Origin of the sequence: Paraburkholderia sp. Cpub6 (assembly GCF_014201065.1) — a bacterium.
Taxonomy (GTDB): domain Bacteria; phylum Pseudomonadota; class Gammaproteobacteria; order Burkholderiales; family Burkholderiaceae; genus Paraburkholderia; species Paraburkholderia tuberum.
Genome location: NZ_JACHDM010000009.1, coordinates 1 through 56,898 on the forward strand (window position 1 = coordinate 1; position 56,898 = coordinate 56,898).

The following is a 56,898-nucleotide window of genomic DNA, read 5'->3' on the forward strand; positions in this document are numbered from 1 at the left end:
TCTTCCAGCATGGTCAGCGCGGCTTCGTTCGCGCCGCCGTGCGCCGGGCCCCACAGACACGCGATACCCGCCGCGATACACGCGAACGGATTCGCCCCCGACGAACCGGCGAGCCGCACGGTCGACGTCGACGCGTTCTGCTCGTGGTCAGCGTGCAGGATCAGGATACGGTCGAGCGCGCGCACCAGCACGTCGTTGACCTCGTACTCTTCGCACGGATTCGAGAACATCATGCGCATGAAGTTCGCGCTGTACGACAGGTCGTTCTTCGGATACACGAACGGTTGACCGACGCTGTACTTGTACGCCATCGCGACCAGCGTGGGCAGCTTCGCGATCATGCGGATCGCCGATACGTCGCGATGCTGCTGGTTCGTGATGTCGAGCGAGTCGTGATAGAACGCCGACAGCGCGCCGACCGCCGCAACCAGAATCGCCATCGGGTGCGCGTCGCGACGGAAGCCGCGGAAAAAGAAGTGCATCTGCTCGTGCACCATCGTGTGCTGCGTGACGGTGTTCTCGAACCCGGCTTTCTGCTGGGCGTTCGGCAGTTCGCCCTTCAGCAGCAGGTAGCAGGTTTCGAGGAAGTCGGCGTTCTGCGCGAGGTTGTCGATCGGGTAGCCGCGGTAGAGCAGTTCGCCCTTGTCGCCGTCGATATATGTGATCTCGGAGTTGCACGCCGCCGTCGACATGAAGCCAGGATCGTACGTGAATTTGCCGGTCTGGCCGTACAGCTTGCGGATGTCGATGACGTCGGGGCCCAGCGAGCCCTGATAGATCGGCAGATCGATGGTCTGGTCGCTGTCGGAAAAGCTCAGCGTTGCGTGTGACTTCGAGTTCATGTACGTCTTCCTTTTGCTTGATACCGCACTCGCCCCGGCATGCATCGCAGTCGTACGGCGAGGCGCGACATCGGCGCTCCCGAAGAAGTACGGGCATGCTCAGGCTCCGCTGCGCATTCTACGGGTCGGCGTGTCGTTGATTGCGTCGATTGATCGCAACAGTCCATCTCCTTGGGCGCAACATTCGTTGTCGGCACGCGGCGGGTGCATCGCGATGCCGATGAAAGTTGCACGAAAGTCGGAACACCAGCCGCAACAATGTTTTGCTGCCAGCACACTGCGTCGGCGTGGATCCATCTGCGATACTCAATCCGTGCATTGATGCTTGCGGCCCGTGATTCGAAGCGGGTTTTTTTGATCACACAGAAAAGCAGGACGAATACAAATGAATGTCTCTCTCGAAACGCTGTTTCCGGATCATGTCCATACCGAAGACCACACGGTCACCGCGCTGAATCATCAGGATATCGTCGTCGCGTTGTCGGCGGCGCTGAAGACGCAGGACGTCGCGGTGCTGCACATGCTCTATCCGCGCACCGACGCGCGCACGCATCGCAGTCTCGACACGCTCGTCGACGTGCTGCATGGACACGGCCTGCATGAAGTCGCGGATCTGATCGCGCAGGAAGCGCACTATCTATTGTTCAAGGACCCGGTGAAGGCGTGGAAGGTGTTCCACGAAATCCGCAACGACTCGCTCGCGATCGGCGTGCATCTGTACTATCACGGGCTCGTCGGCGAGGCGGCCGAACGCGCGCTCGACAAGGACGCGCATCGCAAGGCCTGATGCAGTAACGGGCGATCGGCGGCGCGCGCCGGCCGATCGCCCTTGATCTTCGCTTCACTTGCTCAGCGCGCGCTCATCGCCTGAATGAAATCATCCACGTAACGATTGAACGCGGACGGATGCGCGAGGTTCATGCCATGCGACGCACCGCGTACCGTTTCGCGGCGCGCATCGGGCAACCATCCCTGCAACGCCGTCACCGTGCGGTGGAACATGTCGGGACTCTTCTCGCCGTCGATCAGCAGGACCGGGCAGCGCAGATCGGCCGCATCCTCGGGCATGTAGGCGGGCAGCGGATCGCGGAATTGCCGCGCGAGCGTGTGCGCGTTGTCCGTCGCCATGCGGCGAAAACCCGGGGTGCTCATCGCCCAGAAGCCGGGGCGGCTCACCGAATCGACGAACAGTTGCAAGCCTGCTTCGACCTCGCCGCTTTCGATCAACCGAGCCGCTTTCGCACGCAATGCGTTGACCGTCTCCGGCACGCTCGCGGGTGGACGGCCGGCGATCTGCAGCGGGCCGCCTGGATCGGCGAGCGTCAGCGTGCGCACGTGTTCGGGATGGCGTCGCGCGAAATGATAGGCGACGCAGCCGCCGCGCGAATGCCCGATCACATGCGCGGGCCCCGCGCCGAAACGCGCGATGAACTCCGCCACTTCATCGGCGTGGCTGCTCCAGCTGAACGGCAGGCCCGCGCTATCGGTCACTGGCCAGTAATGCGTGAGACTGACCGCGACGCAGCGATAGCGCTTCGACAGGCCGGCCAGTTGCGGCTGCCAGTAGCGGTAGTCGCACAACGAACCGTGCACGAACAGCAGCAAGTCGCCGCCGCCGGCTTCGACGTAAGGCATGCGCAAGCCGCTGCGTAGTCCGATGAAGGATGGCGATGACGACAGCGACGAAGCGGAAACGGATTGATTCACGGGTGATCGACGGACAGCGGCATCGGCGCGGGAATGCGGGCGGAGCCGGCTACAGGCATTGGGAAATGAGCGTACCGGTGTCCCTGAAAATGGGACGCGATGCGTATTGTCACATAAGCGTCAGCGACGCGTCGGGCAGGCGTCTTCATCAAACCACTGACGGGTGGCGACAAGGATATTACTCGCCTGGAGAGAACTTCATCAGTCAGGCCGTTTCCTAAAGATCAACATAACCGGTGCGCCCCATAAAGCACCGTATATTGGGTTTCCCGATATTTTTTAGATGTTCGACGACCTCTTTAAACAGAGGCTCATCTTTGTCTGGCTCCATCATTATTCGCCAATCCTGGTCGCCGTCTCCTTTCATCTTCAAGAAGTGTGCGTCGCCTGGTTCGTCCATATAGGCCCTGACTATATAACTGACATTTCCCTCGACAAATTCATAGATATCGTACTCGTAATAATATTCATACATTCCATTTTCATCGCGGTCACTGCAGTCGATATGGTGGCTCACAATTACTTTCATTAACTTCTCCTGCCGGTCAAAAATTTTGGCATCAAAGCTCAAGATACGCTGTGAGAATGTAGTACGGCATGCCATTGTGGGGTTCGCGCTTTATAAACATTTTAACCTTGCTCAACGGCACGAGTTTCCCTGTTGATCGAGTCACTCCATACCCTGCAGGGGACCCTACGTCATGAATCAGACATAGACGTATGTCATTTGTCGCCGCCCATGCCTTCACCCTCGCAGAGTTGAATTGCATAACCTTCGAAACTGCACTTTCAGCGGCGCGCAAATTCGTAAATGAGGATGCGATGTCAATGCGACTTTCAGCAGCCAGCCTGGCGCGCAATTGCGCCTCGGTTCGTCCCACATGCTTTGCGATTGTATGCCCACCAATCCGGCTGCCAGCTTGCGCCTCATGCTCAATCAGATCGATCCGGCCCATCGTAACGCTGGCGGCGCGTACCGCCCTGATCGAACCGGCAAAGCCGAACGGCACGACCATATCAACTGACAGGCCGATGTTGTTCGCCAAGTCAGGACTGGCCTTCATCGCCTCGGCCAGTTTCGTCGTACCTTGCTGTATCAGCGTGGCCGTATCCCGGCCTGTCCAGATTTGGCGTAGACCGGCCGACGCCGTATCTGAGCCATGCACGCCGAACACGACACACGCGGCCTTGCTGGCCATCGTCGGTTCCGGCAGCACACACAGTGCCGCCGCCCCGACCATTTCCAGCACCCCGCCGACCACCTGCAAACCGCCCCATAGCCGGTTGGAAAGCATCTCCGTGGGGCTGATCGACTGGCGGGAGAGCACTGCCGCCAGTTGCGGCGCACTGAGCACCACCCGCACGCCGTCCGAATCCTGTTGATACGACATTCCGGTGTCCTCTGTAGGTGTTAGGGCTGCTACGCTAGCAGGCATCCACAGGGGTATGGAATGGGCGAAGGATGATTTTTGGATTCCGCTTCGGTCAACGAAATGTCAATATTTGTCCGCGTCGGAGGGTCTCAATTCACTGGGAAGCGCGTGCGCGGCATTCTGAAACGGGAGCGCTGCGGCGGCAACGCTGGCCGCTTCCTGTTCGCGGTCGCGTTCGATAATTGAGTGTTTGCCAGCGTCGATCGAACTGCCCATCGCAAGCGCCTTCACGTGCGTCCGCAATAGAGACCTCGGGAGACACGCCGGGCCCGCATCGCGTCGCTTGCCCGTCACAGGGCCGGTAAAGCGGAGCGTCCATTTGCAGCCCGCCTTGCCAGGGGTGAGCAGCAGCCCGGTTACCTTGCCACCGAATGCCGGGTTTTTGCCGACCTGTAGTGAAGCCCTTATCCACCGCTCACGCGTCCCCGGCTTCGTCCACCCACCCCGCCGCGGCCGCCGCGCCCGCGCCGCGCACCGCGCAGGTCAGCGGTTCGTCGGCGACGTGCACGTCGAGGCCGATTTCCCGGCTCAAACGCCGCCCCAGATTGCGCAGCAGCGCGCCGCCACCGGTCAGCACGATGCCCTTGTGCGCGATGTCCGTCACGAGTTCGGCGGGAGCCAATTCGAGCCCGCGCTTCACCGCGCCGATCACCTGACTCAGCGGCCCTTCGATCGCCTCCGAAATATCGCGGTTGCTCAACTGCACCGTGCGCGGTAGCCCATCGTCGACGCTGCGGCCGGTTGCGTTCATCTGCTCGAGCGGCACGTCGTGCACGGCCGAGCCGATGGCTCTCTTGACGTGCTCGGCGGTCTGCTCGCCGAGCAGCACGCCATACAGATTGCGCACGTAGCCGATGATCGCCGCGTCGAAATTGTCGCCGCCGACGCGCACCGAGCCGCTATACGCGGTGCCGCCCAGCGCGATCACGCCGACCTCGGTGGTGCCGCCGCCGATGTCGACCACCATCGAGCCGGTCGGATCGCCCACCGGCAGGCCCGCGCCGAGCGCCGACGCGAGCGATTCGCCGATCAGGCTGACCTTCCACGCGCCAGCCGCCTCGGCCGCTTCGCGGATCGCGCGGCGCTCGACGTGGGTCGCGGAGGCCGGCACGCACAGCGTGAATGCCGCGCGCCGGCTGAAGAGCGAACGCGGCCGCGCCATGTCGACGAATTGCTTGATCATGTGTTCGGCGGCGGAGAAATTGGCGATGACGCCGTGGCGCATCGGCCGCACCGCTTCGAGATTGCGCGGCACGCGGCCGAGCAGCTGGCGCGCCTCGGCGCCGATCGCGGCGATCCGCTTCGACCCGCTCGCGGGCTGCGTCTCGAAGCACACGACGGAGGGCTGGTTCAGCACGATGCCGCCGTCGTCGGTATAGATAAGGGTGTTGGCCGTGCCGAGATCCACCGCCACGGCGTGGCGGAACAGTCGCTCAAAGAGCGGGTAATGCGGCGTCGGTCTGGCCATATGCAGGCTCTGATGTGTCGTTATGCGCCGTCCAAGGCGGTCTGGAAATGCGCCCCCGGTACCCCGAAGCCGCGCGACACGCCCCGCTGGGCGTTGCGCTTCCCGCGCGGCGGGGGTGATTTTCAAGCTATTGCCCGTATGACGGCAAGCCCATCAGAATCTTTAGGGCCACTTTCTAGTGGGTTTGTGTCAATCGCGCGACAGCTCGCCCAGCGCGCGTTCCAGCGCGTCACGGCCGAGCGCGACGCCGTCGGCGGTGATCGTGTGGCCGACGCCGGGCAGCACGTAGGCGTCGACCGCATAGCCGGCGGAGTTGAAAGCGTCGGCCGCGGATTCGAGTTCGCGCACCGGGATCACCTCGTCGTTCTCGCCGTGGACGAGCGTGAGCGGCGTCGCGCGGTTCGACGACACGATCGGCGAGGCGAGCCGCCCCGAATACGCGACGACGCCGGCCGCGCCCTCAACGCTCGACGCGACGTGATGCAGCGCCATGATCGAACCTTGCGAGAAGCCGACCAGCGCAAGCCGATCGAAAGACAGCTGCCAATGCGCGAGCTCGGCGTCGAGCACGCGGCGCAGCGCCGGATAGGCGGCGGCGACGCGCGCCTCGCGGTTCGCCGCGCCGACGTCGCGCAGGCTGAACCACTGGCGGCCGCCGAAGCCGCCGTCGAACGGATCGGTGCCGTCGAGCGACACGAACGCCGTGCCGGGCAGGTCCTCGCTCCAGATGTCGGCGAGCGGGATCAGATCGCGCGCGTTGCTGCCGACGCCGTGCATCAGCACGACGAGGCTCGTCGCGGGCGCGTTTTGCGGCGCGCGCCGCCAGCCGTGTTCGAATTGTTGCCAGCTCATGGTGGGGTCCTTTTTTTCGTGGGATTGGGTGTACGTTTCGGCCTTTGGTGACGCAGCCTCAGCCGCGAGCATACGCCGCGTGCCGCGTTCGCGCCGTCGGGCGCCGCATCGGCTGCTGCCGTGGCCGGCGCCGGCCGGCGATTGCGGGTATGCTTTTGCGCATCGACGGACCCGCCGCCGCGGTGCACGGTCCACGGCATCCTGCGCCGAGCATGCATTGCGACTCGCGCGCCCTCGCCGTCCGTCCTCACGCCGTTCGCGCCGTCCGCCGCAAAACCTCCGGAGAACGCCTTTTGAGCCAGCCCAACGCCGCGCCTGATTCCGCGTCGTCGCCGCCTCGGCCACCCGCGCCACCGTCGCCGCCCGCGCCTCTCGAAGGCGGCCGGCTGGTTCTCGCGACGATCGCGGTCGCGCTCGCCACGTTCATGAACGTGCTCGACACGTCGATCGCGAACGTCGCGATTCCGACCATTTCCGGCAACCTCGGCGTCTCGGTCGACGAAGGCACGTGGGTGATCACCGTGTTCGCGGCCTCCAACGCGGTGGCGATTCCGCTGACCGGCTGGCTCACGCAGCGCATCGGCCAGGTGAAGCTGTTCGTTGGCGCGATCCTGTCCTTCACGCTCGCGTCATGGCTGTGCGGCATCGCGCCGACGCTGCCGATCCTGCTGCTGGCGCGGGTATTCCAGGGCGCGGTGGCCGGGCCGCTGATTCCGTTGTCGCAGGCGATCCTCCTCGGTTCGTATCCGAAGGAGAAGTCGTCGACCGCGCTCGCGCTGTGGGCGATGACCGCCACCGTCGGCCCGATCGCGGGCCCGGCGCTAGGCGGCTGGATCACCGACAGTTACAGCTGGTCGTGGATCTTCTACATCAACATCCCGGTCGGCCTGTTCGCGGCCGGCGTCACGTGGATGATCTACCGCACCCGCGAATCGCCGACGCGCAAGCCGCCGATCGACGTGGTCGGCCTCGGCCTGCTGATCACGTGGGTCGCGTCGCTGCAGATCATGCTCGACAAGGGCAAGGATCTCGACTGGTTCTCGTCGCCGGTGATCGCGATTCTCGGCCTCGTCGCGCTGATCAGCTTTGCGTTTTTCCTCGTATGGGAGCTGACCGAGGAGCACCCGATCGTCGATCTGCGGCTCTTTCAGCAGCGCAATTTTCTCGGCGGCACGATCGCGATTTCTATCGCCTACGGGGTATTTTTCGGCAATCTCGTGCTGCTGCCGCAATGGATGCAGGAGTACCTGAACTACCGTTCGATCGACGCCGGCCTCGTCACCGCACCGCTCGGCATCTTCGCGATCATTCTTGCGCCGATACTCGGCCGCGTGCTGCCGCACTCGGACGCGCGCGTGATCTCGACGGTCGCGTTCGTCGGCTTCGCGATCGTGTTCTACATGCGCTCGAAGTACGTGATCGAGATCGACACGTGGCACCTCGTGCTGCCGACGCTGCTGCAAGGCATTCCGATGGCGCTGTTCTTCGTGCCGCTGACGGCGATCATCCTGTCCGGCCAGCCGCAGAGCCGGATTCCGGCGGCGGCGGGGCTGTCGAATTTCGTGCGGGTGTTCTGCGGCGCGGTGGGCACGTCGATCGCGGGTACCGCGTGGAACAACCGCACGATACTGCATCATGTGCGGCTCACCGAGCAGGCGTCGGTCGACAACCCGTTGTTCGCGCAGCAGATCGACAACACGCAGTCGGTGCTGCATCTGAATCCACAATCGGCGAATGCGCTGTTCGATTTCACCGTGAACACGCAGGCCGCGATGATGGGCCTGAACGACGTCTTCTTTGTGTCGGCGATCATCTTCCTGCTGATCATTCCGCTGATCTGGATCACGCGGCCGGCCAAGGGCGGAGGTGGACCGGATGCGGCCGGCGCCCATTGAGGCAGATTCGTTTTCGCGCGACGGCGACGCTCGCGCGGTGGCCACGAAGCGGCGTCAGCGGAAATAGCGCGCCGGCGTGTCGCCGAACGCATCGCGAAACACCGCGATAAACGACGACACGTCGTTATAGCCGACTTCGAGCGCCACCTGCGTGACGCTCTCACCGGCGCCCAGATGTTCGAGCGCGGCCAGCAGACGCAACTGCTGGCGCCATTGACCGAAGGTCTGCCCCGTTTCCTTCGCGAACAAACGCGCGGCCGTGCGCGCGGTCACGCCCGCGGCCGCGGCGAGTTCCTCCAGCACCAGCGATTGCGCTGGATTCGCGCTGAGCGCTTCGGCGATGCGCCGCGCGCGCGGATCGGCCGGCCAGTTCAAGCCAAGCGGCGCGGCGGGCAAGCCGACGACGCGATCCAGCAGCACCTGCAGCAGACGGCGGGCGGGTTCATCGGGCGTGTGATCGTGCGGCAGATCGGCCCCGGCCGCCAGCAGCGCCTGCACCAGTGTGTCGGGGACCAGCGCGCCGGTCTGCGCGGGCAGCGGCGCGGCGGCGGTGGCGGTGGCGGTGGCGTCGGTGGCGTCCATTGCGGCATCGGTTGCGACGTAGAGCGAATACGACTGCACCGGCCGCGTCGCGTGCAGGCAGTGCAGCGTATTCGCGGCGATCCACAGCGCGCGGGCGGGCGGCACGACCCAACGGCCGGATGCCGTGCGCACGGTCAGCACGCCTTCGCTAACGTAAATCAGACGCGCGCGGCGATACGCGCGCCACGGCTCGTCCAGCGTCGCATGGCGTTCGCCGACCACGAAGACCGCTTGCTCGATGCCGTCCGGATCGAAGGCTTCCGTCATGGTGTCTGCTCTGACGCGGGACGTCCGCGAAGGGAGCAAGATTAGCACGCGCGCGGGGCGCGGCTGCGAGGCGGGCTAACAGGGTCCGGCCACCGTAAGCGCGCACCCCGCCTAAGGCCTGGTTACCCCGCCCGCTTCACCAACTCCTCCAGCACCGTCCGATACGACGTCATGCCAATCACCCGCTCGTTCACCCCCTCCTCGAAATCGATCCACCCCGAGTTGAAGCCGTCGAGCATCTCGATACGGGGCGCGGGCCACTCAGTGCCTTGCGCCTGAAACAGCGCCTCCCACTGCTCGCGCGGCACCGTCTGCGCTTCGACGGGCCGCCCGAGCGCCTCGCCGAGCAGCGCGGCAATCTCGTGCTGCGTATAGCGCCCTGGCCCCTCGATCTCGATCACGCGCCGCCCTTGCCACGACTGCGTGAGCGCCTGCGCGACCACGCGGCCGATATCCGCGGTCGCGACCATCGGATACGCCCGATCGAGCGGCTGCAGAAAGCTCGGCATCACGCCGGCGCTGCGGGCCGGTGCGATATCCCACAACGAGTTTTCCATGAACCAGGCCGGCCGCAGGATCGCGGTCGGACGCGGCAGATCGGCGAGCGCCTGTTCGAGAATATGCACCTGCGTGATGAGGCCGAGCCCTGCATCGCGCTGCCCGCCCACCGACGACAACGCCGCCACCCGCCCCGGCCGCGCCTTCGACAACGCCTCCTTCAGTATCGCGGACGCCGCATGCGCGTTCGGATAACCGGGCTGCGGCGCGAAATTCGGCGCAATCATCACGAATACGCCGGCCGTGTCGCGAAACGCGGTGCTGAGCGAGTCGGCGTCCTCGAACGACGCGATCGCCACCTCCGCGCCGCGCTCGCGCCACGGTGCCGCCTTGCTTGCGTCGCGCAGCACGGCGCGCACCGCGTGCCCCGCGTCGAGTAACGCGCGTGCCGCCGCGCCGCCCACCTGTCCTGTCACACCGGTAATTGCAAACATGCTGTTCTCCTCGATTACGGCGGATGCCGTGTTGGGAAGCATTCTCGGCGTGGCGTGATGGTTTCGCGAGAGCGTGGGTGTCATTTGTTTAATGACTCAATGTCATCAAACCTCCTTGGCGGGCCCAGGTGATGCGCTTGTCTGCTGGAGTGTTCGCAACGCCAACTATCGAATCGCCGCTCGATGTTCGCTAAACGGAGCGGCAATCGTGCGCAGCGCTCCACGCGACCTCGTATCAGAGAGGCTCGAATGCAGCACTATTTCCAAAGGAGGAAGCGCCGGGAGCCCCAGCAGCGCGCCGACTTCGATGGCACCGACCGGCGCGACCCGCTGCGCGAACGCACCGACGGCAAGCCCGGCCGAGACAGCGCCGGTGACGGCCGCCATGCCACCGCCTATGAACGCGTCGATCCAGGCGATCCCCGCTGCGTCGAGCTTGCGGGTCGCGAGACTGCGAAGGGCGCACGATGTCGACAGCGATGCAAGCCGCAGCGGCGCATCAACGCGGTATTTGGCGGAGTCCCGACAAAGCATGCCGGACTCGCCTCAGGAGTTGTGATTTCTACGTTTCAGATCGGCTCGGCACTGGCCGTTGCGATCATTGGCGGCGTCTTTTACGGTGCGCTTGGCGAGAGCCACGCGGCCGCCGCATTCGGCCGCGCATTCGCCGCCGCGCTCGGCTGCAACGTAGCGTTGCTGGCAATCGGCGGAGTGCTCTCGCTCTTTCTGACCGACTGCGGAACACGGCCGCGTACACGGCCGCGAGGCAAGACTGACTGGACGGACATCCGGGCGAACGTCATGCGGTGTGATAACGCAGCCAGAAGGTTTCACGGCAGACGTTGTCGAATCTCTGGCTCGCCGGATCGATGCTGAGGCCGGCGGGATGCTGGATCACGACATAGTCGATCCAGCATTCGGCGCAGAGCGCATCGGAGCTCACCTGATCCCACTCGAGGGATCGGCGAATCACCGCGCCGTTGTCGAAAGCGAAGGTGATTTCCTGCTTGTGAACTTCGATGTCCTGTTCGCGCCAGGTCTCCGTTGAAACGTCCTGGCGCACGATCGTCATAGGGCCGGGCAGCCCATGAATGGAGCTGGCATAGGAAACAAGTTTATTCATGCTTTACGAACCGAAGCTGCCGCGTATCGCGCGATAGAGCCGACAAGTATACATGCGACTGCGCGGCAGCTTCGTTCGCACCGACCTCGCCCCTTTCCGGGGCGAGCACGGCGATCACGTTTGTTCGAGGAATGGGACGATCCGTGCCAAGATGGCTTCTGGCGCATCCTCCGGACCGCAATGACCGACGCCAGCAAGGCTGTGTATCGCCGCTTGCGGAAAGAGTTCGCTAAAGAACGGAAGCAAATGTTCTGCCTGGAGCGTGCGGTCGGCACTACCGAAGGTCTCCCGGGGGTTAAGGTCTTCCACACCTTGCAGCTTGCTCAAGCGGTCCTCGTTGACCTGTTGTGTCTTCTGATCGTACGGTAGTGCGTTTCCGTCATTGGACCACGGCAAGATCAGGAATTCGTGCATCAACGTCCGCGACTCTTTCGTGATCGTGGGCCGGGGCCACAAACCTCTCTCAGTGCTGCCCCTCGAGGCGATAGTCGGATCGGCAGGACACCGTCAACTTCACAACGAGTCCGGGATGGTTGTCCACCAGTGTCAGCGTGCCTCTATGCAGCGTTGCGACACCTTTCACGAGCGCGAGGCCGAGCCCGACGCCCGGCGTTCCCCGGCTCGCATCGCCCCGGTAGAAGCGCTCCGTTACCTTCGCCTTCTCGGCAGCAGGAACGCCCGGGCCATCGTCCGCTACTTCAATCTCGATGAGCCCTTCGCGCTCGCTCACTGTCACATGCACGCGCGAACATGCGAACTTCAGTCCGTTATCAATCACGTTTCCGACCGCTTGCGCAATCAGTAGCGGATCCACAACCGCTTCCAGTTCGGCGGGGCAAGTCTGCGACAGGGCAATCCCTCGAAGGTCCCCTAGTGGTTGGTAAAACTCCACCGCTTCGGAAACGATATCTGCAACATTGCTCGCAACGAAGCCTGACCTTCGCACCCCTGCATCGATCTCCGCCAGACGAAGAAGGGCATTAAAAATGCTGATCACCCGGTCGATATCGGTGAGCGAACCCTCCAGGCGCTCAAGCGTGTCGGCGTCGACCTTCTTCTTCAAATCGAGAATCATCACCTCCATCCGCGTCCGGAGTTCAGTCAGAGGCGTTCGCAAATCGTGAGCGATTGCATTCGATGTGTTGCGCACGCTACTGATCATCTCGACCAGCGCCTCCTGGGCGGCCTGCCGCCTCTGCACCTCGTCGTGCAAGCGTGCATTGCTCTCTTGCAGGACCTTCTGTAGCCGCCGGAACTTCACGTGGGTTCTCACTCGCGCGAGAAGTTCTTCCATCTGCAAGGGCTTGGTGACGTAGTCAACGGCCCCGACCTGGAACCCCACGGTCTTGTCCTCGGTGTGCGACAGTGAGGTCATGAAGATGACGGGGATGTCCCCCGTTTCCGGGGTCGCTTTCAAACGGCGGCAAACCTCGAACCCATCCAGACCCGGCATCATCACGTCGAGCAGTATCAGGTCCGGACGTACGAGGGCCGCGCGACTCAGCGCCTCTTCACCATCCCGGGCAATCGAGACGTGCAAACCGCTCCCCTCAAGAAAGTCTACGACCAGGCCCAGATTCGGCGCCGTATCATCAACCACCAGGACTACGGGCGGATTTTTCTCGAACTCATCCGACATGTGCACTAACTTCCGTTCAGGTGTTTCTCGATGAGCACGAGCAGTTCTCGCGACTCAAAGCTTTCCGCAAGGTTGCCCACTCTGGTAGCGAATGCCGTATAGCGGGTGTCGCTCGCCCGAAGCGACTCAACGTGTCGCATGACCTCCCGCATCGAACCTCTGCGCGCGAGATCGTGCAACACCTCCATGCTCGCACGCGGCGGCAGGACGAACGACGAGACCGCTTCGGCGTCGGATGCCGTTGCGCCAATCCGGCGCGGACGCTCGGCCACATGTTCAGTTGCCGGGCGCACACCGTCACGTCCGGCAAACATCAGGCATTCGTCGCGTGGAGCTTGCCGATCGCCGGCGTCGTCACGCACCAGCGGCTCGTGAGCGGGACACTCAACCGCGAGGTCGAACCAGAATCGACTTCCTCGCCCGTATTCACTCTCGACGTGAATATCGCTGCCCATAAGCCGTGCCAAATGTTGGCTGATGGAAAGCCCCAACCCCAGCCCGGCGCTCCTGCGCTCGATGTCACCTGCCTGTTCAAATGGCAGGAAGACTCGCTCGAGTTGGTCATGCTTGATGCCAATCCCGGTATCTTTCACTTCAAACCTCAAAACGCCACCTCGGACCAACTTCACCGAGAATGCCACCTCTCCGATGTCCGTGAACTTCACGGCATTGGAGAGCAGATTGAGCAGTACCTGCCGCAATCGCTTCTCGTCAACGCGAATCACTGTGGGCAGGTTTGGCGCAACCGCACAAATCTGCGCGAGCCCCTTCTCACGAGCCCGCACGCCAACCATCTCCCCAAGCATTTCGAGGAACTGCGCGAGCAAAACATCGTTCAGCTCCAGGTCAATTCGACCGGCGCCGACGCGCGCGAAGTCAAGCAAATCATTAATCAACGTGACGAGATGCGACCCGCTTTGCTCGATCAGCGAAACATGCGACTTTTGACGAACGCTCAGGTTGTCATCGCGCCGCAGAACCTGCGTATATCCGAGAATGCAGTTCAACGGGGTCCGGAGTTCATGGCTGATGTTAGCCAGGAACTGGTCCTTCGCCTTGTTCGCCAACTCAGCCTCGTCCCGGGCAACACGCACCGTCTCCTCGAGCGCTTTGCGCGCCGAGATGTCCTGGATAATCGCAATGGTATGCTGAACCTGCTGGCTGGAATCACGCTGTAACGACACGGTCACACTGACCCACACGCGCGATCCGTCGCGCCGTATGTTGACTTTTTCCTCCGTGTAATGCGAGAAATCGTTTTTGAGCAGTTTCTTGAATTGATTGATGCTCTCTGGAACACTGCCAACCGCTGTGACTTCCATGAACGTCATCGAGAGCAATTCTTCACGACTGTAGCCAACGATATCGCAATAGCGCCGGTTGACGCGGAGGAACCGGCCGCTCTGGTCACAATGAACAATACCCACTGCTGCGTTTTCAAAGGTTCCACGGAAGCGCTCTTCGCTGGTTCGCAGTGCGAGTTCTGCACGCTTCAAGTCCGTAATATCGACCATGGTTCCAGAGACGCGCGTAGCCGGCCCGCAGGAAAACCGAGGACCCGCGCCACGCGTCAAGACCCATCGCCAGGACCCGTCCCGGTGGAGCACGCGGTGTTCAATGCCAAACAGCCCGCCTGGCTCCTGGCTGCACCGCCAAAACGCGTCGCAAACGCGTTGCCTGTCCTCCGGGTGGATGACCTCCATCACGCGCGCGATGCCGGGAGCGGCGTCAGCCTCCGTGTAACCTAGCCATGCCTGGATGTTCCAGCACCTCAGCGACAGGTCCCGCCCCTCTTCGCCCGAGAGATCAATGGCCCACACCCCGACCTTCGAGCCGCGCATCGCGTCGTCCAGCCGATCGTTGGTTTCGCGCAGAATTTCCGCCTCGGCTGCCTGACGTGACGCTGTAGCGTCACGCACAACGAGCACCATGCCGATGACGTTGCCCGAGTCGTTCACAATCGGCGTTCCACGATTTTCAACGGACACCATGCGCCCTGCTCTACCGACGAGCATCGTCTTCGGGGGAAAAGAAACGAAGCCGCCCTCGCCCAGGGCTGCTGACACGCTGAATTTCAGTGGCGCATTCGTGTCCTCGTCGATTAGCCGGAGGACTTTTTCGAGCGGCTGCCCGACAGCGTCTTCCCGCGACCATTCTGTCAACGCCTCGGCGACGGGATTGATGAGCGTAATGTGTCCCTTACAGTCAGTGGCAATGACGCCATCGCCGATGCAGTCCAGCGTAACCGCATAACGCTGCTCGCTCTCGCGCAGCCGACGCTCCGCATCGTGCTTATAGAGGGCCATCTCGACAACCGTACGCAGTTGCAGGTCGTCGAAAGGCTTCAGGACGTAACCGAATGGTTCGGTCACTGTGGCGCGCCGGACCGTTTCCTCGTCGGCATAAGCCGTCAGGAACACAATGGGCAAACGGAGCGACTCGCGCAACTGACGAGCCGCATCAATGCCGTCCAGCTTTCCCTCGAGGCGCACATCCATGAGGACAAGGTTTGGCTTTTCCCTCGCAGCAACCGCTATCGCATCCTCGCCGGTCGTCACGCAACCTATGACGACGTGCCCGCAGCGAGTCATTTGTAGGGCAATGTCACGAGCGACCACCCGGTCGTCTTCGACAATCAGTATTCGCGCAGAAGACATGTTAGTGGCCGCCCGTTTGCTGGAGTCTGAAATCAATGTCAAAGGCCGTCCCTCTCTCGCGACTAACCTCGATTGACCCGTGGAGTTGCCGGGAAAGGTCGAATACGAGCTGCAGTCCCAGGGATTCGGCATGCTCAAGTGAAAACTCTGGCGGCAAGCCGATACCGTCGTCGGCGACCCTCAAGCGGCACCGATGGTCTCCTTCCGCGGCCAGCTCAACGCGCAGCCGCCCGCTTCGACCGTCCGGAAACGCATGCTTGAGTGCATTCGAAACTAGCTCGTTGACGATCATGCCGCATCCTATCGCGCGATTCATGTCGAGCTGAACGTCGTCGACGACAACCTCCAGGATGACGTTCGATTGACTCAGTTCATAAACGCGCGACAGGTGCGCGCACAGATTCCTGATATGAGGCGCGATGTCGATTCGCGCGAAGTTGCCTGCACGATACAAATTTTCATGGACCATCGCCATCGAGCGAACGCGGTTTCGGCTCTCCTGAAACAGCTCCGCCACGACCTTATCTTGCACACGAGCTGCCTGAAGGTTGAGAAGGCTACTAATCAGCTGCAGATTGTTTTTCACCCGATGGTGCAGTTCCTTCAGCAGAGCGTCCTTTTCTTCGAGAAGTGCTTCGACCTTCTCCAGGCTGGCGTTCTCGATAGAAATCGCCGCCTGGGACGCCAGCAACTTGAGCACCGCCATGCGCGGCGGCGTGAACGCGCCGGGCGCGAGCTCGTTCTCGAGGTACAGCGCGCCGACCAGTCTCGTCTGCTTGATGAGGGGCAAACAAAGCATCGAGCGTGAGCCTTTGCCACTGAAATACTCGTCAGAGGCAAACGGGTTTTCCGTCGTCGCATCATCGACAAGAAGCGTTTCGTGGGTGCGAAGACAATGGTGAAGCAGAGAGAGCGGCAAGTTCCGCGGCGAGGCAGTTCGCCGCTCTACGCGGACGTTACCTCCCTCGTTGGCCTCGGCTTCAATGTAAAGCTGCTCTTCGTGCGGAAGGATGAGCAGCGCGCGCCGCGCGCCCGCGTGCTCGAGCACGATGGTCATGAGTGTATTCATCAGACTGTCGAGTACCCTTTCGCTCGATATCGCCTGTGACGCCTTGACGACCGTCTCCATCCCCAGTTGACTTTCAACGGCACCTGACGACGGACCTCCCGGCTCGGTAGCCCCGAGGTCAGGATATGCCGCCTCCAGCATTCTGACTTTCGCCGTTGCCCCCCAGTTCAAGTAGGCCGATCGGGCATTACGCAAGTACACCGCGGCGATGGTCGCGAAGCCGCGGTTGGCATAGAACCGTCCGGCTATCTCGCTGGCTAGCGCCTCGATATGCAGCAATCGGTGCGTTTTTGCATTTTCGATGGCTCGCTCGTATAGCCGCATGGCTTCAAAAGCGTTGCCGCGCACGCGTGCGACTTCTGCTTCGACCAGCGCTGCACGCGCCGCGAAGTTCGTCGGACCGCTCAATGCCCAGGCGCGGAGCTTGTTCACGTGCTCGGCAAGCGTCGCGTCAGCGAGAACGTCGACTTGCGATGAGTGGACATCCCACTCCTGGAGCCACGTCAGCGCAGAAAAGAAGTGGTAAACGGCGAGTTCCTGGTGCCCCCATGTCGTCCACAACAAGGGGGCTGCCTTGTTCGCTGCCTCCATCGCACCAGCGATATCGCCCGCCAGGTAGCGCGCCTCCTGTTTGCGAATCCAGTACCAGCACGCAGCAATGTCGAGTGCTCGATTGCCTTCGAGGTGCTGTTCCAGAGCCTTCGCGTTCGGATATTCCGAATCGGGTGAACCAAACCACGGCGCGCCGCCGCGCAATTCACGAATCAATGAGAGCTGCGAATTAATGATGTCGACAATCAACCCGAATCCGGCGGACCGGACGACATGCAGCCGTTCGACTGCCTGCTCTTCAACTTCGGCTAGTGGCGCAGAGGCGGCGAGCAGAGTGGTGACCAGGCAACAACTGCTGAACCCGATGTATGTCAGGTCGCCGCATTGTGTTGCCACTTCGAATGCTCGTCGCAAGAGCGGAATCGCTGTTCGTATCGGCTCTGTCCACGGCATGACGTGATACGAGAAACACAGGTAGACACGGGCGCGAAACCGGTCAAGCCCCTTCTCATCGACGAGCGCCATCCCGAGCTTGCCAAACTCGTGGGCGCTCTCGTAGTCGCCGAAGAATGGACCGACAGCCATTCCTAAATAGGCGAAACCCAACGCAGAGGCATCGGTGTTGCCGTGCGCTATGCTGAGATTCGCCATGCGCGTCAGCACAAGACACACCAGGTTTTCGTCAGTGAAGAATGCGGGCGGCAAAACGGCTGTGAAGACGTTCAGCGTCGCCTCAAGCGCTTCGTCATCGAGCAATCGATTGTCACGCAATTCTGCAAACGAGCCGCGTTGAACATGAGCGACCACCTTTGCGTACTCTCTATCGACCTCTTCCCTGTCCGGATGGGATACCCAATTGACGTCGACCTCGCGAAGATAGCTCAGGCAAATTTCTACCGCGGCGTGCATCTTGTCCAGGGCGGTATGCAGCGTTATCCGAAGGAAAGCCACTGCGGCCTTGTCGCGTACGCTCCCGGCATATCGTTCGAGACGACGCAGGCGGTCGTCCGCCTGTATTGGACTGCCAGCGAGGAACGTGCATTCTGCGAGCAAAAGCTCAAGGGAAAACTTCTCGCAGTAATGGGTCTCCCACGCATCCTCGCCGAAAATCCGACTCCCTACCGTGAGATAGTTCAGCGCCGTACCGTAGGCAGCCGCTGCTCTCGCGCGACGGCCAGCGCGGAGGTTCAGGACGGCTACGCGCGTGCGGACCCGAGAGTCGCTGATTGCGTGGAGTGCCCGGTTGTACTGGTTGACGACCTCGAAAATATTCCGCTCGAGATTCGGGTCGGCGTCTCCCGTATCCAGCCGCATTCCGATGCGAAGATGCGATGGCGCGCGCTCGGCCTCCCCAAGTAACGCGTATGCAGCCTCTTGAATCCGGTCGTGGACGAAAGCGTAGCCCTCCGAACGGCGGTAAACCAGGCCTTGCTCGATTGCCTCGCCGAGCGCCGAGTCAACTTCTCCGCTTGACTGCCCGCTCACCTGCGCCAATACCGACGTAGCCGTCGTGGCGCCAAGACAAGCGAAATCAACGAGCAACCGTCGCGCGCGGTCAGACAGCCGCTCGATCTTGTTCACCAGCAAGTCGACTACGCTATCGGGGAAAACTTCCTGCGCAATCTGCTCGACATTCCACACCCATTCCCGCGAGGCACGGTTTAACGTCAGATGACCTTCCTCGGCAAGGACGCGCAGGAACTGAACCGCAAAAAACGGGTTTCCGCCCGTCTTCTCGAACATCAGTCGCGCCAGCCTTCTGGCCTCTGCTGAATCACCGCGAGTGGTATCGCAAACGAGTCGCTCCACATCGCCAACCCCCAAGGGGGCCAGCAACACGTCATGAACTGGCACCGAGCCTTCTCGAATGTCGCTGATCACGCGAGCGAGAGGGTGACTGGGGCCGATCTCGTTGTCACGGAAGGCTCCAATGAGCAGAAAGTGGGCAATAGCGGAGCCTCGGCCGAGCGCCTCCAGTATCGAAATGGTTCCTGCGTCCAGCCATTGGAGATCGTCCAGAAACAGTACAAGCGGCTGTGCGGGTGTCGCGAACGCTCCAATGAAGCGAATCAAAGCAGTGACGAAGCGCTTCTGAGCGTCCAGAGGCGGCAATTCGGCGACTGCCGGTTGCGGCCCGACGATTTCTTCCAGCGCGGGGATGAGGTCGGTGAGCAGGCGGCCATGCGGTCCCATCGCGTACTGGATGCGCTTGCGCCACTTCACCAGTTCGCGCTTGTCCTCCCTGATAATCTGTTCGACGACTGTCTCCATGGACTGTGCAATCGTCGCGTAGGGGATATCTCGCTTGTACTGATCGAACTTGCCCGACGCAAATCGCCCGCGGCTCAGCGTTTGGTGGAATTCTCCAACCAGCGCTGACTTCCCGATCCCTGAGTAACCGGACACCAGCACGAATTCGGTCGTACTGTCATGAGCCACGCGGTCGAAAGCTTGAGTCAGTGCGCTCAATTCCGCTTCCCGCCCATACAGTCGGTCTGGTATCAGCAGCCGGTCGTCAGAGTCTGCCGTGCCGAGGGCGAATGGCGTGAGGCAGTCTCCTGTCCGCAGTTGCTCCGCGCACAGACGCAAGTCGTATTCGACTCCGCGCGCGGTCTGGTAGCGGTCTTCCGCCGCTTTTGCGAGCAATCGCTCGACGATGGCTTCAAGCGATTCAGGAACGTCAGGAACGCGCTCGCGCAGAGGAGTTGGCTTCCTCGCCGTATGACAGTAAAGCCATTCCCCAGGGGAGTTAGCAGAGTACGGATACTTTGCCGTCAGCATCCAGTAGATGAGGACGCCCAGCGAGTATAGATCGGCGCGAGCGTCGACCGGCCGGTTGACGAGCCCAGTGCGCTCGGGAGCCAGATACGGAAGTGCGTCCGCGAGGATGACCGGGTGAGCCGACTCTTTTCCAGCAGAATCGACGCGCGTCGACAGACCGAAGCCCGTCAGAGCCACTGCCCAGTTGGCTGGGTTGACAAGAAGATGCGCCGGCCGGACATCCTTGTGTATGACGTCCTTCCTGTGCAACATCTCAAGGGCAGCCGTGGCGTTCGCGGCTATCGTCACGATCTGGCCGAATGACAACAGGGACATATCGAGTGCAGGCAACACGATGCCGCCCGGGTCCTCGAACTGCAGCGTAATGGAAGAACTATCGCGGACGAACTCAACGGGCTGCGTAAAGCGGGGTCCATCCAGGTGGGCACGAAGCGAAAAGGCGTTCTCGAGCAACGCCAGCGTTTGACCGGAGGGCTGACTAGCCGTCGGCCTCAGTGACAACCGTGACGCCCGGCCGTCGCCGGCGTCGATTCGCGACAGGACGAACAGACCATCGTCCCATAACATTTGCGCCGCCGATTCTTCGATATCCATGAGTCTCCGCCGTTCCCTCTCCACTCCGACACCAGCCGTTATCCATTCGCCGAAAGCATGTACCCAGCGTTTCGAACAGTTCTTAGAAGTGACACTTCAAACCCGGCATCGATCTTTTGCCGAAGCTTGCTGACATGCACATCCACCACGTTGGTCTGTGGGTCGAAGTGGTAGTCCCAGATGTTCTCGAGAAGCATCGTCCGGGTGACGACCCGCTCGGCGTGCCGCATCAGATATTCGAGCAATTTGAATTCGCGCGGCTTGAGGACAATGACTTTCCCGGCACGCGACACCTTGCGTGAAAAAAGGTCGATGCACAGGTCCGCGCACTTGAGCGTCGATTCGACGGCTTCACTCGGCGAGCGGCGCATGAGCACCTCCAGTCGCGCGAGCACTTCTCCGAACGCGAACGGCTTGACCACATAGTCGTCACCACCTGCCTTGAGACCCCGAATCCGCTCGTCGACAGCATCGAGGGCGCTCAGGATAAGCACCGGGACCTTGCTCCCGGTTGCCCTCATTGCCGCGATGATGCTAAGTCCGTCAACCCCACCTGGCAGCATGCGGTCGAGGATGATTGCATCGTAAACGCTGCCCCCCATGGCCAGAAACATCCCGTCACGGCCGTTATCCGCGGAATCAACGACATGACCCGCTTCCGTCAAACCCTTTTTCAGGAAGCCGGCCACCTGCACGTTGTCTTCTACTAACAAGATTTTCATCAGCTTGACTTTTGGATTGGGGATGCCGAGCCGGCAGTTAACGCATCTCGACAGTGATGCCGCTCTCTTCTGATCGACAGCCAACCTTGGATTATCCGCTCCGCCCGAAAACACAAGCTTCCATGCGCTCATTAAATTTCGTTAATGTTTCGTCCATATTTTGTCAATCCTGACCTCTCGCACCCGCTCAGCCGAAAACTGCCAGATCCCCACTTGTAAAGACATTAACAATAGTTAATGCCGCGTTAACAAGGCGGAAAATACGACTCAGCTAACATCCTTGCGACACCGACCGTATGCGGCATGACAACTAGTGAATAATTCAGCTGCCCGCCGGAACCTCCGGATTGCCACGGACGAAAGCGCCCATGACTCAAGCAATACTACGCCCCTCGACATGCACTTCCGGTGAGCGGGTTATCCGAATTGGTGAATGCGAGATCGACCTCAGCGTACGATTGTTGCGCCGTCGCGGTGAGGTACTGGAACTGGGGTCGCGCGCATTCGACATCCTCGCTGTGCTTGCTCTGGCAGCCGGCCGCGTCGTCACGAAGAATGAACTCATGGATGTGGTCTGGCCGGATACGGTTGTCGAGGAAAACAACCTCCATGTGCACCTCTCCTCGATCCGCAAGGCACTTGGCCGCGATGGCAGGTTCATTGTAACGGTGCCGCGACGTGGCTACCAACTGATAGCCTCCCGAATCGACGCCCCCAGCTTTGACGAGGTTGCGCAGGACCGCCCCATTCGCGTCAAATCGGACGTGGCGTTGAGGGAAGAGCGACTGATCGGGCGGGAAAGCGCAATCGCGGAAATCAGGTCGCTGCTGCCATCCACGCGCGTTCTAACGCTTGTGGGCGCCGGGGGAATCGGCAAAACAACGATTGCCCGGGAAATTGCCCGCAGCGTTTCGGCGCAATGCGACCCCGAGATTCACTTCGTCGAGCTTGCCGCCCACAACACCTGTCGCGGCGTGGCTCGGGCGTTGGCCGCCAGCTATGGTATCCCGGTCGACAGCGGGGAATCCGACCTCGAGCGCGTTGCACTGATGCTCGCGGGCACGAAGGGCTTGCTCATCGTCGACAATGCCGAGCATGTCGTCGAATACGTGGCTCAGTTCCTGGAGTTCGCTTGCCGTTATACGTCCGAACTGCGCTTCCTCGTTACCAGCAGATTGCGGCTTCGCGTGCCCTGTGAAGTTGTTTACCGCGTCGGCCCGCTTGCACTGCCTGACGTCGAGGATGCCCCTGGGGCAGCGCTTCGCTCCCCATCCTTTCGGCTGTTCCAGCGACGTCTGTTCTCCAACGGGCAGAACATGAATATGAGCTGTGACCGCCTACGGCTGATCGACGACATATGTCGACGCCTGGACGGTGTCCCACTGGCCATCGAATTGGCGGCGGGGCGCGCCTCGATTCTTGGACTGGAGCATCTCCGGGTTGGGCTCGAGGAACCGTTGCTCTACCTGGGCGGCGGCTTCAGAACCGCGCAGGAAAGACAGAAAAGCTTGCGAGCCTCGTTGGACTGGAGTTTCGAGATGCTCAGCGACCGGGAGCGGGCGGTATTTCGGCGCTTTTGCGTGTTCGGCTATCCGTTCAACGCTGAGGCCGCGTGCCTGATCGCCCGCGATGACGCTCTCAATGACTCGGCGGTGATGGATTGCGTCTGCGAGCTCGTCGACAAATCGATGGTCGAGATTCGCTTCGAAGGCACCGTGGTCACGTATCATGTGTTGGCGCTGGCCCGCGCGTACGGAAGAGAAAAGCTTGCCGAGGCCGGTGAACTGGACGCAATCATGGAACGATACGCCCTGTACGCCAGCGGCCAAAGCACCGACGAGGATTTCACCCAAACCTCGCGGCAAGCGCCCTACACGGCCGCGCAGCCTGAAACCCTGCGGGATCTTTGGCAACTGGCCTCTTAACAATCGATTTGAGCCTCCGTCTTCGTTACGGCAAAGGACACTGGATGCTTTCGTCATCGACGTGGCGAAGACTCATCCATCCGCACAGACAGGAAATCAGACTTTGCGGTGATAGAATTCAGCGGATATTTAGTTGTGGCCGTAACGGATGGCCGTACTATTGACCTGCATGGTGGTTTGATGGTTGCCCGGTATAGCCTGACATTCGGCCCGTTCCGCATCGATTTCCCGCAGCGTGTCCTCACCAGAAATGGCGATGAAGTCCGCATTGGGAGTCGTGCGCTCGACATTCTTATCGTGCTAGCCGAGCACGGTGGCGAACTGGTCTCAACGCGTCAACTGCGCGACCAGGTCTGGAAAGAAAGCGTGGTCGACGATGGCGCGCTTCGTGTGCACGTTTCCACGCTTCGGAAAGCGCTGAGCGATGGCAAACCGGACAGCCGCTACATCGTGAACGACAATGGACGCGGCTATCGGCTCGCGGTGCCGGTCAATTCCACGAGGGCTACGCAATTCACCGCCGCCACGCCGACTGCGCCGGCCCGTACCCCCGATGAAGGTGCGCGAGCGTTGCCCGTGACCCTCACCCGGGTCATCGGCCGGGAGGATGTCATTGACGGCCTGACCGACCAGCTTCCCGAGCGCAGGCTATTGACCGTCGCCGGTCCAGGCGGCATCGGCAAGACCACGGTCGCCGTGGCTATAGCGCATCGCTTTTCCGAGCGTACCGGTATCCGGGCACTATTCGTCAACTTCGCCCCCGTTTCCGACAAGGCGAGCGTCGCCAGTACCGTGGCGTCGACGCTCGGCGTCGCCGTATTCAGCGGCAATCCAGTCCCGGACGTGATTGCCTCACTGGGCGACACGCCAATACTATTGGTCCTGGACAATTGCGAGCATGTCGTCGAGGCGGTTGCGCAGGTCGCGGAACAATTGCTGCAAGGCGCATCTGGCGTGTACCTTCTGGTAACAAGTCGGGAGCCGTTGCGCGCGGATGGCGAGTCGGTGCATCGGCTTTCGGCCCTGCCGTTTCCGGAAGTGGGTGCGCGGATGGGCATCGAGGAGGCCGGAAGTTATCCGGCCATCTCGTTGTTTCACGACCGGGCGAAGGCTGCCGACGACGCCTTTCAGTTCACGGTTTCGAACATCGGCGCCGTAGCCGACATTTGCCGGCGCCTGGACGGAATTCCTTTAGCGATTGAATTTGCCGCGGCGCGCGTCGCGCACATGGACGTGCGTGCGATCGCCGCGCGCCTGGACGACCGCTTTGCGCTACTCACACAAGGGCGCCGAACCGCATTGCCGCGGCATCAAACGTTGAAAGCGACGCTTGACTGGAGCTACGAGCTGCTGGACTCGCATGAGCAGCACGTCCTGCGGCGGCTGTCGGTGATGCGCTCTTCGTTTGGCATGCGTGAAGCCGTTGCCGTGGCAGGCTGTGGGCAGATCGATGAACTGGCGGTATTTGACGCAATCAGCGGCCTTGTCGCCAAGTCGCTTGTCGCACGTGATATCAGTGATGCCGACAACCCGTATCGGCTCCTCGATACGACCCGCCAATACGCACACCTTCGATTGCTGGAAGCCGGCGAAGCGAACGAGGCCCGGCGCCTGCATACGATACATTGCTGCGAGGCCTTCGCGGACCTGGGCGCCGCCTGGGAGGGCAAGGCGCAACCCCAATGGCTCGCCCAGCTCAGCAAGCGAATTGACGATATCCGCGCGGCGTTCGAGTGGGCCTCGCATCAGGAGGGGGATCCCGAACTCGAAATCGACCTCGTTATCGCCACGGCACCACTTTGGCTCCATCTGTCGCGGCCGCACGAGTTCCTTAGCATGGCCGAACACGCCATTGCAGCGGTTGAGAGCTCGGAGCAGGCCGGTAGCACGCGACACGTCGAACTGCTGTTGGCCTACGGACACTCGCTCTGGCACACGCGTGGGCCAACCATCGAAATGGCACGTGCTTTTGAACGTGCCTACGCCCTGAGCCGACGATTGGGTGACGAGGCGTTGGAATTTCGCATTCTGTGGGGCGTATTCGCGCATCGGCTTGTCACAGGTCGATACGTGGAAGGTCTTGCACTGGCCGAGGCGATGCAGGCATTCGCGAATCGTTTCGGAGACTCCACGCTCAATCAGATGTCGGGCCGCAATCTCGCCTATGCGCACCACTACCTCGGCGACCATGCGAAAGCGCGCACGCTGATTGAACAGGTCATCGCCCTCGAAGCTGGCCCCACGCGGGAAAATCTAGCAAAGGCAAATGATGCACAAATGGATGGCCGCATCGCAAGCATGGCGGTGTACATGCGAATTCTTTGGCTGCAAGGCGAGACTCAGCGCGCTGTGAAGCTGGCAAGGGATTGCGCCGAGCTCGTCGCTTCGATCGAGCACGACCTGTCGATCGTCTACGGCCTCGCACTCGGCTCAATACCCGTAATGATCTGGGCAGGCGAGCATGACCTCGCCCGGCAGCTCACCCGCAAGCTTCGCGAGTGCACGAGCCGGCGGGGATTGGCGCATTGGGACATCTACGGGGAAGGATTCGAAAACATTCTTGGCGGCAGGCCTATCGCCCTTTCCAGAGCAACCTTTCCCCAACTCGAAGCGTTTGCAAGCGCCGGGTGCAAACTCTCCATGGATGCGCTGATTCTGGCGGATCGCATTGCAGAGCCGTCCTGGGTGAGCGAGGTGCTTCATGAGCATGCGCGCTCGAGCGTGTAATGGGCCGCACCTTGCACGGGTGAGACTCGCGGAGGCGGCGCCTGCGCGGACGCGCTGCCGGGTTTGCACCTGCGGCTAACGCTTCTTAGCAAACTTTAACTGAACGGTCCCGGCGCATCGCCTGGAGAATAGCGGCTACCGGGACTCGACATCGTTTCAGGCTCAGCAGGTGGAGTTGACACTGTGTGTGGTGCGAGTGGGAGTCCCCCCAACCGCTGAACTCTCATATGTCGGCTTTCATGGACCACGTTCCGCCTGCAAGTACCGTCGATTCCGCGTCACCACGTCTCGCGACGCCATGGTCGTCCCACCCAGTACTGGACCCCGAGACGCAGCAATTTCTCGATCTGGTCTCCGAAGCCGGCATGCATCCGGATTCGCTGCTCGCCGAACAGCCGTCGTTCCCCTGCCGCGCCGACAGTGACAACAGTCCCGCGGACGACTATGCCGTCACGACCGAAGCGCTGACCTTCAAGACTGGACCGACTGGCTCCGTTGACGTGCACATCGTGCGACCGGCCGGCACGCCGGGCTTACTGCCCGTCGTGCTCTACTATCCGGGCGGCGGCTGGCGCATGGCGAGCTTCGCAACCCATCGCAGGCTCGTGTCACGGCTTTCGGCTGAAGCAGAGGTGGCGGTTGTCTTCGTCTCTTGTTCGCCTGCACCTCACGCCCTGTTTCCGACACAAAACGAAGAGGCATACGCCGCACTGCAATACGTCGCTGCAAATGCCGAAGCGCTGCAGGTCGATGCTCGCGCGATTGCGGTGGCCGGCGACGGTGCAGGCGGAAACATCGCTGCAGTCATGGCGCGATGGGCGAGAGACCGGCATGGCCCGAGTCTGTGCCTGCAAGTGCTGTTCTGCCCCATCCTGTCGGCAGATTCAACCACGCAGTCATATCGTCAGTTCGCGACGGGGCCCGGTATGACGGCGAGAGCGCTGGAGCGCTTTATCGAGTCGCAGTTTCCCGAGAGATCGCGGTCACTCGCGGCGGCGATGCCGATACAGTCGAAACCCGACGAACTCGAAGACCTGCCTGCCGCACTCGTCATCACAGCAGAGAACGACATTACGCGAGATGACGCCGAAGAATATGCCCGCAAGCTCATGCGCGCCGGCGTCAGAGTCAATGCCGCTCGTTATATCGGCACGATTCATGACTTTATGGTTTTCGATGGCCTGGCTGAAACCAGTCCGACAGACGCTGCGTTCAGACACGCCAGCAGCGTTATAAAGCGCGCACTCCGGCGGTAACCGACCTGACTTCACCACTCACCGATGGCGAAGACACGCGTGTCCATTTCCCTTGCTGGAGGCGACCTTATGAAAATCGGCCGAATCGAACTCGATATTGACGCGCGACGCTTGCGGCGTGATGGCCAGGATGTGCGGCTGGGCTCGCGCGCCTTCGACCTGCTGGTGACGCTCGCCTCGGCACAGGGTCGAGTGGTGTCGAGGTCCGAGCTGATGCAGACGGTCTGGCCTGGCACCATCGTCGAAGACTGCAATATCGACGTCAACATCTCTGCGCTGCGCAAGGCGCTGGGTGATGACCGGGACCTCATCATCACGGTCGCGCGCCGTGGCTACCGGTTGGCCCCGTCTCAGCACGTACCCCCGAAATTCCGTACCGCCGCCAGTCCGCGGCCGCTCCCGCGCCGCGTCGGAAATTTCGTCGGGAGAGACGTAGTCGTCGCCAAGGCAGCCGAGGCAATGGTGGAGTCCCAGGTGCTTACGCTGACGGGCACAGGTGGTGTCGGAAAATCCAGCCTTGCACTTGAAGTCGCCTATCGGATAGTGCCGTCATGCCCGGCGACGGTGGCCTTTGTCGATCTTGCGTCCCTGGCCACGCTTGACGAGGTGCTGAGTGCCATCGCGTGCGGTTGCGGCGTCGAAATGCCGGAGGAAATCGTCTCTTCCGAGTGTTTAAGAGCAGCGCTATCGAATGCGCCGTGGTTGTTGATACTCGATGGCGCGGAGCATGTCGTCTCAGCTGTTGCACAAATCGTAGAAGCATTGTTGGCAGCAAGCCTGAATATCCAGTTCCTTGTTACGAGTCGGGAGCCGCTGAGGATTCGAAGCGAGACGGTTTTCAGGGTGGATCCGCTTGATGTTCCCAAACTCACGGACCGTTGCGACGAGATGCTGAACAGCCCGGCTGTCCAGCTGTTCGTCCACCATGCGCAGCAGATGCACCCGAGGTTTGTTCCTCGCATCGCTGAGATAGAGAGCATCGCAAAGATTTGTCAGCGCCTGGATGGTATTCCACTTGCAATCGAGTTGGCCGCCGGACGAGCGGAATTGTTGGGCGTAGAAGGCGTGCAACGCCTGCTGAACGATGGACTGTCGTTCCTGTCCGGGGGATACCGCACTGCGACGGCGCGGCATCGCTGCCTACAGGCAGCCTTTGATGTCAGCTTCGACCTGTTGAGCGCCCCGGCCCAGTCCCTGCTCGTTCACCTTTACCGGCTCGACAGACCGTTCAGCTTTGATTCGCTGCGTGGAGTCGTCAACAACATGGAAGTGACGATAGGCGGCTTGATTGAAAGCATGGATGAGCTTGTCTCGAAGTCACTTGTCAACGTGTGTTTCGACGGGCCAGAGGCGATGTATAGCCTTTTCGAATGCACCCGGACGTACGTCGCGGAGAAGTTCCAATACGCCTTCGACGAGCACGCCCCTAAGAGGGCAGCTCAAAAATCTCTCGAAGGCGATGTTAACTTTCTCGGCAAGCTGTTAGCCTTGAGCACCTGAACAACGAGCCCCTTCGTCCATCGGGCCCGCCGTAGTCAGAGCCTGAACGAGGCTGACAAATGGCGCGATCCCGGCAACGCTCCTCACGCCGCCGGGATCGCCACGAGCCTGATCTCCGACGAGTCCTACCACCCGTACTTGAGTTCGACGCCGGCGTAGTCCGCATTGCGGCCGCCCGCCTCACGAATCGAGTTTCCCACCTGGAAGTGCACGGCTTCGACCGAACCTACCAGATTTGCCGCAATCGTCCAGTCCGCGCGCAACTGCACATACATGCCGGTCCACCGGCTGCCCTTGCCCGCCGTGCCCGGCACTGGCTGATTCGGCTGCTGGTACACGGCGTCGCCGGTCGTCTCGCGCCACTGGAAGCCCAGCGCGCCAAGCAGCGTGAGACTGGCCGAAGGCTTGAGCGTGATGGATGGTTTGATGTGGATCAGGTTCGCGTAGCCCGTATAGCCTGCGAGCGTGAAGTAATAGCCGTTCGGAAATAGCGGATTGAAGGTCTCGAGCCGCCCATCATGCGGGTGCCGGTCGCCAGAGGCAGCGTCGATCTGCAGCGCGACGCGCGGCGTCCACGGCAGGTCGAGCTTGTAACCCGCGAGCGAGCCGACTGCCCACGCGAGAACCGTACTATTACCGACCGTTCCCGTCTGCAGCATCGCCTCGGCATCCCAATCGACGCGGCCGCGCGTGCCGAAATAATGCAGGTCCCAGACGTCGCGGTGCTCAGAACCTTGAGCGTCGAGGAATCGCGCGTTGGTGTTGTTGTAGCGCGACCAGTAGCCGGACATATCACCCGGCCCGACGGATTGGCGCTCGAAACGCACGCCGCTGAAAGTGAGATTGCGGTTCGACACGTCGTCGAACACCGTCGCGTTGCGGTACTGCACGGGCTGCGTCGCGTAGGCGATAAAGCGCCACTTCTGGTATTCGTAGTCTGCCCAGATAGCATCGAACGCCTGTCGTACGTTCGGGCCATCGCGTACGGCAATGAAACGCTGCAAGTCGAATGCCATTTCCTGGCGGCCAACGCGAAACTTGAACGTACCACCGCCGACCGCTCCGGTGTAGGCCACGAATGCCTGCTCGAGATCGAGCGGATTCTTGTCCACCGGCGTGACCACGTTCTTGCCAAACGCCCGCGCATCCACGAGTTGCACGAAAAACTGCCAGTGCTCGGCGAGATGTGCATCGGCATGCACTTCGATGCGCTGAATCAGATAAGTATCCGACTGCGCAGAGCCGATACCGAACAGCGGGGCGTCATTGGTTTCGATACGCTCACGCAGGTTCGCGCCAAGCGACAGATACGAGGCGGGGTCGCCGCCGAGCGGAATGTACTTGAGGCTGTCGAGTGGCTTGCGCGGAACGCAGGGGTTCGCAAGCACTGACCAGTCCTCCTGCCAGCGGTTGAACATCACGGCAGGACGTTTGACATTGCACGCGTCGGTCGTTGTGGCGTCATTCGCCACCGTGCCTGTGGTCGCGCCGGCCGAGTCAGCCGCGAGGCTCGCACCTGCAACCCGTTGCGCCGCCGTATCCGCGAACGCTGCGTCGGCGCCCATCAGCAACAGCCCGGCGATGGCCGTCAAGCGCGCGGCCTTCTCGAATCGACGCCCGCGCATTGTGCTCAATACCATGGATTTCCTTGCCTTTGTCGACTTGTGTTTGTGTTTGCCCGTCCCGCTCACGCGCCGGGCCTGAGCGGGGTGATTCCCTGCGCCGCCTGGATTCATGAGTGCCCCGGTGCGCTCGCGCGCTCATGCTCTCCCGTGGTCACCGCGAGCCCGACGAGGGCGCACGCCGGCGCAAGCAGCGCCCAGAAGCCCATGTAGACCACCCCCAGTGCCCCGGCCACCGCGCTAACCGCAAACGCGACAATGGCCGGCATCATCGACCCGAAGCGCGAGCGCGCCGCGGCGCGCACGCTGTCGACCGTGCCCGGCGACAGCATGTCGATCACGTCCAGAACGGCTTGCGTGACGTTGCCCGTCATTACGGTATTCGGCACGCCAGGACGCTGGATCAGGCGCGGATGCGCATTCTGCACACCCATCGCGAACGCACCCACGACGCCGGCCACGATGACAGGCAAGCTGTCGGGCCGGCTGACCGGCGTCGCCCATGCGCCGGCGAGGCAAAAGCCGACGATCAGCACGGCCTGCACCGCATAGAGCAAGCGTGCGCCCTGACGCGCATGCCCCTGCGAGAGCCAACGCACGAGCAGGCTGCTGAGAACGACCCCGCCGATAAACGCGGGGAACACGATCAGCTTGAGCAGAACGCCCTGCCCCGAGCCGGCCATGCCGGCGCCAATCAACACGAAGTTGCCCGTCACGTGTGCGGTGAACAGACCGAACAGTGCAACGAAGCTCAGCGTGTCGACAAAGCCGGCGATCGCGGCAAGGATCGTGTCCTCGGACTTCATTGCGCCGCGCCTGCGTGAATTTCGGCGATATAGCCGCCCGGGAACTGCACGACCGCAGCATCACGCCCGGCCGAGGTGAACGGCGGCACCAGCACATTGACGCCAGCGGCCTTCGCCTTTTGAAGCGTATCGGCCAGATTCGATACTTCGTAGCCGGTCACTTCGCGCCCGAACGGGTAAGGCAGATGACCGTCCGTCACGAGCACGGTCATCTTGCCGAACGGCGATTCGATTCGAATGCGGCGATAGGTGTCGTCAGGTCTGCCGATCTCGACACCCGGCGCCTTCAGGTCATCGGACACCACCTTGCCGTGCGAGAATTTGACGAAATCGTGAACCAGCTTGTGCACGCTTTGCGGCGACACGTAGACCCGATTCTCGGGAATGGTCTGCAGCTTGTCGTAGTGCGGGGCCTCGGTGTGCCAGTAGAGCTGCATGTTGGTACCACCCGGCCACGTGATGATCGCATCGCGGCCGATCGGGTCGGGGAACGTATCGACGATCACATCGGCACCGAGTGCACGCGCCGACTTCACCGCCGCGTCCATGTCCGTCACGAGGTAGCCCGTGCGCTCCGCGCCGAAGGGATACGGCATGGGCGTCTTGAAGCCGAACACGGAGATCGTGCCTGCCGGGGTAAATACGAGCTGCGACATCGTCTGACTCGGTGTCGGCGTGACCTGGAACACACCCTGCTTCGACTTGCTGCCGCCGAACGTCGCCGCGAAGCTGTCGGTGAAGCGGTCGAAGTCCTCTGGTGCCACGTATACGTGCGTCGTGTCGTACTGCGGACCGACTGCGACCGACGGCGATTCGACCTGCGCTACGGGCGGCGTCGCGAAAGAAACGGGCGCGGCGACGAGACCACCCGCGATCATCAGGGCAACTAAGGCAGTGCGAATTGCTTTCATAGCGGAATTCCCTTGATATTTCATCGTACTGATCAATCGGTCAGGCGCGGCTCTCGCCGGCCGGACGCTGCGAATCGCCGAGCAGGATCGCGAGCACGAGCCCCGCGATCAGTCCCAGATGCTCGAAAAAACTGTTGAGCGCCATGAAGCGCTCGACACCGGCATGGTTCCAGAAGTCGTTGGCAACCAGCATCGCGACGACGGTCAGCATGCCGAGGCCGCCTGCGCCGATCCACGCGAAGCGGCGCAATACCACGCACAGCGAGCCGACGATCTCGACCGCCACCGCGAGCGCTGCCCAGAGGGCGGCCGGCTGCAGGCCGAAATGCGCCTGCTCCGCAATCGCGCCCTCGAAGTTCAGCGCTTTGGTGACACCGCCGATGAGGTAGGCGGACACGAGCGCAAGGCGCACGAGCGGCCCGACCCACGGCGGCGATAGCAGCACGCGAACCCATGCGGGGTTGCTGCTGCCGTTCCATATCGTCATGTCAGATCGCCCAGCAAGAGCAGCCGAATGCGCCCCAGAAGCCCTTTGCGTCCGACGTCGGCAATGCACTGGCCCACGCGCTCGCGTGCGCATGGCCGTGCAGATCGCAGGCGCTCGCGCAGGCGCACATCGCCGCAACAGCGGCACGCCCGAGCGGCGCGCCCTCGCGCTGCGTAGCGCCCCAGCCCCCATAGCCGCCGTATTGGCGCACCGGCGACCAGTCCGGCATTGCAGGCGGGATTGGCTGATCGTGTTGCGAGAATGGGCCCGCGCCCCAGACGATCTTTCCGCCGACCACCGTGAGCAATGCGGTGGTGCCGGCAATGTCGTCCTCCGCGCACGAGAAGAAGTCGCGGTCCGGAACCATGAGGTCGGCAAGTTGCCCGGGCACCATGCGCCCTTTCTTGCCCTCTTCGTTCGAGAACCAGGTGACGTACTCCGTCCACATGCGCAGCGCGGTATCGCGATCGAGCAGGTTACGTTGCGGATACATCCGCAGACCGCCAACTGTCTTGCCGCTCACGAGCCATGCGAGCGACACCCACGGGTTGTACGACGCGACGCGCGTCGCATCGGTGCCGGCCGAGACCTTGATGCCCTTCTCGAGCATTCTCGCGACGGGAGGCGTGGCTTGTGCCGCTTGCGCGCCATAGCGCTCGACGAAATACTCGCCCTGATAGGCCATGCGATGCTGAACCGCGATGCCGCCACCCAGCGCCGCAATTCGATCCATCGATCGCTCGGAAACGGTTTCCGCGTGGTCGAAGAACCAGTTGATTCCGTCGAGCGGAATATCCTTGTTGACCTTCTCGAACACATCGAGCGCGCGGCTGATGGTTTCGTCATAGGTCGCATGCAGGCGCCACGGCCAGCGGTTCTGTGCGAGTACCCGCACCACGCCTTCGAGTTCGCCTTCCATTCCGGGCGGCAGTTCGGGGCGCGCCACGCGGAAGTCCTCGAAGTCGGCCGCCGAAAACACCAGCATTTCACCCGCACCGTTGTGGCGGAAGTAGTCCGAACCATCGTGATACCTGACCGAGCCGGTCCAGTTCACGAAGTCTTCCTTTTCGGCCTTCGGCTTTTGCGTGAAGAGGTTGTATGCGATGCGCACCGTCATCTCGCCCGCGTCATGGAGCTTGCGGATGACTTCGTAATCGTCCGGGTAGTTCTGCGAGCCACCGCCGGCATCGATCGCGCCGGTCACGCCAAGGCGGTTGAGTTCGCGCATGAAATGACGCGTCGAATTGTATTGATACTCCAGCGGCAGCTTCGGGCCTTTCGCGAGTGTCGCGTAGAGGATCGACGCATTGGGGTTCGCCAGCAGCAGCCCGGTGGGGTTGCCCGCGCTGTCGCGCATGATCTTGCCGCCCGGCGGCTCCGGCGTATCCTTCGTATAGCCCACCACGCGCAACGCGGCGGCATTGAGCAGCGCCCGGTCGTACAAGTGCAGGATGAAGACCGGCGTATCCGGCGCGACGGCGTTCAGCTCATCGAGCGTCGGCAGCCGCTTCTCTTCGAACTGGTGCTCGGTGAAGCCGCCGACCACGCGCACCCATTGCGGCGCGGGCGTGATCGCAACCTGCTGCTTGAGCATCTCCATGGCAACGGCGAGCGAGCGCACGCCGTCCCAGCGCAGCTCCATGTTGTAGTTCAGACCGCCGCGGATCAAATGCAGGTGATTGTCGACGAGGCCCGGCAGCACCGGCCGGCCACCGAGATCGATAACTTTGGTCGCGCGGCCCGCGAGCGGCATGACGTCGGTATCGCTGCCGACCGCGACGAAGCGGCCATCGGCAATCGCCACGGCACTGGCGATCGGGTTCGAACGATCCAGCGTGGTGAACCGTCCATTGTGCAAAATGAGATCGGGATGGGTAGCGGTTGCGCCCATTTGCGTTTCCTCGTTTCTGTCAGTTCGATTAAAAGCCCAACAACTGCCTCAGGGTTGGAACCGCCTGTGCGCCGATCAACATGCCAAGCAGGCCGATGAGGGCAACGAGCGGAGGCGCGGGCGAGCGGACCTTGATCACGCTGTAGATCACGCCTATCAGCGTCCCTGCACCGAGGGACACCAGATAAGATTCCATACGATCAGTCTCTCCGTGAGATTGGAATGCTGATGCGAGACCTCGCGGTTCAACCCGAGTACCTCGCGGGGAATGCACTGCAGCGCAGCGATCGGCAGACCGCGTGCGCTGCCGCCGACTCCACACGGAGCGCATCGCCCCGCTTTCGGCGATCGCGGAGGCGATTAGCGTGCCGGTACAGCCGGCAGCACCTCGTGCGGCGTAGCCGTGCGCTGCGCTGCCTTATGGACCATCGTGTACGCGTAGTCGACGCCCATGCCGTACGCGCCCGAATGTTCCTTCGCGATCGCCATCACGGCGTCGTAGGTCGCGCGGTGAGCCCAGTCACGCTGCCATTCGAGCAATACCTGCTGCCACGTGACGGGCACGGCGCCCGCCTGGACCATGCGCTGCATCGCGAAGTCGTGCGCGTCTTTCGACGTGCCCCCCGATGCGTCGGCCACCATGTAGATCTCGTAGTCACCTTCGAGCATGGCGCAGAGCGCGAACGTCGTGTTGCAGACCTCCGTCCACAAACCCGCTACGACCACCTTCTTGCGGCCATTCGCGGCGAGCGCGTCGCGTACCTTCTGGTCGTCCCACGAATTCATCGACGTGCGTTCGAGTACCTTGTGCTCGGGGAACACGTCGAGCAGTTCCGGATACGTGTAACCCGAGAAGCTTTGCGACTCGACCGTGGTGATCGTGGTCGGAACGTTGAACACCTTGGCCGCCTTGGCCAGACCGACGACGTTGTTCTTCAGCACCTGGCGGTCGATCGACTGAACGCCGAACGCCATTTGCGGTTGGTGATCGATGATGATCAGTTGGCTGTTCTGAGGAGTGAGAACTTCGAGCTTCGAATTGTTCATGACGGGTAGGTCCTTTGAACCGGAGAGAGGAGGAAGCCGCCATGCCGGCATGACCGGCAGGCGTCCAATGTGCATTGGCGCTGGGCAATTCGACATCCAGCTCCGGTTATTTGACACGCAAGGACAGAGCAGCAACAACTAAAAATGGATTAAATTTTATTGCCCAAAGAATTAAGCTTAAAAGCTCTTAATTGGTATTTTCTTAATCCAGAGTAGCCGGTAGTCTTTTCACGAATTCGCTGGGTAGATCCTGTAACGGTACAGGTCGTCAATGAGACTCGCACTATGAAACCGTATATCCTTTCCTTGTTGGCCGGCATCCTTGCCGGGGTCGTCTATGGTGCGATCGGCGTGCAATCGCCGGCCCCGCCCACCATTGCGCTGATGGGCCTGCTCGGCATGCTGGCCGGCGAGCAGATACTTCCCCTCGCACGCAGGGTGCTCTCCGGTTACAAGTTGGGTGCCGCATGGCGCGAGGCGAAATGCAGCCAGCACATGTTCGGCTCGCTGCCGGGCGCTCAAGGCTCCAACGCGGCCGCAAGGGACCAGCAGTCATCCTCATTCTGAGCGGCGCTTCACCGAAGCCGCGGTAAATTCGAGGCGGTTGTCTTCACAGCGGTCTTGCTGCGGCGGAGCAGCTTGACCTGGGACTGCGCGATGTCACTCCATGTCTGCTCCGCTCGACGCACGGCGCAATCAAACGACTCGTCTTCCACCGTGCAGCGACCGTCTACCGTGATCAGCCACCCCTTGCGCGTACGCGTGCAACTCACGCGTCCGCCTTCCATGAGGTCGGCGTACCAGCGCCAGACACGCGCATCGTCAGCGTTCGCACGAACGGCGGCAGCGAGACGCGCGATCTCGAGGCTATGCGGGTGCGAGCCTTGCAGTTTCAAACCCATTTCATTCCCTTTTCGAAGCCACTCAAAACTGGGTGCCAGGAGCAAGAGGCCTGTTCGCTGAGGCGACGCGCGCCTGAAAGTCCTTGTGACAAGCTGAACAGTTCTGAACAGACGCGCGTTGCCTCGCAGGCGCGTCACGCAGATCTTGTCGTAGCGCCTCAGGACTTGAGGAACGCGAGCAGGTCCGCATTGACCTGATCGACGTGCGTGCTGCACATGCCGTGCGGCGCGCCCTTGTACACCTTGAGCGTCGCGTTCTTGACGATCTTCGCCGAGAGCTTCGCCGAATCGTCGATCGGCACGATCTGGTCGTCGTCGCCGTGCAGGATCAGCGTGGGCACGCTGATCTTCTTGAGGTCGTCGGTGTAGTCGACTTCAGAGAATTGCTTGATGCACTCATACTGGCCTTTGATCGAACCGGCCATGCCCTGGCGCCAGAAGTCCTGCACGAGGCCCTGCGAGACTTTCGCGTCGGGGCGGTTGAAGCCGTAGAACGACGTGGCCAGATCCAGATAGAACTGCGAGCGGTTCGCGGCCACGCCCGCGCGGATGTTGTCGAACACCGACATCGGCAGACCGTTCGGATTGTTCGCAGACTTGACCATTTGCGGCGGCACTGCGCCGATCAGCACGGCCTTCGCCACGCGCTTTTCGCCATGGCGGCCGATGTAATGCACCACCTCGCCGCCGCCCGTGGAATGGCCCACGAGCATCGCGCCCTTCACGTCGAGCGCGTCCAGCACAGCCGCGAGATCGTCGGCGTAGGTGTTCATGTCGTTGCCCTCGGACGGCTGGCCCGAACGGCCATGGCCGCGGCGGTCGTGCGCGATCACCCGGTAGCCCTGATTCACCAGGAAGAGCATCTGCGCGTCCCACGCGTCAGCCGAGAGCGGCCAGCCGTGCGAGCAGACGACCGGCACGCCCGTGCCCCAGTCCTTGAAGAAGATCTGCGTGCCGTCCTTCGCGCTCACGTAGTTGCCGCCGTGATGATGCGAGGTGCCGTGCGTATGCGCCGAGCCGCCCGTCACGGACGCGGCTGCGTTCGCGGACAGGCTCGACATGGCTGCCACGGCGCCGGCCATGCCCGCACTTGCCGAAAGCAGCCTGCGGCGCGACGCCGAAGGCCTGGTCGAATCGATTTGCTGCGTGTTCATGCTAGATCTCCGTCGTTGCATCGCCGCGCGCGGGCGTGGCGACGACCTTGCGTGTTGAGATGGATAGCGATGCGGCGAGGAGCGAGAACTCGCTGAATAGCGCCACATGCCGGCAGGCACTCTAATGATGCAAGCGACCGAAGTCCTTGGCGCAAACTGAAAAGTCCTGAAATGAAGCCGCAATGCCTTTGCGCCCAGCGAGGCGCAAAAGCTTTAGCCACGATTCGGCGCCGTTGTCGCGCTCACGCACGACCCCAAAGCTCGATCGAACGGATATCTCGCATGCGCCAGAGATTAAATATTCTTAATCAGACTCTGCCTGATCCAGACGAACCTATACTTTTTCCGCGAGCCTTTCGCGTAGTTCCTGTCACGCCACGTTCACCAACCAAGACTCGCATCATGAAACCGTACATCCTTTCGCTGCTTGCCGGTACTCTCGCCGGGGTCGTCTACGGTCTGATCGACGTGCAATCCCCGGGCTTCTAGCGGATGAACAACGTCGAGTTTTTTCATTACCTCCTGCTGTTGATCTGCGGAGCGGGCGCCCTGACGTGGCTCGCGGAGCGCATCGCGATCCCGCCTGCCGTCGTTCTGCTGCTCGGCGGCTGTGTGATCGCAGTCGCCGGCAGGCGCGTACCCGACGTGGACCCGAACCTGCTGCTCGCGGCCGTGCTGCCGCCGCTGCTGATGTCGAGTTCGTTCTATACGGCGTGGAAGGAATTCCAACGCGGCATCGGCACGATCGTTTCGCTCGTGCTCGGGGCCGTGACATTCACCACCGTCGCCGTGGCCGTCGCCGTGCATGCCTTCAACCCGAACCTGCCATGGGCGGCGTGCTTCACGCTCGGTGCGATCGTCTCGCCGCCCGACGCGGTCGCCGCCAAAGCGATCCTTCAGCGCCACCCGCTACCCGCCAGGCTCGTGGCCGTGCTGGAAGGCGAAAGCCTCGTGAACGACGCGTCGGGCCTGCTGCTCTATCAGATGGCGGTCTCGGCAGCGCTAGCCGCGACGATCACGGTCACGAGCGGATCGGTGCTGTTCTTTACGCTTACCCTGATCGGCATCGCGGTCGGCATCGTGTGCGGCCAGGCCATGTGTTGGGTGCTGCCGCGTCTGGGCGATCCGATGCTCGGCATCGTCGTGACCTTCGTTATGGCGTGGGCCAGCTACGGTATCGCGGAGGCCGTCGGCGGATCGGGTGTGCTGTCCGTCGTGACCTGCGGTCTCGTGCTCGGCATCCGCCAGCATCGGGTATTCGACGCTGATATGCGCATAAAAGCCAAGGCGACCTGGGAAGCGGTCGTGTTCGTGCTCGAGGCGCTGGTCTTCATCCTGATCGGCCTCACACTGCATGCACTCCTCTCACGGGTGAATCACGAATCGGCCGTGTTGACGGCCGGGCTGCGTGTCGCGTTGCCGGCAACTGCGGCAGCCATCGTTGCGCGCCTCGCATGGGTGTTCGCTGCGATCTGGCTGCCCGACCAGATACGCGCGAAACGCTCGGGCCGCGAGCCGTGGAGCTTCAAGGAAGCGGTTGTGCTCGGCTGGGCGGGTATGCGCGGCGTCGTCAGTCTGGCGGCCGCAATCGCGCTGCCAGACAATTTCCCCGGCCGCGACCTGATCGTCTTCAGCACGTTTCTGCTGATCATCGCGACGCTTGTCGTGCAGGGCGGCAGCCTCGCGCCGCTCATCCGGCTGCTGAAACTGCGCCCGACAGCCCGTCACACCATGTCCGAGCATGAGGCGCGCGCCCATGCGTTCGGCGCCTCGCTCGCTGCGCTCGAGGAAATCGACGAGCGCTCGTCCGGCATCGAACGCGCGACGTTCGAGCGGCTGCTAGCCGAATACCGGATTCGCGTCACCGCGAACGAAAGCGCATACCAGTTGGGTGCGGACCGAATCGAACACCGTGCGCATTTCCTGCGTGTCGAACTCGAACTCGTTGGCGTGTCGCGCGAGGCATTGCTCGGCCTGCATCGCGACGGCAAGGTGGACGACGCGGTCCTGCATCGCATCGAATCCGAACTTGATTTCGAGGAGCTGCGGCTGTTGCGGCTGCTCGAACCGTGACGGCTTGCCTCCACGTCGGCCCTTAACGAAAGGTATTCATCATGCCCACTACGATCAAGGCTCTGCTCACGCCGCGCGAAAGCGACATCGGCAACCTGATCGTGCGCCGCGTGCTTCCCGCCCGTGCCGCGCGCCTCATCGGACCATTCATTTTCTTCGACCATATGGGGCCAGCCGTGCTGCCCGCTGGCAGCGGCGTGGATGTGCTGCCGCATCCGCATATCGGCCTCGCGACCGTCACGTACCTGTTCGAAGGCTCGTTCATGCATCACGACAGCCTCGGCTATCGGCAGAAAATCGTACCCGGCGACGTGAACTGGATGACGGCCGGTCGCGGCATCGTCCATTCAGAACGCACGCCGCTGGAGGATCGGCCAGTTGAACAGGCGATCCACGGCATTCAGACCTGGGTCGCGCTGCCTGTCGAACACGAAGACGCCGCGCCCGCGTTCATTCATCATCCGGCCGATACGCTGCCGACGTTCACGCGCGACGGCGCAACCGTACATGTGATCGCAGGCACGGCTTTCGGGAAGACCTCGCCGGTCGAAGTCTTTTCACCTACGCTCTACGTCTATGCCGAGTTCGCGGCTGCCGGTCGCCTTGCACTCGATGCCGAGCACGAGGAGCGCGGCGTCTATCTCGTCGACGGAGATCTGGCCATCGACGGGACGCCGTTGTCTCCGACAACGATGGCCGTGCTGGAGCCGCGTGCAACGGTCGAACTCGCCAGCGCGCATGGCGCGCGCGTGATGCTCCTCGGCGGCGCGCACCTGCCGGGCGAACGCTTCATCGAGTGGAATTTCGTGTCTGGTTCGCGCGAGAAAATTGTGGCTGCGCGGCAAGCCTGGGCTGCGCAGACCTTCGGCAAAGTGCCTGGCGAAGAGCATGAGTGGACGCCTCAACCCGAGCGTGGCGCACATTGAGCATCGACGTGGGGAGCGATTGCGTTTGGCCCGTCATGCCGCTCATTGCGCGCCTCGAGAAGCCTTGACGCGCGCTTCGTCTCGACCGAGCCACGCATGAATCTGGCTGACTACCGCTGCGCCGTCTCCTACCGCTGCGGCCACCCGCTTCGGCGCCCCTGATCGGACGTCGCCGATCGCGAAAAGCCCCGGCACATTCGTCTCGAGTGGCAAGCGCTCAGTGCCTGCGTTCGCATCGGGCGGCCCCGTTTCGACAAAGCCTCGCTCATCCAGTTGAACGCCCATCGATGTCAACCAGTCTGTTTTGGGATCGGCGCCGATGAACAGGAAAAGATGCTGTATCTCAATGAGCTCACTGCCCTGTTCGTGATGAAAGACGCGAATTCGCTCAAGACCACCGTCGCTCGCTTCCAGTGATTCAAGCGTGCATCTTGCGCAGATCGACACGTTTGGCAGAGCGCTGAGCCGGTCTATCAGGTAACGGGACATGGTGGCTTCGAGACTATGGCCACGTATCAAAACGCGTATGCTTTTCGCAAAGTTGGCGAGAAAGACGGCAGCCTGCCCAGCCGAGTTACCGCCACCGATCAGCACAACGTCTTTCCCGCTGACTAGACGCGCCTCGATGGGCGACGCCCAATAGTAGATCCCTCTGCCCTCGAAGCGCTCAAGGCCCGTCACGGAAGGCTTTCGATACACCGCTCCGCTCGCGACCACGACGGTCCGCGCACGCACGCACTGTCGATCGGAAAGCGCGAGCACGAAGTTGCCCGCCGCGCCCTCGACCCGATCGACCGCAGTGGGAATGGCCACGTGAGCACCAAATTTCAATGCCTGCTGAAACGCGCGTGCTGCAAGAGCTTGCCCCGATATGCCAGTCGGAAAGCCAAGGTAGTTCTCGATACGTGCGCTCGCACCGGCCTGACCACCTGGCGCGCGCCGATCGAAAACGACGGCCGAAAGCCCCTCCGACGCCGCGTAAACGGCCGCCGCCAGGCCAGCCGGACCCGCGCCGATGATAGCGATGTCGTAGCACTGCGACGCACAGAACGTCGGCACCAGGCCGAGCCGGGTGGCGAGCTCCACTTCGTCGGGCGCCCTCAGGACCGACCCGTCCGGGCAAAAAACAAGCGGGAAATCGTCGACCTTCGAAGTGAGGCCGGCGAGTAGCTGCACGGCGTCCGAATCCTTGTGTGCATCGATCACCGCAGCCGGATAGGCATTGCGCCGCAAAAAGCCTTGCAGGCGGACCACCCTCGCGTCGTCACCCTTGCCGACGATAATGGGACCGAGCCCCTGCTCGATGAGCCCGAGACGCCTCAGGATCAACGCGCGCATGATGTGCTCGCCCAACTGGGCGTCCGCGATGATCAGCGCCCGCAACTGCTCTGAGTTCAGGACGAGCGTATCGCAGTCAGTCATGGCAATCGCGTCCACCAGCGACGGCTTGCCGGTGAGTTGCGCCATTTCGGCCATGAAATGGCCGTCATGATGGTCTGTCACGACCGTGGTACGCCCTTGCGGGTCGCACGAATAGATCCGCACACTCCCGCGCTGCAAGATGAATAGCCCTTCTGCAATGCGCCCCGTCCTGAAGATCGAATCGCCGGCCTTGAACGACTTCGGGCGGCCATAGCGGCTCGCACTGCGTATCTCCGCATTGGAAAGGCGCGGAAACATTTGATGCTGCCGATATTCAAGGGACGAAAACGGAAGTTCAGAGTCGAGTGAGCTTGCGTTCGTATTACCTGCGTCGATCATATTCGCCTCGCCTGCCGGCCGCGTTGAGTTCGAGTCCGGATGTTAGCGACATCAAGCCCAAAAGTTCTTGTTGCGAAGCTGAATAGTTCTGAAGAGACCAGCAACTCCAGGGGAAGCGCTTTCCCATCGAATGGGCCATTGCGCCACGCGCAACACGAGTTCGCGCGCTGAGTATATTCAGCTGGGAGCTCGTGTTGTTTTGCTTGGTGAGTATCGCAACTTGCCCACGGGGCATGCCATGGAACGCGCAAAAATCACGATCGCCTACGACTTCATTTGTCCATGGTGCTGGATCGGACATCGAAATCTGGAGGCCGGCAAGGCCCTTGACGAACTTCCCGAATTAGATGTTCGTTATCTTCCGTTCGAATTGAACCCGGAAAGACCGCCTCAAGGGATGCACCGGCGCGCCTACCGAAGGCTCAAGTTCGGTAGCTGGACTCGCTCAGAAATGCTGGGCGGACGTGACTTTGCCGTGACGCGCCGCTATTTGAACTTGACGAGATCCTTGAAGATCAGTTGAGCCCAGGTATTCCCCCTGGCCTGGACGAGCGAACCGCCATCCTTGAGCGGTCCTAGCGCAATCGGCGCGAAACCGAGTTGTTCAGCCAGAGCCGCGACCGGTGCCACCGCACTTTCGTCATCGCTCGACAGAAACACGACGCGGCTGCCGCCATTCACACTCGGATCAGCGGCCAGAACGGCGGCGGGCAGATGGTTAAAACCCTTGACGAACCTGGACCCGGGAAACGCCTTAGCGACAACTGCGGAGGACGGCAGACCTTGTAGCTCTTCGACGGGAACGCCATAAGCATTTGTCGCGTCGATGACCGTCTTGCCCTTCCAACTCTTGATCTGCTTCGCGACCTCGCGGTGCTCCCAGAAAGGAACCGCCAGGAAGATCGTGTCGGACGCGATTGCATCCTGCAGCGTCCTGGGGACGACGGTAGGGCCGATCGCTCGTGCCTGCTGCATCAACGTCTCGGGAGGGCGCCGGCTGGCGACCGCTACGTCGATGTTCTTTCTTGCAAACGCTCGGGCGAGCGCCTGGCCTACCGCGCCAAAGCCAATAATCGAATAGCTCATGCGAACTCTCCATTCAGGTGACGTTTTGATCAACCACGGACTCGTGTTAGTTGGTAACCGGGCGCGCGGGACCGTTGCCCGCGTTAGGCGCCCCGCTGCGCGCGGTGCGCCACGCGAGCCGCAGCAGACACGCGGAGCCGAGCGCCTTCGCCGCCGTTTGCAGCGCAGCGCAGCGCGAGCAGACGTGACAATATCCGCTGGACAATCACCGAAACCAATCCAGCTTTTCGGCGCGATTTCAGATAGCCGAGAAGCCGCCGTCGACAGACAATTCCACCCCATTCACGAAGCTCGAATCATCTGAAGCAAGAAACAGCGCGACCGTCGCAATTTCCTCAGGACGACCCATCTTTCCCCGCGGGATCAGGGATTCGAACATCCGCTTCGCCTCCTCGGTGAGAACCTGGTCCTGCATCGGTGTGGCGATCGGCCCCGGGCTCAGCACGTTCACCCGGATATTCCTGCCCTTCAGTTCGTTGAGCCAAGTGCGTGCGAATGAGCGCAACGCCGCCTTGCTCGCCGAATACACGCCGTAACCAGGAAAACCCTTCACCGAAGCAACTGACCCGGTCATGAAGATCGATCCACCATCGTTGAACAGCGGCAACGCCTTCTGAACCGTAAACAGCGTGCCGCGCGTATTCAGGCCGAAGGTCGCATCGAAGTGCTGCTCGGTAATCTCGCCCAGTGGGACGGCTTCGCCCATGCCAGCGCTCGCGAACAGGACGTCGATCTTGCCCTTTTCACGCCTGACTGTATCGAACAGGCGGTCGAGGTCGTCGAGATTGGCCGCGTCGCTGCGCACGCCGGTCACGTTCCGGCCAATCTGCTTGACGGCTTCGTCGAGCACCTCCTGCCTGCGGCCCGTAATGAAAACATAGGCGCCTTCTTCGACGAACCGCTTGGCGCTCGCCAGCGCCATGCCGCTCGATCCCCCCGTGATGACTGCAACCTTACCCTCAAGCTTTCCCATGACATCTCCTTTCGTGGTGTCGGACAGCGTCTCGGTTCCCATTTGCACAGATGTGCTGTATCTTGTGGATCACTGATCCAGATACAGCTTCATTTTATACGGATCACCGATCCGATTGTCAAGGCGATTTATGCGAGCCGACGCCAGAAAAAATTACAGCCATCTACTTGCGGTCGCGCGTGACGTCGTCACCGAGCATGGCGCCGATGCGTCCATGCGAGATATCGCCCGCCGGGCCGACGTCGGGTTGGCCACACTGTTTCGCCATTTCCCGACACGAGAAGCCTTGTTCGAAGCGTTGCTGCGTATGAACGTGGACGAACTGATACAGCAGGCAGCCAAACTAGAAACGTCGAATCCGCCTGACGAAGCGCTGGTGTCCTGGTTTCGCGAAGGGGTTGCATTCGTTCGTAGCTATAGCGGCATTTGCGCCTTGTTCGCGACCGCGCACGCGGACCCTGACTCCGCGCTTCACGCTTCGAGCACAGCGCTGCGTTCAGCGGGCGCGCGACTACTGCGCCGTGCTCAGGCCGAGGGAACGGCGCGCGCCGATATGGATGGGGTCGACCTGTTCGCCCTGATGTCGGCGCTCGGCTGGCTCGACGGCCAACCCGGATTCGCGCCACGCGGGGATCATCTCTTTCACATTATTACGAGCGCCATCCTGACAAACCGGTCGAGCAACGATGTCGAGAAGGCGACGTGTTGAATCAGATCGCCAACGCATACTTTCCTACCCAGGAAAGCCCCGGGGGATTCGAACCAGACGGCGGAAAGCTGACTGGAGCCGACACTCGAATGGCCATTACCGCACTTGATCGATCGGCCGCTTCTCGCCGCGCGGAGACATCCGGGTCAGTCCTCGATCTCTCTATCTCAGCCGGGTTGAAGGTGCTGGCACTCCGTTTGGAACCAATAGTCGACCAGGCGCTGTGCCGCTTGTAGATCATCCGGGTAATACGGATCATCAAACCACGGTGACGGGTCGTAGCCCGCTTTCCTCAAGGCAGCGAGTTCGCTTTGGTGCTGCGCCATCGTAGGGGGCGCGTTTGTCTTGAGCGCCGCCAGGTCGCGGCACTCTGTCGGAGTGAGGTGCGGCCCGGCATACGGCATGCCACCAGCGACACAGCCGGCGAGCAAAATCACCAGAGCGGGAAGTATTGACTGTGTTCCAGGCCGATTTCTCATAGTACGTCTCCTTCCCTGCGCCGCGCCGTGAACCAACTCGTAGTGCGCACCGTTGCCGCTGCGGGTGGAAAATGCCCGCCTTCGACGCATGTCACTTCGAAGCCGGAGCCGGCGTCGCCTTCTCTCACCACCTTGTAGATGCCACACGTCTGAACCTTCTCGCCCGGTTTGTGCCCTTCGGCCCTATCACGCTCCTTCGGTTGATCCGCCGCAGGAGCAGCAAGCATCGTTCCTCCCAGCTACCGCGGAGGTTGGTCAGCGAGGCGCGCCGCGAATAGGATCGCGCGCGGTTCGCATCGGCGGAGTCTCGGTCAGATTCAACGTGTGCCAAAGATATCTGCATCCAGATCCCGCACACCTGCAGGTATCGTCCGGCTATGACCTTTGACTTCTTTAACGATTCTGATGACCTTCTTGCCCGTTGAGGAATAGAACGTCATAGCCTTCGCAATGTTTTCGGGCGATGTAAGTCTGCCGCCACCGACCTCTACCAGCGGCATGATGTGGGACGGATTGAATGGATGTCCCAGGACGATTCGTTCCGGGTACTTCGCGCCTGCTTGAATGTCGCTGATCGCCAGCCCCGACGACGACGATGCGATGATCGCCTCTGCCCTTGCCACCGATTCGATGCTCACGATCAACGCGTGTTTGATATCCAGACGCTCAGGGCCGCTTTCTTGAATGAAATCGGCGTTGCGCACCGCCGAGCCCACGTCAGGCGTGAACGTCAACTTGTCCCACGAGGCGCCGTCTGCAAGCCCGCGCCTCTCCACTACAGGTCAACTATCGTCGATCCAGTTGCGCAGGCGCGACTCGGCCCCCTGGCTGGGATCGGTCGCCGTGACGGCGAAACCATGAGCCAGGAAGTGTGTCACCCAACCCGCGCCAATGACATCAGTGCCGACGACGGCGACGTTGACGGCTCGCGTTGTCATCGGTTAGCCCTCCTGGCAGGCAGCGTGGATTGTTTCGCGCAACGGCCGCAGCCCAATGATCTTCCGTGCTTCAGCCGGCGTGGCCGGCTCGTAACCCATCTCGCGGACCAGGCGAACAAGCCGCTCGACCAGGTGAACATTGGTGGCCAACTGACCTTGTCTGTTAGTAGAAGTTGTCTTCGAGTCCGACGCGCACGTCCTCTCCCAGCAACAGCGAGTTCATCACGGCAGGCAACTGCGCGGCGCCGATAGCGCTGACGTTGAAGACGGCGTTGCGGGGCAGATGATCGATCATCGTCTGCAACAGCCGGGGCGTGTAGGGCAACGCGCCCTGGAACGCATTGGCGCCGATCACGATATTGATAAAGTGCGGCGCATCGTCAAGCCCCTCGTTGATGGCGCGCTGAACATCCTGGACGATGTCGGCGAGGCGGACCGGCCACAAGGGGGCCCTCGACGACGTAGGCTACATCGTCGACAATCGCCATAAATTTGACGCATGCGGGCGTCTTATCAGTTGTGTCGCGCCGTTCCGGAAGCCGATTGATCGAATCCAGGCGGCGAACAATCTGCGTTCGAATGCGCTATCAGGGATATGACACGCTCTTCGAGACCCTCCCGCATCCGGCTGCAGGATGCTCCGCAATGAGGGCGGCCGAATCCGGTCGGATACTCCTCATTGCATTGCAGCAAAGGCGCCGCCGCCGTCCGCACCGGCAGGCGCGCAGTTCGCCCCTTGCCGATCCCCCGCTCCTTGCCTGCCGCGACGTCACTGGATCAGCGGCACCACGCCGAGCTTTTCAGCCAGCATCCTTTCGTAGACACCAAAGTGCAGATCGACCTCTTCCTGGGTGACCACGGTCACGAAAATAGTGATCTGCGCGGGCTGCAGGCCCAGGACCGTCGCGATCGCCGCTTCCAGCTGGGGCGCGCATAGCCGGTCGTCGGCGAACGTGGTGCCGACAGCAATCTCGTAAGCGGACTCCTGACGGAACACCACTTCAACCAGCCGCGCCCGGGCACTCATGTTGCTGTCGATCGCCAGCCGGATGACCTCGACCGCCGTGCGCATCGTCTCAGTCGGGAACCCCTTTGTTGAGCGCAACCGGATACGGTGACGCCCAAGAGTGAGCCAATCGTATTCGAATTCCATGGTGTCCTCGCATGGTGTTGCAGGGTGTCGTGAACGTAGGGGTGTGGCAATCCAAATTCAAGAACAAAAAGTCGCCATGGCCCACTTGAAATTTCTGTTTTCAGTCCTATCTTGAATATCGCTCAGGCAGTCGCGCCGGCATTCCGGCGCGCTGCGTGTTTCGATTTGTTTGCCGCAGCATGGCAGACGGACTGGAGCGCGTATGCCGGTTCGTTTCCCTGCTGCATCCAAGGAGGAAACGATCATGAGTGATCTCTACTTCGGGACCGACATTTTCAGCGAGTTCGACCGTCTGCAACGGCAGATGGCGAGCCTCTTCGGCGGTTTCCCGTCCAGTATCCGCTCGGGGCGCCTGGGCGCCTTCCCGCAGGTCAACATCGGTTCGACCGACGACTCTATCGAGATCGTTGCGTTCGCGCCCGGTATCGATCCGGCGCATCTCGACGTATCCATCGACAAAGGGCTGCTGACCATCAGCGGCGAGCGCCAGACAGGACAGCCGGAAGCGGCCGGCGACGACGTGCGTACTTATGCGCAGGAGCGGTTCGTCGGCACCTTCCGGCGCGTCATTGAACTGCCGCAGCATGCGGACCCTGACAAGGTCACGGCGCAGTACACCAATGGTTGCCTGACCGTGAGCATCGGCAAGCGGGAGACGTCGAAGCCGCGGGCCATCGCTGTTCAATGAAACCGGTCGCAGAACTGAGGAGGACATCATGAACGACACGACAGAACTTGCCAGGAAAGACGAAACGGCGGTGGCCCGTCGCGAAGACGAGCAGTCGCAACGCCCGATCACGCTAACGCCGCCCGTAGACATCTTCGAGGACAGCCAGGGCATCACCCTGTGGGCCGATCTGCCCGGCGTTACAAAGGACCGCCTTGATGTGAAGGTACACGATGGCAACCTGTACATCGAGGCCGAGGCGGTGGTGCCCACGCCTGCGGGGCTGCGCCTGCAACATGCGGAGATCCGCCAGCCGCATTTCGCGCGGGCGTTCGCTCTTGGGGCTGACTTCGACGCAACGAAAATCGATGCGAACCTGAAAGACGGCGTGCTGAAACTGACGATACCGCGCCGCGACGAAGCCCGGCCGCGCCGGATCGAGGTGCGGACGGACTGAAGTCGGCAGGTGGGCAGCAACGACAGGGAGAAAACCGGTGGCGGTCGTCTGGCCGCCACCTACTGACTGCGGAGGCCTGGATGCGGACGTCATACATGAATGCTGGCGCGGACGCACGCTCAGCATACGGCGCGGTGCCGGTACGGAGCTCAGGAGGCGCCGCGGATCGCGAGGCGGCCGTGGCGGCGTTCCGCAGATGCAGTCCGGAATGTCGAGGGCAGAGTCGCGACTTCAGCGCAATGACAGGAATCCGGTTCTCCGGCCAGACTGTAGAGGAGGATACGATGAATACGGATCCGAAAAAGTGGAATCCCTTCAAGTTCCTACGCGGGGCGGCCCGCAAGTCCGATGCGGACAGCCCGGAAAGCCCCCCGGCGAACGAACAGTGGCGTGCCCCGTGGCCTGACATTCCGCGGCTGTTCGCACGCGAACCGTGGCGTGCTTTGGAAGAGTTCTTCCATGACCCGTTTGCAGGTCGCGGCGCGCTCGAACGATGGTTTGGCGACTTCAGTTCATCGCGCTTCCAGCCGCGCATCGACGTGGTCGACGAAGGGCAGGTGTTGCGCGTGACCGCCGAGCTGCCCGGGATGGAGCGCGAAGACCTGAGTGTGAGCGTCGAGGACGGGGCGATCGTGTTGCGCGGCGAAAAGAAACAGGACGTACGCAGCGAGGAAGACGGCTGCTACCGGCTCGAGCGCGCCTATGGAAGCTTCATGCGCACAATCCCGATGCCGGAAAACGCCGACCCCGATCACGCCCTGGCAAAGTTTGACAATGGGGTGCTCACGTTGACCGTGCCAAAATCGGAGCCGGCGCGATCCACGAGTCGCACGATCGATATCGGCTAGGGCAACCAGGCAAGAAGTGCCCTGGTCGCGGCGGACATCGGGCGAGCCGGGCCGTTAGCTCAGCTGGTAGAGCAGCGGACTTTTAATCCGTTGGTCACTGGTTCGAATCCAGTACGGCCTACCCCGTCGGCTCGCTTGAGTCGGACCTTTGCACGCGCGACAAGGCTGGATAGCCGGTGGCCGGTCACGGGGTGCCGGATGAGCGCATCGGCTCGAGCCCGGCTTGCGGAAACTTTCTCGTCAGCGTGTAGCTGGACGACCGAAACCAACCTCGCAGAATTTCCATAGACTGCGCGAAACCCCGCTGAGCTGTTGAAAGACGCCACCCGAATCGCTACCTCAACAGGAAGGACAAGCAGGAGGAATACGCTTCCCTCACCATCTGTTGGAACTGTCGCCCTCGGCATCGCTTTCGCCCGGAATTCGTCTACGTCGACATGTCTTCCGCAACCATTGATCTCAGTTCCGTACCTCCAAAGATTAAGTGGCGTTGGCGCGAGTCCGCGCCAGCCAAAGGGGCGCTGCCGCAGGTGAGTTCGTCGCTGGTCAGCATGCTGGCTACTTTCTCCGTGCTCGCAATCGGGTACGTGATCCGACCGCTCGGCGGAATTGTGCTCAGTAGCTGGGGCGACCGGTATGGCCGGCGTCCAGTGTTTCTCGGCTCAATCATTGTGGTCACGAACGCGACGATCTGTCTTGGTCTGCTGCCCAACTTTCAGAGCTGGGGCATGACCGCATCGATCCTGTTGATCCTGCTGCGCATGCTTCAGGGTTTTTGCGTCGGCGGAGAAATGCCCGGCGCGATTACCTATGCAGTGGAAGCCGCGCCGCATCGGGCGGGGCTCGCCGCGGGCATTATTATCTGCGCGGTGAACCTGGGTGTTTTGCTGGCCACATTCGTCAACCTCGGCATCCAGACCTACCTGTCCGCCACGGACGCGGCGGCGTATGGCTGGAGGATCGCGTTTCTTTTCGGCGGCGTTTGCGGGATCGCTTCCTACCTGATGCGCCGTAATCTGGACGAGTCGCCCGAGTTCAAGAGGATGCAAGGAGCTGTCGTCAAACAGCCGTTTCGCGAGACCTTGCGACGTCATGGCAAAGCGGTCGTGACGGGGGCACTGGCGATCGCCGTGATGGCCGGCGTCAACGGCATACTTTATGGCCACATGCCCGCCTACCTCGTCCAGCAACTGCACTATGCACCACGGACCGCGGCAGTTGCCCAGAACGCTTATCTGATCGTCAGTTCCCTCGGCCTCCTCGCCGCAGGCTGGCTCGGGGACAAAATTCCACGCCGGTACCTGCTTCGAGCGTCAGCGGCGCTGCTGATCGCATTGAGCTACCCGTTCTATGAAGCGCTGGCGAGTCACACCGTCAATCCGGTGGTGCTGTTTGTGCTTGCCGGCCTGGTTTTTTCACTGGCAAGCGGGACATGGGCGTCGGTGCTCGCCGACCAATTCCCTGTCCAGGTCAGATTCAGCGGAATCGCGCTGGCTTACAACCTGGCCGTTGTCGTATTCAGCGGCTTTGCGCCCTTGCTGGCGACCATGCTGATTCGCATGACCGGCTCCCTGGCAGCGCCAGCCTGGTATGTCATCGCCGCATGCACGGTCGCGCTGCTTGCGAGCTATGGGTTGCCGACGGGAAAGTCTCGGGCCGGGTCGCCTTCGAAGACAGATGGACTGAGCGGCGAACTGTTGCGTTGAGCCGAATCGAGCCACGACGCGGCCGGCACCGTCTCTGACAAGAGGTATCCATGCAGTATTTCCGGGAGATTTACGATGAAAGATGCGTCCATTCAGGCCGCCGTCGAGGCGTTGGAACAACAGCGCTGCGACGCCACGGTGGCTGGAGACCTGCTCAAACTCGCGTCGCTACTCGACGACGATCTGACGTTCGTCCATTCATCTGGCTACGTTCACGGCAAGTCGGAGTATCTGTCCTTCCTTACCGAGAAGATCAAGGTGCGTCAAATCGTGCGTCCGCAACCGCTCGCGTATAGGTTCCTGCCAGACACAGTGATCACGACGGGCCATCTCGAGCAATCCCTGGTGCGCAGGACCGATGGATCTGAGCTCAACATTCGCGCGCTCATAACTGAAATCTGGGTCAAACGCGAGGGCGGCTGGAAACTGCTGCATCTCCATTCTGGGCGCTTGCCGGATTGACGCAGATCCCTATCTTGCCGTCCATCTCGGGGTAAGCCTGGACACCGATCCTGAACAGGTTCGCGATCTTCTGCTGGGGGCCTATCAGGCGCACCCGTCGATTCTCGACCATCCGGCGCCATCGATCATTTTCAGTCAACTGACGCCCGACGGCATCACGCTGAGCGTCACCAGCTATGTCCGCAGCCCCGGATCACGGGGGATATCAAGAGCGATCTGCTGTTCGAAATCCTCAAGCGATTACGTGCGGCGAAGATCCCACTGTCGAAGCCGCAAACCGTTATGGTCGGGAATCTGCATGACCAGAGTCGCGCCGCCTTTGCCACAACCAGCTTATCGGTCTAGCGTCCACCGGAGCAGGAACGAGTTGGAGGTCAAGAAACCAGGCGGGATCAGCGCGTTTTCGTCGAAAAATCCGGCGGCATAGTGCGTCCAACTCACGCGGTCCGCTCGGACTAATAATGCTTCTCGGACTGCAGATCGTCGATCACTAACGCGAGAAGCATGCCAGCACGCGAGTCGCCCGCTCATGCGCGCCAGATAGGTTTCGCACGGCTCGGTATGCGCGGCGATGTCGCTACCTGGTGCCCCGCAATCTGGGTGGTGCATAGGGGACCGCATTCGGCCCCATTGCAGTGCGTGCGCGTTGCAGGCGCTCGCCCGTCAAGGTGCGCACCGCAACGCGGCTACCCTCGATATGGCGCGCGATCAACGCAACGCTACGATCCGTTTCGCGACTACGAATCGCATCGAGGATCGCGACATGTTCGTCGTAGGTTTCGTCGATGCAGTCGCCATACACGAGATCGAGCCGCCGCACGACCCGGATGCGATCGGTCACGCGCTGCATCGCATTGGTCAGCTCGGCGTTATCGGCGGCCTGCACGAGGGCGTGATGAAATGCTTCGTCGAGCGCGACCATCTCGCGGCCGTCACGCCGACGATGAGCAGGCGGGATCTTCCAGATTTGTTCGAGCTGACCGAGCATCTGTGCGACGCCTTCGGAGAGCTCTCCTTCGGCACTCGCAAGCTTCGAGACCGCAAAGGTTTCAATCAGCTTGCGCATTTCGTACAGGTCTTCGAAGCGCTTGAAATCGACCGGCACGACTTCCCAGCCGCCGCGCACATAGCCGCGCATCAGGCCGTCGCCTTGCAGGCGCTGCAAGGCCTCGCGCGCAGGCGTACGGGACACGCCGAAGCGCTCGGCGATGCTGCCTTCCGTCACGCGGTCGCCGGGCAGCAGGCGCATATCGAAGATATCTTCGCGGACACTGACATAGACATGATCAGCCCGCGAGGGGGGAATGCCGGTGATGTCGTTCACGCTTGGAACCTGAGTTGGCGAGTGTCGGGACTGAGATTATTGTCCGACCCGAACGCGCCATGTCAACACGCGATGAAAAAACCGGCATCGCACGGACATCAGCCGCCTGCCCGCGCGGCCTCGACCGCCGCATTCAGCGCAAGGATGCTGGTCTGGAACGCGATCCCGTCGATGACCGAGATGATCTCCGCGATGCGCGCCGACGACGCCCGTATCCCATGCATCGTCTCCACCACCCGGCCGACCGCCATGCCGCCTTCGCCAGCTGTTTCCGAGGCGTGCCTGGCAAGCTCGTCCGCGTGTCCCGCGTTCGCAGCGTTGGTGGCCACGCTCGCGTCGAATTCCTTGAGTGCGCCGGTGGCCTGCTCGAGCGCGCTGGCCTGGAGCTCGGTGCGCGCGCCAAGATCGGCATTGCCGGCGGCAATCGCGTGACACATGTCGGCGACTGCATCGGCGCCATCGCGCACCTGTCCCACGATGTCCGCGAGCGCTTCTCTCATCCGCACGACAGTCGCCATCACGCTACCCGTATCGCCGGTGCGCAACTCGGCGCGCTGGGAAAGATCGCCGCGCCGGATCGCATCGGCGAACACGATCAGCTCCCGCGGCTCGGCGCCGAGCGACCGGCCTATGTTGCGCACGACAAGCACCGCAACGCCAAGACCGATCACGCACGCAAGCCCGGTCAGCGCGAGCATCATCAAGCGGAAATCGACGCTTATCCGGCGTGCCTCGGCGCCGCCCTGCCGGTTCAGTGCTTCCTGAAAGTCGATCAACTGGTTGATTGCCGCGAGCCACTCGACCAGCGCGGGGCGCGCTTGCTGGAGCAGCACGGTGCGTGCCCCTTCGGTGTCGCCGGAGGTTTGCCGTGCAATCACCTCGTCGATAAACGGCGTGGCCTTGTTGCCCGCCGCGATCACGCGCGAATAGATAGCGCGCTCGGCTGCGGTGATGTCGGTGCGCTGCGCGTAGACGGCGGCAAGCGGCTTTGCCGCCTCGTCATAATCCGCCGCGAGTTGAAATGAGCAACCGCCACGGCGCCTGCGTGGCAACGCAGCTCAATTTCTCATGAATATATCGTCACCTGACGAGTTGCGGTGGAGACGACTCGGGCGATCGCAGCGATAACACCGGCGAGCCGCCCTGCGCCGACGCGCAATGCGCTATAGCGCAGGCAGCAGGCTCGGCAGGCTCGTCAGGAAGGCGCGCACGTGCATGGCAATCACGGCTGCGGCGGGCATGCTGTTTTCATTCGAATAGATGCGGCGGCGAATCGCCAGATGAGACACGGCGCCATGTAACAGCCAACCCACTTCGCCCAGTTGTGTCGGGTCGGCGGGCATGCGTAGACCCAGTTCATACGCGGTCTCCGTGACGATGATCTCGAGCGCATGGCTGACGATCGCGTTCGTATAGGCTGGCGCGGTGTGCAGGCCCTCGAGCGACGAATAAAGGAAGAGCCTCAGCCAGCGGCGCGTCAGGAGCGTGTCATAGTACTCGCAATAAAACCGGTTGAGTCGGCTTTCAATCGGCACACTTCGGTCTTGCAATTGAACGAACCAGATTGCGTCGAAGATTCCGACGACTTCCCGCTTGTAGACTTCATCAATCAAAGCGGCCTTGCTCGGGAACAGGCTATATAACAAGCGTTGCGATACGCCGCAGGCTTCCGCGATGGCGCGGGTCTGCGCGCCGAGACCATGCTCCGCGAAATATTCCGCGGCCTTCTCCAGCACGCGCGCCTGACGCTCGGCGCGCGGCAAACGCTGCGGCGCTTTTTTCATCGGCCGCTTGACCGGCACGCGGTCGGCGCCGGTTCCACGGCTCGGCTTCTCGATAGTCCCTTTGGTCTTCATAGCTCCCTAAGCTCTCGGATCATAGCTGTTATCATCACATGACGATTTACGTTTTGATAAAGTATACACCCCGGGCGTGGGCGGCAGTCCCGCGCTGCCCTGCATGACCCTCGCATTATCTCAGCCGTTGCGAAGCGAGCGTCGTCCTTGCTGCTGGCAACTAACCTGGAACCGGATGTTCGTCCATGTCCGCGTTGCCACGGAGGCATCGTGATGGGAGTCGGCGTGACGGCGCCCGCATTGGCATCGAATCCCGCCCAGCCGATGGCGGGCCGCCACGAACGCTCTCTTTAGCAAGCCTGAAGCACGTTGATGACGCGGCTCACGAGCAACAGGCGCGTATTGTGTCCATATTCGGCCATATGCGCGGAGGCCCCGTGCGCCCTCAACGCTTCCGCGCTTTCCCAGCGCTCGATGACAGCGAACGTGTCCTTGCCGAGCGGTGTCTGAATCGTCCCGAACTCAGGTACGTCGATGACGGCCTCGTAGCTGATGCACCCCTCTTCGGCCAACACCGCCGGCCGGTTCTTGTTGAAAAGCGCCAGCACGGCTTCGCGTTGACCGGGCTGTGCAGTGATTGTGGCAATGACATGGATCATCCGGGTACTTCTCCTTTTCTGTTTCGGCGCCGATCGCCGCGTGCAATCATAGCCGCGTTTGCGTACGTTTGCCGATAGAGCCTCATCGAGTTCGGACCGCACTTCCGACGTGGCTCGTCAGCGATTCGATCCGTCACTACATCGCGACGCTCAGCACGCTCTTGCCTATCTGAACATGACCGCGGCGTAATGCAGAGGTCAGCCTCGCGTCACCCCATCTGCGGACAATAGAGCTTACTCACCCTCGCGGCGGTGGCGCGGCGAGACCCCAGGCTTCATTCATCGTGCTGGAAGCTGACCACAATTAACTTGAGAGGTAATTCACCATGAAGACTCTGATCTATGCAGCGTTGGTTGCCAGCGCACTCGTCGTCCCCGCAGTCTCCTTTGCACAGGACGTCACTGCCCCGCTGACGCGCGCCGAAGTGCGCGCGGACCTGGTGCAAGTCGAACAGGCCGGGTATCGCCCGAGCGCCAATGACTTGCACTATCCAGCCGATATTCAGGCTGCGGAGGCGCGTATTCACGCGCAGGATGCCACGACGCCGAGCAGCATGGCAGTCGGCGGAGTGTCAATGAACGGCTCCTCGCAGTCGGGTGCGCCGTCGACGCCCGCAGGTACTCACTCGATCTACTTTGGTCACTGATGCACCTTCATGTGCATGTCATCCGTGAATCGTCGCTTGACTCTCCACCTAAAGCGATCTTCATCGAGAGGTGAGTGACGATCATCCTGAACGATACGACTGTAGGTTACCTTGATGTCGTGCAGGCGCAGACCGTCGCACTCGAAGCACAACGCAGCATGCTCGATATCCAGACACGCAAGCCAAGTGCCAACGTACAACTGCTGCATGCGCTGGGCGGCGGATGGTCGAGCGATGAACTCGCCCAAGTGGCTGCCACGCCGGCACTCGTCGCGACAACGATGGCGCACGGCGCAAATTGAAGGCCTGCACAGGGCGCAACCGGGAGGGGTGACCCGGTTGCGCACGCTGTCGATAGCATGCGTAGCAGTCCGATGTGGCGGAACCTCTTCGGAATGCCGCGACTCTAGAAATTCTCTTGTGCGTCTCCGGCTTACGAACCGTGCCGGGGAATCCGCCCAAAGAAAAGATGCTTGGGATCATTGAACCCGGGCGTCGAGGGGTGGCCTGTCGTGACGAGCGAGTCGACGAAGTCTTCGTCTTCGGCGCTCAGGCGATAGCTCAAGGCTGGCAGATAATCGTCCCATTGCGCCACGGTGCGTGGTCCGGCGATGGTTGAACTGATATAGCTGCTGTTGAGCACCCACGCGAGTGCGAATTGTCCCGCACTCAGTCCACGCGCCTCTGCATGCTCGCGAACGCGCCGTGCCAGCTCCAATGATTCGGGCCGCCATTCGGCCTGCTGCAAGCGGCGGTCGCCGCGCCCTGCACGCGTATCGGCCGCGGGCGTCACGCCCAATTCGTATTTGCCGGTCAGCACGCCGCGAGCGA

General features: G+C 61.9%; 53 protein-coding genes, 1 tRNA gene and 4 pseudogenes (1 of these 58 only partly in view). 21 read left to right on the forward strand and 37 right to left on the reverse strand.

Features of this window, described 5'->3' with window-relative positions; genetic code table 11:
• Positions 1-842, reverse strand: an 842-nt coding sequence (gene gltA, locus HDG33_RS17185) for a citrate synthase (protein WP_184031253.1), incomplete at its 3' end; no start/stop codon positions are given.
• 385 nt (positions 843-1,227) lie between these two features.
• On the opposite strand from gltA, the gene HDG33_RS17190 reads away from it, so the two are divergent.
• The gene (locus HDG33_RS17190) at positions 1,228-1,629 is read left to right on the forward strand and encodes a hypothetical protein (protein ID WP_184031255.1); all 402 of its coding nucleotides are present in this window, start codon (positions 1,228-1,230) and stop codon (positions 1,627-1,629) included.
• Between the two features lie 62 nt (positions 1,630-1,691).
• Here the strand turns inward: HDG33_RS17190 and HDG33_RS17195 are convergent, their stop codons facing one another.
• The 6 genes from HDG33_RS17195 to HDG33_RS17220 form a co-directional block, all read right to left on the reverse strand.
• Positions 1,692-2,549 (reverse strand): alpha/beta fold hydrolase, encoded by an 858-nt coding sequence (locus HDG33_RS17195; RefSeq protein ID WP_184031261.1) that lies wholly within the window; start codon positions 2,547-2,549, stop codon positions 1,692-1,694.
• Between the two features lie 217 nt (positions 2,550-2,766).
• On the reverse strand, positions 2,767-3,078 hold the full coding sequence (locus tag HDG33_RS17200; protein ID WP_184031263.1) for a hypothetical protein: 312 nt from the start codon (positions 3,076-3,078) through the stop codon (positions 2,767-2,769).
• 31 nt (positions 3,079-3,109) lie between these two features.
• A complete protein-coding gene (locus HDG33_RS17205; protein WP_184031265.1) occupies positions 3,110-3,940 on the reverse strand; it encodes an RNase A-like domain-containing protein in 831 nt (276 codons plus the stop codon).
• Positions 3,941-4,045: 105 nt separating this feature from the next.
• Positions 4,046-4,198, reverse strand: a complete 153-nt coding sequence (locus HDG33_RS17210) for a hypothetical protein (RefSeq protein ID WP_184031267.1) — start codon at positions 4,196-4,198, stop codon at positions 4,046-4,048.
• Positions 4,199-4,397: 199 nt separating this feature from the next.
• Positions 4,398-5,450, reverse strand: coding sequence for a rod shape-determining protein (locus HDG33_RS17215; RefSeq protein WP_184031269.1), 1,053 nt, complete (start codon positions 5,448-5,450; stop codon positions 4,398-4,400).
• Positions 5,451-5,639: 189 nt separating this feature from the next.
• Positions 5,640-6,302, reverse strand: coding sequence for an alpha/beta hydrolase (locus HDG33_RS17220; protein ID WP_184031272.1), 663 nt, complete (start codon positions 6,300-6,302; stop codon positions 5,640-5,642).
• A gap of 293 nt (positions 6,303-6,595) precedes the next feature.
• On the opposite strand from HDG33_RS17220, the gene HDG33_RS17225 reads away from it, so the two are divergent.
• Positions 6,596-8,197 carry a DHA2 family efflux MFS transporter permease subunit gene (locus HDG33_RS17225; protein ID WP_184031274.1) on the forward strand — a complete coding sequence of 534 codons (1,602 nt, stop codon included), beginning with the start codon at positions 6,596-6,598 and terminating at the stop codon, positions 8,195-8,197.
• A 54-nt stretch (positions 8,198-8,251) separates the two neighbouring features.
• Here HDG33_RS17225 and HDG33_RS17230 read toward each other — a convergent pair whose 3' ends face one another.
• The 9 genes from HDG33_RS17230 to HDG33_RS17270 form a co-directional block, all read right to left on the reverse strand.
• Positions 8,252-9,046, reverse strand: coding sequence for an AraC family transcriptional regulator (locus HDG33_RS17230; protein ID WP_184031276.1), 795 nt, complete (start codon positions 9,044-9,046; stop codon positions 8,252-8,254).
• A gap of 122 nt (positions 9,047-9,168) precedes the next feature.
• Entirely contained in the window at positions 9,169-10,038 is an 870-nt protein-coding gene (locus tag HDG33_RS17235; RefSeq protein WP_184031285.1) for an NmrA family NAD(P)-binding protein, read from the reverse strand.
• Positions 10,039-10,203: 165 nt separating this feature from the next.
• Positions 10,204-10,572, reverse strand: coding sequence for a hypothetical protein (locus tag HDG33_RS17240; protein WP_184031287.1), 369 nt, complete (start codon positions 10,570-10,572; stop codon positions 10,204-10,206).
• Positions 10,573-10,837: 265 nt separating this feature from the next.
• A complete protein-coding gene (locus HDG33_RS17245) occupies positions 10,838-11,161 on the reverse strand; it encodes a hypothetical protein (protein ID WP_184031290.1) in 324 nt (107 codons plus the stop codon).
• A 114-nt stretch (positions 11,162-11,275) separates the two neighbouring features.
• On the reverse strand, positions 11,276-11,578 hold the full coding sequence (locus tag HDG33_RS38055; protein ID WP_184031292.1) for an alpha/beta fold hydrolase: 303 nt from the start codon (positions 11,576-11,578) through the stop codon (positions 11,276-11,278).
• 46 nt (positions 11,579-11,624) lie between these two features.
• Positions 11,625-12,800: a hybrid sensor histidine kinase/response regulator gene (locus tag HDG33_RS17255; RefSeq protein ID WP_184031294.1), complete on the reverse strand. Its 1,176-nt coding sequence runs from the start codon at positions 12,798-12,800 to the stop codon at positions 11,625-11,627.
• A 5-nt stretch (positions 12,801-12,805) separates the two neighbouring features.
• Positions 12,806-15,499 (reverse strand): PAS domain S-box protein, encoded by a 2,694-nt coding sequence (locus HDG33_RS17260; protein ID WP_184031296.1) that lies wholly within the window; start codon positions 15,497-15,499, stop codon positions 12,806-12,808.
• Positions 15,459-20,453, reverse strand: coding sequence for an AAA family ATPase (locus HDG33_RS17265; RefSeq protein ID WP_184031298.1), 4,995 nt, complete (start codon positions 20,451-20,453; stop codon positions 15,459-15,461). Before HDG33_RS17265 ends, HDG33_RS17260 begins: the two co-directional genes overlap by 41 nt.
• Positions 20,454-20,491: 38 nt before the next feature.
• Positions 20,492-21,175, reverse strand: a complete 684-nt coding sequence (locus tag HDG33_RS17270; RefSeq protein WP_184031844.1) for a response regulator transcription factor — start codon at positions 21,173-21,175, stop codon at positions 20,492-20,494.
• A 368-nt stretch (positions 21,176-21,543) separates the two neighbouring features.
• Between HDG33_RS17270 and HDG33_RS17275 the strand changes: the two genes are divergently transcribed.
• From HDG33_RS17275 to HDG33_RS17290, 4 genes are all read left to right on the forward strand, one after another.
• Positions 21,544-23,100, forward strand: a complete 1,557-nt coding sequence (locus HDG33_RS17275; protein ID WP_184031300.1) for a winged helix-turn-helix domain-containing protein — start codon at positions 21,544-21,546, stop codon at positions 23,098-23,100.
• 108 nt (positions 23,101-23,208) lie between these two features.
• Entirely contained in the window at positions 23,209-25,827 is a 2,619-nt protein-coding gene (locus HDG33_RS17280) for a winged helix-turn-helix domain-containing protein (protein WP_311548327.1), read from the forward strand.
• Positions 25,828-26,054: 227 nt separating this feature from the next.
• A complete protein-coding gene (locus tag HDG33_RS17285; protein ID WP_184031303.1) occupies positions 26,055-27,083 on the forward strand; it encodes an alpha/beta hydrolase in 1,029 nt (342 codons plus the stop codon).
• Between the two features lie 69 nt (positions 27,084-27,152).
• Positions 27,153-28,583 (forward strand): winged helix-turn-helix domain-containing protein, encoded by a 1,431-nt coding sequence (locus tag HDG33_RS17290; protein WP_184031305.1) that lies wholly within the window; start codon positions 27,153-27,155, stop codon positions 28,581-28,583.
• A gap of 125 nt (positions 28,584-28,708) precedes the next feature.
• On the opposite strand, the gene HDG33_RS17295 is transcribed toward HDG33_RS17290, so the two are convergent.
• The 7 genes from HDG33_RS17295 to HDG33_RS17325 all read right to left on the reverse strand — a co-directional run bounded on the left by HDG33_RS17295 (position 28,709) and on the right by HDG33_RS17325 (position 35,347).
• Positions 28,709-30,223 carry an alginate export family protein gene (locus HDG33_RS17295; RefSeq protein ID WP_184031307.1) on the reverse strand — a complete coding sequence of 505 codons (1,515 nt, stop codon included), beginning with the start codon at positions 30,221-30,223 and terminating at the stop codon, positions 28,709-28,711.
• 92 nt (positions 30,224-30,315) lie between these two features.
• A complete protein-coding gene (locus HDG33_RS17300) occupies positions 30,316-31,011 on the reverse strand; it encodes a YoaK family protein (RefSeq protein ID WP_184031309.1) in 696 nt (231 codons plus the stop codon).
• Entirely contained in the window at positions 31,008-31,922 is a 915-nt protein-coding gene (locus HDG33_RS17305) for a glyoxalase (protein WP_184031311.1), read from the reverse strand. The genes HDG33_RS17300 and HDG33_RS17305 overlap by 4 nt, the downstream gene beginning before the upstream one ends.
• A 40-nt stretch (positions 31,923-31,962) precedes the next feature.
• Complete coding sequence (locus HDG33_RS17310; RefSeq protein ID WP_184031312.1) at positions 31,963-32,409, reverse strand: DoxX family protein; 447 nt, start codon at positions 32,407-32,409, stop codon at positions 31,963-31,965.
• Position 32,410: 1 nt separating this feature from the next.
• Positions 32,411-34,300 carry an amidohydrolase gene (locus HDG33_RS17315; protein ID WP_184031320.1) on the reverse strand — a complete coding sequence of 630 codons (1,890 nt, stop codon included), beginning with the start codon at positions 34,298-34,300 and terminating at the stop codon, positions 32,411-32,413.
• Between the two features lie 28 nt (positions 34,301-34,328).
• Positions 34,329-34,496 carry a DUF1427 family protein gene (locus HDG33_RS17320; protein ID WP_184031322.1) on the reverse strand — a complete coding sequence of 56 codons (168 nt, stop codon included), beginning with the start codon at positions 34,494-34,496 and terminating at the stop codon, positions 34,329-34,331.
• Between the two features lie 164 nt (positions 34,497-34,660).
• Positions 34,661-35,347: a hydrolase gene (locus HDG33_RS17325; RefSeq protein WP_184031324.1), complete on the reverse strand. Its 687-nt coding sequence runs from the start codon at positions 35,345-35,347 to the stop codon at positions 34,661-34,663.
• Between the two features lie 285 nt (positions 35,348-35,632).
• On the opposite strand from HDG33_RS17325, the gene HDG33_RS17330 reads away from it, so the two are divergent.
• Positions 35,633-35,914, forward strand: a complete 282-nt coding sequence (locus HDG33_RS17330) for a XapX domain-containing protein (RefSeq protein ID WP_184031326.1) — start codon at positions 35,633-35,635, stop codon at positions 35,912-35,914.
• 8 nt (positions 35,915-35,922) lie between these two features.
• Here HDG33_RS17330 and HDG33_RS17335 read toward each other — a convergent pair whose 3' ends face one another.
• Together HDG33_RS17335 and HDG33_RS17340 are read right to left on the reverse strand one after the other, a co-directional pair.
• Complete coding sequence (locus HDG33_RS17335) at positions 35,923-36,249, reverse strand: hypothetical protein (RefSeq protein WP_184031328.1); 327 nt, start codon at positions 36,247-36,249, stop codon at positions 35,923-35,925.
• A 158-nt stretch (positions 36,250-36,407) separates the two neighbouring features.
• A complete protein-coding gene (locus tag HDG33_RS17340; protein WP_184031330.1) occupies positions 36,408-37,403 on the reverse strand; it encodes an alpha/beta fold hydrolase in 996 nt (331 codons plus the stop codon).
• A gap of 402 nt (positions 37,404-37,805) precedes the next feature.
• Between HDG33_RS17340 and HDG33_RS38060 the strand changes: the two are divergent.
• The 3 genes and pseudogenes from HDG33_RS38060 to HDG33_RS17355 all read left to right on the forward strand — a co-directional run.
• Positions 37,806-37,883, forward strand: a pseudogene (locus tag HDG33_RS38060) (DUF1427 family protein); the annotation flags it as partial.
• 12 nt (positions 37,884-37,895) lie between these two features.
• Positions 37,896-39,476 (forward strand): sodium:proton antiporter, encoded by a 1,581-nt coding sequence (locus tag HDG33_RS17350; RefSeq protein WP_184031332.1) that lies wholly within the window; start codon positions 37,896-37,898, stop codon positions 39,474-39,476.
• 41 nt (positions 39,477-39,517) lie between these two features.
• A complete protein-coding gene (locus tag HDG33_RS17355) occupies positions 39,518-40,402 on the forward strand; it encodes a pirin family protein (protein ID WP_184031335.1) in 885 nt (294 codons plus the stop codon).
• 42 nt (positions 40,403-40,444) lie between these two features.
• Here the strand turns inward: HDG33_RS17355 and HDG33_RS17360 are convergent, their stop codons facing one another.
• Positions 40,445-42,163: an FAD-dependent oxidoreductase gene (locus HDG33_RS17360; protein WP_184031337.1), complete on the reverse strand. Its 1,719-nt coding sequence runs from the start codon at positions 42,161-42,163 to the stop codon at positions 40,445-40,447.
• A 238-nt stretch (positions 42,164-42,401) separates the two neighbouring features.
• Here HDG33_RS17360 and HDG33_RS17365 point away from each other — a divergent pair, with 238 nt between their 5' ends.
• Positions 42,402-42,686 carry a DsbA family protein gene (locus HDG33_RS17365; RefSeq protein ID WP_184031345.1) on the forward strand — a complete coding sequence of 95 codons (285 nt, stop codon included), beginning with the start codon at positions 42,402-42,404 and terminating at the stop codon, positions 42,684-42,686.
• Here the strand turns inward: HDG33_RS17365 and HDG33_RS17370 are convergent.
• The gene (locus tag HDG33_RS17370; protein WP_184031347.1) at positions 42,650-43,249 is read right to left on the reverse strand and encodes an NADPH-dependent F420 reductase; all 600 of its coding nucleotides are present in this window, start codon (positions 43,247-43,249) and stop codon (positions 42,650-42,652) included. The two genes, HDG33_RS17365 and HDG33_RS17370, sit on opposite strands and share 37 nt — an antisense overlap.
• A 238-nt stretch (positions 43,250-43,487) precedes the next feature.
• Positions 43,488-44,222, reverse strand: coding sequence for an SDR family NAD(P)-dependent oxidoreductase (locus tag HDG33_RS17375; RefSeq protein WP_184031850.1), 735 nt, complete (start codon positions 44,220-44,222; stop codon positions 43,488-43,490).
• Positions 44,223-44,352: 130 nt separating this feature from the next.
• On the opposite strand from HDG33_RS17375, the gene HDG33_RS17380 reads away from it, so the two are divergent.
• The gene (locus tag HDG33_RS17380) at positions 44,353-44,931 is read left to right on the forward strand and encodes a TetR/AcrR family transcriptional regulator (RefSeq protein ID WP_090809671.1); all 579 of its coding nucleotides are present in this window, start codon (positions 44,353-44,355) and stop codon (positions 44,929-44,931) included.
• A 167-nt stretch (positions 44,932-45,098) separates the two neighbouring features.
• Here HDG33_RS17380 and HDG33_RS17385 read toward each other — a convergent pair whose 3' ends face one another.
• The 4 genes and pseudogenes from HDG33_RS17385 to HDG33_RS17400 all read right to left on the reverse strand — a co-directional run bounded on the left by HDG33_RS17385 (position 45,099) and on the right by HDG33_RS17400 (position 47,501).
• Entirely contained in the window at positions 45,099-45,410 is a 312-nt protein-coding gene (locus tag HDG33_RS17385; RefSeq protein WP_184031349.1) for a DUF4148 domain-containing protein, read from the reverse strand.
• Between the two features lie 317 nt (positions 45,411-45,727).
• A pseudogene (locus HDG33_RS17390) lies at positions 45,728-46,348 on the reverse strand (3-hydroxyacyl-CoA dehydrogenase NAD-binding domain-containing protein).
• A 3-nt stretch (positions 46,349-46,351) separates the two neighbouring features.
• Positions 46,352-46,796 (reverse strand): annotated as a pseudogene (locus tag HDG33_RS17395) (3-keto-5-aminohexanoate cleavage protein); the annotation flags it as partial.
• Between the two features lie 321 nt (positions 46,797-47,117).
• Entirely contained in the window at positions 47,118-47,501 is a 384-nt protein-coding gene (locus tag HDG33_RS17400; protein WP_090809669.1) for a hypothetical protein, read from the reverse strand.
• Positions 47,502-47,745: 244 nt separating this feature from the next.
• Between HDG33_RS17400 and HDG33_RS17405 the strand changes: the two genes are divergently transcribed.
• The 7 genes and pseudogenes from HDG33_RS17405 to HDG33_RS17435 all read left to right on the forward strand — a co-directional run.
• Positions 47,746-48,189, forward strand: coding sequence for an Hsp20/alpha crystallin family protein (locus HDG33_RS17405; RefSeq protein ID WP_184031852.1), 444 nt, complete (start codon positions 47,746-47,748; stop codon positions 48,187-48,189).
• A gap of 28 nt (positions 48,190-48,217) precedes the next feature.
• Positions 48,218-48,625 (forward strand): Hsp20/alpha crystallin family protein, encoded by a 408-nt coding sequence (locus HDG33_RS17410; protein ID WP_184031351.1) that lies wholly within the window; start codon positions 48,218-48,220, stop codon positions 48,623-48,625.
• A gap of 284 nt (positions 48,626-48,909) precedes the next feature.
• Entirely contained in the window at positions 48,910-49,473 is a 564-nt protein-coding gene (locus tag HDG33_RS17415; RefSeq protein WP_184031354.1) for an Hsp20/alpha crystallin family protein, read from the forward strand.
• Positions 49,474-49,521: 48 nt separating this feature from the next.
• A tRNA-Lys gene (locus HDG33_RS17420) sits at positions 49,522-49,594 on the forward strand.
• Between the two features lie 316 nt (positions 49,595-49,910).
• Positions 49,911-51,179, forward strand: coding sequence for an MFS transporter (locus HDG33_RS17425; protein WP_184031356.1), 1,269 nt, complete (start codon positions 49,911-49,913; stop codon positions 51,177-51,179).
• A 75-nt stretch (positions 51,180-51,254) separates the two neighbouring features.
• Complete coding sequence (locus HDG33_RS17430) at positions 51,255-51,641, forward strand: nuclear transport factor 2 family protein (protein ID WP_184031359.1); 387 nt, start codon at positions 51,255-51,257, stop codon at positions 51,639-51,641.
• A gap of 37 nt (positions 51,642-51,678) precedes the next feature.
• Positions 51,679-51,986: pseudogene (locus HDG33_RS17435) on the forward strand (DUF3772 domain-containing protein); the annotation flags it as partial.
• A 232-nt stretch (positions 51,987-52,218) separates the two neighbouring features.
• Here the strand turns inward: HDG33_RS17435 and HDG33_RS17440 are convergent.
• The 4 genes from HDG33_RS17440 to HDG33_RS17455 form a co-directional block, all read right to left on the reverse strand.
• On the reverse strand, positions 52,219-52,965 hold the full coding sequence (locus tag HDG33_RS17440; RefSeq protein WP_184031365.1) for a GntR family transcriptional regulator: 747 nt from the start codon (positions 52,963-52,965) through the stop codon (positions 52,219-52,221).
• Between the two features lie 98 nt (positions 52,966-53,063).
• Complete coding sequence (locus HDG33_RS17445; protein ID WP_184031367.1) at positions 53,064-54,017, reverse strand: methyl-accepting chemotaxis protein; 954 nt, start codon at positions 54,015-54,017, stop codon at positions 53,064-53,066.
• Positions 54,018-54,128: 111 nt separating this feature from the next.
• Complete coding sequence (locus HDG33_RS17450; protein WP_311548329.1) at positions 54,129-54,767, reverse strand: TetR/AcrR family transcriptional regulator; 639 nt, start codon at positions 54,765-54,767, stop codon at positions 54,129-54,131.
• Between the two features lie 344 nt (positions 54,768-55,111).
• Complete coding sequence (locus tag HDG33_RS17455) at positions 55,112-55,420, reverse strand: putative quinol monooxygenase (RefSeq protein WP_184031371.1); 309 nt, start codon at positions 55,418-55,420, stop codon at positions 55,112-55,114.
• A gap of 326 nt (positions 55,421-55,746) precedes the next feature.
• On the opposite strand from HDG33_RS17455, the gene HDG33_RS17460 reads away from it, so the two are divergent.
• Both HDG33_RS17460 and HDG33_RS17465 read left to right on the forward strand, forming a co-directional pair.
• The gene (locus HDG33_RS17460; RefSeq protein ID WP_184031373.1) at positions 55,747-56,067 is read left to right on the forward strand and encodes a DUF4148 domain-containing protein; all 321 of its coding nucleotides are present in this window, start codon (positions 55,747-55,749) and stop codon (positions 56,065-56,067) included.
• Between the two features lie 74 nt (positions 56,068-56,141).
• Positions 56,142-56,369: a hypothetical protein gene (locus HDG33_RS17465; protein WP_260330458.1), complete on the forward strand. Its 228-nt coding sequence runs from the start codon at positions 56,142-56,144 to the stop codon at positions 56,367-56,369.
• Between the two features lie 131 nt (positions 56,370-56,500).
• Here the strand turns inward: HDG33_RS17465 and HDG33_RS17470 are convergent, their stop codons facing one another.
• Positions 56,501-56,898, reverse strand: the end of a protein-coding gene (locus HDG33_RS17470) for an aldo/keto reductase (protein ID WP_184031854.1). It continues 619 nt past the right edge of the window; only the last 398 of its 1,017 coding nucleotides appear in the window; its start codon lies beyond the right edge, outside the window; the stop codon is at positions 56,501-56,503.

Bases quoted from the DNA above. Each gene is read 5' to 3' on its own strand.
- HDG33_RS17190 (WP_184031255.1), top strand. From the start codon at position 1,228: ATGAATGTCTCTCTCGAAACGCTGTTTCCGGATCATGTCCATACCGAA.
- HDG33_RS17200 (WP_184031263.1), bottom strand. From the start codon at position 3,078: ATGAAAGTAATTGTGAGCCACCATATCGACTGCAGTGACCGCGATGAA.
- HDG33_RS17205 (WP_184031265.1), bottom strand. From the start codon at position 3,940: ATGTCGTATCAACAGGATTCGGACGGCGTGCGGGTGGTGCTCAGTGCG.
- HDG33_RS17210 (WP_184031267.1), bottom strand. From the start codon at position 4,198: ATGGGCAGTTCGATCGACGCTGGCAAACACTCAATTATCGAACGCGAC.
- HDG33_RS17215 (WP_184031269.1), bottom strand. From the start codon at position 5,450: ATGGCCAGACCGACGCCGCATTACCCGCTCTTTGAGCGACTGTTCCGC.
- HDG33_RS17220 (WP_184031272.1), bottom strand. From the start codon at position 6,302: ATGAGCTGGCAACAATTCGAACACGGCTGGCGGCGCGCGCCGCAAAAC.
- HDG33_RS17230 (WP_184031276.1), bottom strand. From the start codon at position 9,046: ATGACGGAAGCCTTCGATCCGGACGGCATCGAGCAAGCGGTCTTCGTG.
- HDG33_RS17235 (WP_184031285.1), bottom strand. From the start codon at position 10,038: ATGTTTGCAATTACCGGTGTGACAGGACAGGTGGGCGGCGCGGCGGCA.
- HDG33_RS17240 (WP_184031287.1), bottom strand. From the start codon at position 10,572: ATGCTTTGTCGGGACTCCGCCAAATACCGCGTTGATGCGCCGCTGCGG.
- HDG33_RS17245 (WP_184031290.1), bottom strand. From the start codon at position 11,161: ATGAATAAACTTGTTTCCTATGCCAGCTCCATTCATGGGCTGCCCGGC.
- HDG33_RS17255 (WP_184031294.1), bottom strand. From the start codon at position 12,800: ATGTCGGATGAGTTCGAGAAAAATCCGCCCGTAGTCCTGGTGGTTGAT.
- HDG33_RS17265 (WP_184031298.1), bottom strand. From the start codon at position 20,453: ATGGATATCGAAGAATCGGCGGCGCAAATGTTATGGGACGATGGTCTG.
- HDG33_RS17270 (WP_184031844.1), bottom strand. From the start codon at position 21,175: ATGAAAATCTTGTTAGTAGAAGACAACGTGCAGGTGGCCGGCTTCCTG.
- HDG33_RS17275 (WP_184031300.1), top strand. From the start codon at position 21,544: ATGACTCAAGCAATACTACGCCCCTCGACATGCACTTCCGGTGAGCGG.
- HDG33_RS17285 (WP_184031303.1), top strand. From the start codon at position 26,055: ATGTCGGCTTTCATGGACCACGTTCCGCCTGCAAGTACCGTCGATTCC.
- HDG33_RS17290 (WP_184031305.1), top strand. From the start codon at position 27,153: ATGAAAATCGGCCGAATCGAACTCGATATTGACGCGCGACGCTTGCGG.
- HDG33_RS17295 (WP_184031307.1), bottom strand. From the start codon at position 30,223: ATGGTATTGAGCACAATGCGCGGGCGTCGATTCGAGAAGGCCGCGCGC.
- HDG33_RS17300 (WP_184031309.1), bottom strand. From the start codon at position 31,011: ATGAAGTCCGAGGACACGATCCTTGCCGCGATCGCCGGCTTTGTCGAC.
- HDG33_RS17305 (WP_184031311.1), bottom strand. From the start codon at position 31,922: ATGAAAGCAATTCGCACTGCCTTAGTTGCCCTGATGATCGCGGGTGGT.
- HDG33_RS17310 (WP_184031312.1), bottom strand. From the start codon at position 32,409: ATGACGATATGGAACGGCAGCAGCAACCCCGCATGGGTTCGCGTGCTG.
- HDG33_RS17315 (WP_184031320.1), bottom strand. From the start codon at position 34,300: ATGGGCGCAACCGCTACCCATCCCGATCTCATTTTGCACAATGGACGG.
- HDG33_RS17320 (WP_184031322.1), bottom strand. From the start codon at position 34,496: ATGGAATCTTATCTGGTGTCCCTCGGTGCAGGGACGCTGATAGGCGTG.
- HDG33_RS17325 (WP_184031324.1), bottom strand. From the start codon at position 35,347: ATGAACAATTCGAAGCTCGAAGTTCTCACTCCTCAGAACAGCCAACTG.
- HDG33_RS17330 (WP_184031326.1), top strand. From the start codon at position 35,633: ATGAAACCGTATATCCTTTCCTTGTTGGCCGGCATCCTTGCCGGGGTC.
- HDG33_RS17335 (WP_184031328.1), bottom strand. From the start codon at position 36,249: ATGGGTTTGAAACTGCAAGGCTCGCACCCGCATAGCCTCGAGATCGCG.
- HDG33_RS17340 (WP_184031330.1), bottom strand. From the start codon at position 37,403: ATGAACACGCAGCAAATCGATTCGACCAGGCCTTCGGCGTCGCGCCGC.
- HDG33_RS17350 (WP_184031332.1), top strand. From the start codon at position 37,896: ATGAACAACGTCGAGTTTTTTCATTACCTCCTGCTGTTGATCTGCGGA.
- HDG33_RS17355 (WP_184031335.1), top strand. From the start codon at position 39,518: ATGCCCACTACGATCAAGGCTCTGCTCACGCCGCGCGAAAGCGACATC.
- HDG33_RS17360 (WP_184031337.1), bottom strand. From the start codon at position 42,163: ATGATCGACGCAGGTAATACGAACGCAAGCTCACTCGACTCTGAACTT.
- HDG33_RS17365 (WP_184031345.1), top strand. From the start codon at position 42,402: ATGGAACGCGCAAAAATCACGATCGCCTACGACTTCATTTGTCCATGG.
- HDG33_RS17370 (WP_184031347.1), bottom strand. From the start codon at position 43,249: ATGAGCTATTCGATTATTGGCTTTGGCGCGGTAGGCCAGGCGCTCGCC.
- HDG33_RS17375 (WP_184031850.1), bottom strand. From the start codon at position 44,222: ATGGGAAAGCTTGAGGGTAAGGTTGCAGTCATCACGGGGGGATCGAGC.
- HDG33_RS17380 (WP_090809671.1), top strand. From the start codon at position 44,353: ATGCGAGCCGACGCCAGAAAAAATTACAGCCATCTACTTGCGGTCGCG.
- HDG33_RS17385 (WP_184031349.1), bottom strand. From the start codon at position 45,410: ATGAGAAATCGGCCTGGAACACAGTCAATACTTCCCGCTCTGGTGATT.
- HDG33_RS17400 (WP_090809669.1), bottom strand. From the start codon at position 47,501: ATGGAATTCGAATACGATTGGCTCACTCTTGGGCGTCACCGTATCCGG.
- HDG33_RS17405 (WP_184031852.1), top strand. From the start codon at position 47,746: ATGAGTGATCTCTACTTCGGGACCGACATTTTCAGCGAGTTCGACCGT.
- HDG33_RS17410 (WP_184031351.1), top strand. From the start codon at position 48,218: ATGAACGACACGACAGAACTTGCCAGGAAAGACGAAACGGCGGTGGCC.
- HDG33_RS17415 (WP_184031354.1), top strand. From the start codon at position 48,910: ATGAATACGGATCCGAAAAAGTGGAATCCCTTCAAGTTCCTACGCGGG.
- HDG33_RS17425 (WP_184031356.1), top strand. From the start codon at position 49,911: ATGTCTTCCGCAACCATTGATCTCAGTTCCGTACCTCCAAAGATTAAG.
- HDG33_RS17430 (WP_184031359.1), top strand. From the start codon at position 51,255: ATGAAAGATGCGTCCATTCAGGCCGCCGTCGAGGCGTTGGAACAACAG.
- HDG33_RS17455 (WP_184031371.1), bottom strand. From the start codon at position 55,420: ATGATCCATGTCATTGCCACAATCACTGCACAGCCCGGTCAACGCGAA.
- HDG33_RS17460 (WP_184031373.1), top strand. From the start codon at position 55,747: ATGAAGACTCTGATCTATGCAGCGTTGGTTGCCAGCGCACTCGTCGTC.